At 72.8% G+C, this 57,010-nt stretch carries 45 protein-coding genes; 16 read left to right on the top strand and 29 right to left on the bottom strand.

All coding sequences use genetic code 11. The annotated features are described in order from the left end of the window. Window positions 1-296: 296 nt before the first annotated feature. The 3 genes from AC067A_RS35340 to thyX all read right to left on the bottom strand — a co-directional run bounded on the left by AC067A_RS35340 (window position 297) and on the right by thyX (window position 3,899). Window positions 297-1,982: a ribonuclease J gene (locus AC067A_RS35340; protein ID WP_479247415.1), complete on the bottom strand. Its 1,686-nt coding sequence runs from the start codon at window positions 1,980-1,982 to the stop codon at window positions 297-299. Between the two features lie 98 nt (window positions 1,983-2,080). Next, window positions 2,081-2,980 (bottom strand): 4-hydroxy-tetrahydrodipicolinate synthase, encoded by a 900-nt coding sequence (dapA, locus tag AC067A_RS35335; RefSeq protein ID WP_479247414.1) that lies wholly within the window; start codon window positions 2,978-2,980, stop codon window positions 2,081-2,083. Between the two features lie 178 nt (window positions 2,981-3,158). Then, a complete protein-coding gene (gene thyX, locus AC067A_RS35330) occupies window positions 3,159-3,899 on the bottom strand; it encodes an FAD-dependent thymidylate synthase (RefSeq protein ID WP_479247413.1) in 741 nt (246 codons plus the stop codon). A 152-nt stretch (window positions 3,900-4,051) separates the two neighbouring features. On the opposite strand from thyX, the gene AC067A_RS35325 reads away from it, so the two are divergent. Further along, entirely contained in the window at window positions 4,052-4,291 is a 240-nt protein-coding gene (locus AC067A_RS35325; protein ID WP_479247412.1) for a hypothetical protein, read from the top strand. Between the two features lie 54 nt (window positions 4,292-4,345). Next, window positions 4,346-4,906, top strand: a complete 561-nt coding sequence (locus tag AC067A_RS35320) for a hypothetical protein (RefSeq protein WP_479247410.1) — start codon at window positions 4,346-4,348, stop codon at window positions 4,904-4,906. Here AC067A_RS35320 and AC067A_RS35315 read toward each other — a convergent pair. The 6 genes from AC067A_RS35315 to eccD all read right to left on the bottom strand — a co-directional run bounded on the left by AC067A_RS35315 (window position 4,896) and on the right by eccD (window position 11,995). Continuing rightward, window positions 4,896-5,348: a hypothetical protein gene (locus AC067A_RS35315; RefSeq protein WP_479247409.1), complete on the bottom strand. Its 453-nt coding sequence runs from the start codon at window positions 5,346-5,348 to the stop codon at window positions 4,896-4,898. The two genes, AC067A_RS35320 and AC067A_RS35315, sit on opposite strands and share 11 nt — an antisense overlap. A gap of 5 nt (window positions 5,349-5,353) precedes the next feature. Continuing rightward, on the bottom strand, window positions 5,354-6,106 hold the full coding sequence (dapB, locus tag AC067A_RS35310; protein WP_479247407.1) for a 4-hydroxy-tetrahydrodipicolinate reductase: 753 nt from the start codon (window positions 6,104-6,106) through the stop codon (window positions 5,354-5,356). A 25-nt stretch (window positions 6,107-6,131) separates the two neighbouring features. Then, window positions 6,132-7,511: a M16 family metallopeptidase gene (locus AC067A_RS35305; protein ID WP_479247406.1), complete on the bottom strand. Its 1,380-nt coding sequence runs from the start codon at window positions 7,509-7,511 to the stop codon at window positions 6,132-6,134. Then, on the bottom strand, window positions 7,508-9,724 hold the full coding sequence (locus AC067A_RS35300; protein ID WP_469759245.1) for a polyribonucleotide nucleotidyltransferase: 2,217 nt from the start codon (window positions 9,722-9,724) through the stop codon (window positions 7,508-7,510). Before AC067A_RS35300 ends, AC067A_RS35305 begins: the two co-directional genes overlap by 4 nt. 283 nt (window positions 9,725-10,007) lie before the next feature. Continuing rightward, on the bottom strand, window positions 10,008-10,298 hold the full coding sequence (rpsO, locus tag AC067A_RS35295; protein ID WP_030693282.1) for a 30S ribosomal protein S15: 291 nt from the start codon (window positions 10,296-10,298) through the stop codon (window positions 10,008-10,010). Between the two features lie 221 nt (window positions 10,299-10,519). Continuing rightward, window positions 10,520-11,995, bottom strand: coding sequence for a type VII secretion integral membrane protein EccD (eccD, locus tag AC067A_RS35290; protein ID WP_479247405.1), 1,476 nt, complete (start codon window positions 11,993-11,995; stop codon window positions 10,520-10,522). A 227-nt stretch (window positions 11,996-12,222) separates the two neighbouring features. Here eccD and eccCa point away from each other — a divergent pair, with 227 nt between their 5' ends. Together eccCa and AC067A_RS35280 are read left to right on the top strand one after the other, a co-directional pair. After that, a complete protein-coding gene (gene eccCa / locus AC067A_RS35285) occupies window positions 12,223-16,176 on the top strand; it encodes a type VII secretion protein EccCa (RefSeq protein WP_479247403.1) in 3,954 nt (1,317 codons plus the stop codon). A gap of 63 nt (window positions 16,177-16,239) precedes the next feature. Next, window positions 16,240-16,527 carry a DUF397 domain-containing protein gene (locus AC067A_RS35280; protein ID WP_479247401.1) on the top strand — a complete coding sequence of 96 codons (288 nt, stop codon included), beginning with the start codon at window positions 16,240-16,242 and terminating at the stop codon, window positions 16,525-16,527. Between the two features lie 63 nt (window positions 16,528-16,590). On the opposite strand, the gene AC067A_RS35275 is transcribed toward AC067A_RS35280, so the two are convergent. The 4 genes from AC067A_RS35275 to eccB form a co-directional block, all read right to left on the bottom strand. Beyond that, the gene (locus AC067A_RS35275) at window positions 16,591-16,881 is read right to left on the bottom strand and encodes a WXG100 family type VII secretion target (protein ID WP_086824141.1); all 291 of its coding nucleotides are present in this window, start codon (window positions 16,879-16,881) and stop codon (window positions 16,591-16,593) included. 50 nt (window positions 16,882-16,931) lie between these two features. After that, the gene (locus tag AC067A_RS35270) at window positions 16,932-17,285 is read right to left on the bottom strand and encodes a WXG100 family type VII secretion target (protein ID WP_479247399.1); all 354 of its coding nucleotides are present in this window, start codon (window positions 17,283-17,285) and stop codon (window positions 16,932-16,934) included. Between the two features lie 190 nt (window positions 17,286-17,475). Then, window positions 17,476-18,729: a type VII secretion-associated serine protease mycosin gene (mycP, locus tag AC067A_RS35265; RefSeq protein WP_479247398.1), complete on the bottom strand. Its 1,254-nt coding sequence runs from the start codon at window positions 18,727-18,729 to the stop codon at window positions 17,476-17,478. Between the two features lie 13 nt (window positions 18,730-18,742). Next, on the bottom strand, window positions 18,743-20,293 hold the full coding sequence (gene eccB, locus AC067A_RS35260; protein WP_479247396.1) for a type VII secretion protein EccB: 1,551 nt from the start codon (window positions 20,291-20,293) through the stop codon (window positions 18,743-18,745). A gap of 189 nt (window positions 20,294-20,482) precedes the next feature. On the opposite strand from eccB, the gene eccE reads away from it, so the two are divergent. The 8 genes from eccE (at window position 20,483) to AC067A_RS35220 (ending at window position 32,419) form a co-directional block, all read left to right on the top strand. Beyond that, complete coding sequence (gene eccE / locus AC067A_RS35255) at window positions 20,483-21,787, top strand: type VII secretion protein EccE (protein ID WP_479247394.1); 1,305 nt, start codon at window positions 20,483-20,485, stop codon at window positions 21,785-21,787. Further along, window positions 21,787-22,647, top strand: coding sequence for a hypothetical protein (locus tag AC067A_RS35250; RefSeq protein ID WP_479247392.1), 861 nt, complete (start codon window positions 21,787-21,789; stop codon window positions 22,645-22,647). The genes eccE and AC067A_RS35250 overlap by 1 nt, the downstream gene beginning before the upstream one ends. 238 nt (window positions 22,648-22,885) lie before the next feature. Next, window positions 22,886-26,359 (top strand): SCO5717 family growth-regulating ATPase, encoded by a 3,474-nt coding sequence (locus AC067A_RS35245; RefSeq protein ID WP_479247391.1) that lies wholly within the window; start codon window positions 22,886-22,888, stop codon window positions 26,357-26,359. A gap of 192 nt (window positions 26,360-26,551) precedes the next feature. Beyond that, entirely contained in the window at window positions 26,552-28,384 is a 1,833-nt protein-coding gene (locus AC067A_RS35240; protein WP_479247419.1) for an ABC transporter substrate-binding protein, read from the top strand. Window positions 28,385-28,387: 3 nt separating this feature from the next. Beyond that, complete coding sequence (locus AC067A_RS35235; RefSeq protein WP_479247390.1) at window positions 28,388-29,449, top strand: ABC transporter permease; 1,062 nt, start codon at window positions 28,388-28,390, stop codon at window positions 29,447-29,449. Next, a complete protein-coding gene (locus tag AC067A_RS35230; protein WP_479247388.1) occupies window positions 29,446-30,405 on the top strand; it encodes an ABC transporter permease in 960 nt (319 codons plus the stop codon). The genes AC067A_RS35235 and AC067A_RS35230 overlap by 4 nt, the downstream gene beginning before the upstream one ends. Then, entirely contained in the window at window positions 30,402-31,367 is a 966-nt protein-coding gene (locus AC067A_RS35225; RefSeq protein WP_479247386.1) for an ABC transporter ATP-binding protein, read from the top strand. The genes AC067A_RS35230 and AC067A_RS35225 overlap by 4 nt, the downstream gene beginning before the upstream one ends. Continuing rightward, the gene (locus tag AC067A_RS35220; protein ID WP_479247417.1) at window positions 31,265-32,419 is read left to right on the top strand and encodes an oligopeptide/dipeptide ABC transporter ATP-binding protein; all 1,155 of its coding nucleotides are present in this window, start codon (window positions 31,265-31,267) and stop codon (window positions 32,417-32,419) included. Before AC067A_RS35225 ends, AC067A_RS35220 begins: the two co-directional genes overlap by 103 nt. 220 nt (window positions 32,420-32,639) lie before the next feature. Here the strand turns inward: AC067A_RS35220 and AC067A_RS35215 are convergent, their stop codons facing one another. The 9 genes from AC067A_RS35215 to rimP all read right to left on the bottom strand — a co-directional run bounded on the left by AC067A_RS35215 (window position 32,640) and on the right by rimP (window position 44,513). Further along, a complete protein-coding gene (locus AC067A_RS35215; RefSeq protein ID WP_479247384.1) occupies window positions 32,640-33,605 on the bottom strand; it encodes a bifunctional riboflavin kinase/FAD synthetase in 966 nt (321 codons plus the stop codon). A 31-nt stretch (window positions 33,606-33,636) separates the two neighbouring features. Then, window positions 33,637-37,401 (bottom strand): trypsin-like peptidase domain-containing protein, encoded by a 3,765-nt coding sequence (locus AC067A_RS35210; RefSeq protein ID WP_479247382.1) that lies wholly within the window; start codon window positions 37,399-37,401, stop codon window positions 33,637-33,639. A gap of 208 nt (window positions 37,402-37,609) precedes the next feature. Beyond that, window positions 37,610-38,509: a tRNA pseudouridine(55) synthase TruB gene (gene truB / locus AC067A_RS35205; protein WP_479247381.1), complete on the bottom strand. Its 900-nt coding sequence runs from the start codon at window positions 38,507-38,509 to the stop codon at window positions 37,610-37,612. Then, complete coding sequence (gene rbfA, locus AC067A_RS35200; RefSeq protein WP_365225781.1) at window positions 38,506-38,946, bottom strand: 30S ribosome-binding factor RbfA; 441 nt, start codon at window positions 38,944-38,946, stop codon at window positions 38,506-38,508. The genes truB and rbfA overlap by 4 nt, the downstream gene beginning before the upstream one ends. A gap of 29 nt (window positions 38,947-38,975) precedes the next feature. Continuing rightward, on the bottom strand, window positions 38,976-39,269 hold the full coding sequence (locus AC067A_RS35195; RefSeq protein ID WP_017235865.1) for a DUF503 domain-containing protein: 294 nt from the start codon (window positions 39,267-39,269) through the stop codon (window positions 38,976-38,978). A 150-nt stretch (window positions 39,270-39,419) separates the two neighbouring features. Then, window positions 39,420-42,515 (bottom strand): translation initiation factor IF-2, encoded by a 3,096-nt coding sequence (infB, locus tag AC067A_RS35190; RefSeq protein WP_479247379.1) that lies wholly within the window; start codon window positions 42,513-42,515, stop codon window positions 39,420-39,422. Window positions 42,516-42,661: 146 nt separating this feature from the next. After that, window positions 42,662-42,943, bottom strand: a complete 282-nt coding sequence (locus AC067A_RS35185) for a YlxR family protein (protein ID WP_479247377.1) — start codon at window positions 42,941-42,943, stop codon at window positions 42,662-42,664. Window positions 42,944-43,017: 74 nt separating this feature from the next. Further along, complete coding sequence (gene nusA / locus AC067A_RS35180) at window positions 43,018-44,013, bottom strand: transcription termination factor NusA (RefSeq protein ID WP_479247376.1); 996 nt, start codon at window positions 44,011-44,013, stop codon at window positions 43,018-43,020. A 2-nt stretch (window positions 44,014-44,015) separates the two neighbouring features. After that, window positions 44,016-44,513, bottom strand: coding sequence for a ribosome maturation factor RimP (gene rimP, locus AC067A_RS35175; protein ID WP_479247374.1), 498 nt, complete (start codon window positions 44,511-44,513; stop codon window positions 44,016-44,018). Window positions 44,514-44,681: 168 nt separating this feature from the next. On the opposite strand from rimP, the gene AC067A_RS35170 reads away from it, so the two are divergent. Genes AC067A_RS35170 through AC067A_RS35155 form a run of 4 tightly spaced genes read left to right on the top strand, consistent with a single transcriptional unit; the run spans window position 44,682 to window position 47,612 of the window. Then, window positions 44,682-45,272 (top strand): hypothetical protein, encoded by a 591-nt coding sequence (locus AC067A_RS35170; RefSeq protein ID WP_479247373.1) that lies wholly within the window; start codon window positions 44,682-44,684, stop codon window positions 45,270-45,272. Next, window positions 45,269-45,685 (top strand): ferritin-like domain-containing protein, encoded by a 417-nt coding sequence (locus AC067A_RS35165; RefSeq protein ID WP_479247372.1) that lies wholly within the window; start codon window positions 45,269-45,271, stop codon window positions 45,683-45,685. The genes AC067A_RS35170 and AC067A_RS35165 overlap by 4 nt, the downstream gene beginning before the upstream one ends. A gap of 31 nt (window positions 45,686-45,716) precedes the next feature. After that, window positions 45,717-46,616, top strand: a complete 900-nt coding sequence (locus AC067A_RS35160) for an aminoglycoside phosphotransferase family protein (protein ID WP_479247370.1) — start codon at window positions 45,717-45,719, stop codon at window positions 46,614-46,616. Window positions 46,617-46,661: 45 nt separating this feature from the next. Next, window positions 46,662-47,612: a slipin family protein gene (locus AC067A_RS35155; protein ID WP_479247369.1), complete on the top strand. Its 951-nt coding sequence runs from the start codon at window positions 46,662-46,664 to the stop codon at window positions 47,610-47,612. Between the two features lie 575 nt (window positions 47,613-48,187). On the opposite strand, the gene AC067A_RS35150 is transcribed toward AC067A_RS35155, so the two are convergent. The 7 genes from AC067A_RS35150 to aroA form a co-directional block, all read right to left on the bottom strand. Next, window positions 48,188-49,888, bottom strand: a complete 1,701-nt coding sequence (locus AC067A_RS35150; protein WP_479247367.1) for a proline--tRNA ligase — start codon at window positions 49,886-49,888, stop codon at window positions 48,188-48,190. A gap of 71 nt (window positions 49,889-49,959) precedes the next feature. Further along, window positions 49,960-50,505: a GNAT family N-acetyltransferase gene (locus tag AC067A_RS35145; protein ID WP_479247366.1), complete on the bottom strand. Its 546-nt coding sequence runs from the start codon at window positions 50,503-50,505 to the stop codon at window positions 49,960-49,962. 28 nt (window positions 50,506-50,533) lie between these two features. Beyond that, complete coding sequence (locus AC067A_RS35140; RefSeq protein ID WP_479247364.1) at window positions 50,534-51,379, bottom strand: GNAT family N-acetyltransferase; 846 nt, start codon at window positions 51,377-51,379, stop codon at window positions 50,534-50,536. 204 nt (window positions 51,380-51,583) lie between these two features. Further along, window positions 51,584-52,741, bottom strand: a complete 1,158-nt coding sequence (gene ispG, locus AC067A_RS35135) for a flavodoxin-dependent (E)-4-hydroxy-3-methylbut-2-enyl-diphosphate synthase (RefSeq protein ID WP_479247363.1) — start codon at window positions 52,739-52,741, stop codon at window positions 51,584-51,586. Between the two features lie 103 nt (window positions 52,742-52,844). Further along, window positions 52,845-54,155: a M50 family metallopeptidase gene (locus AC067A_RS35130; protein WP_479247361.1), complete on the bottom strand. Its 1,311-nt coding sequence runs from the start codon at window positions 54,153-54,155 to the stop codon at window positions 52,845-52,847. Continuing rightward, window positions 54,152-55,402: a 1-deoxy-D-xylulose-5-phosphate reductoisomerase gene (dxr, locus tag AC067A_RS35125; protein ID WP_479247359.1), complete on the bottom strand. Its 1,251-nt coding sequence runs from the start codon at window positions 55,400-55,402 to the stop codon at window positions 54,152-54,154. Before dxr ends, AC067A_RS35130 begins: the two co-directional genes overlap by 4 nt. A gap of 34 nt (window positions 55,403-55,436) precedes the next feature. Continuing rightward, the gene (gene aroA / locus AC067A_RS35120) at window positions 55,437-56,684 is read right to left on the bottom strand and encodes a 3-phosphoshikimate 1-carboxyvinyltransferase (protein ID WP_479247358.1); all 1,248 of its coding nucleotides are present in this window, start codon (window positions 56,682-56,684) and stop codon (window positions 55,437-55,439) included. Window positions 56,685-57,010 lie beyond the last annotated feature (326 nt).

The raw sequence follows: 57,010 nt of genomic DNA, 5'->3' as shown, positions 1-57,010 counted from the left end.
TCACCCTCGCGGGTTTTCCTCCGGGCGCTTCCTTCGTTTCCGACTCTATCAGATCTTTCCGATCCGATTTCCTCGGTGCTTTCCGGTCCCCGTTTTCGCTTTCGCGCCGGGGGCCTTTCGGCGGTTCCGACTTTATCAGAAGATCTGAGTCGGATTTCCCGCCTCCCGAAGAACCGTTCAGGCGCACGGCGGCGCCGGGGGTTCCCGATCTGGCGGAGCCGTAAACGTACTGGAGCGGGGCGCCCCGATGCAAATCGAGGGGCCCCGCTCCGGTGCGGCGCTGGTCAGGGCGCCCGTCAGACCTCGACGACGACCGGGAGGATCATCGGGCGGCGACGGTAGGTGTCGGAAACCCACTTGCCGACGGTGCGGCGGATCAGCTGCTGGAGCTGGTGGGGTTCGACGACGCCGTCCTGGGCGGACTTGTTCAGGACCTGGTCGACCTTCGGGATGACGGCGTCGAAGGCCGAGTCCTCGATGCCGGAGCCCCGGGCGTGGATGTTCGGACCGCTCACGATCTTGCCGGTCGAGGAGTCCACGACCACGAAGACCGAGATGATGCCCTCGTCGCCGAGGATGCGACGGTCCTTGAGGTGGGCCTCGGTGACGTCGCCGACCGAGAGGCCGTCGACGTACACGTAACCCGCCTGGACCTTGCCGGTGATGCGGGCGCGGCCGTCGATCAGGTCGACGACGACGCCGTCCTCGGCGATGACGATGTGGTCCTTGGGGATACCCGTCATCGCGCCGAGCTCGGCGTTGGCGCGCAGGTGGCGCCATTCGCCGTGGACCGGCATGAGGTTCTTCGGGCGGCAGATGTTGTAGAAGTACAGCAGCTCGCCGGCCGAGGCGTGGCCCGAGACGTGGACCTTGGCGTTGCCCTTGTGGACGACGTTGGCGCCCCAGCGGGTCAGGCCGTTGATCACGCGGTAGACCGCGTTCTCGTTGCCCGGGATCAGGGAGGACGCGAGGATCACGGTGTCGCCGGGGACGATCCGGATCTGGTGGTCCCGGTTGGCCATGCGGGACAGGGCGGCCATGGGCTCGCCCTGGGAGCCCGTGCAGACCAGCACGACCTCGTCGTCCGGCAGGTCGTCGAGGGTCTTCACGTCCACGACGAGGCCGGCCGGAACACGGAGGTAGCCGAGGTCGCGGGCGATGCCCATGTTGCGGACCATCGAGCGGCCGACGAAGGCGACCCGGCGGCCGTACTCGTGGGCGGCGTCGAGGATCTGCTGGATGCGGTGCACGTGGCTGGCGAAGCTGGCCACGATGATGCGCTTCTGGGCGTTGGCGAAGACGTTCCGCAGGACGTTGGAGATGTCCTTCTCCGGCGGGACGAAGCCGGGGACCTCGGCGTTGGTCGAGTCGGACAGCAGGAGGTCGATGCCCTCCTCGCTGAGCCGCGCGAACGCGTGGAGGTCGGTGAGGCGGCCGTCCATCGGGAGCTGGTCCATCTTGAAGTCGCCGGTGGCGACGGCCATGCCCGCGGGGGTGCGGATGGCGACGGCCAGGGCGTCCGGGATGGAGTGGTTGACGGCGATGAACTCGCAGTCGAAGGGGCCCAGGTTCTCGCGGTCGCCTTCCTTCACCTCGAGGGTGTAGGGGCGGATGCGGTGCTCCTGGAGCTTCGCCTCGATGAGGGCGAGGGTCAGCTTGGAGCCGATGAGCGGGATGTCCGGCTTGAGCCGGAGGAGGTAGGGGACGGCACCGATGTGGTCCTCGTGGCCGTGCGTGAGCACGATGCCTTCGATGTCGTCGAGGCGGTCCCGGATGATGGTGAAGTCGGGAAGGATCAGGTCGACGCCCGGCTGCTCCTCTTCGGGGAAGAGGACGCCGCAGTCGACGATGAGCAGACGGCCGTCGAACTCGAAGACCGTCATGTTGCGGCCGATCTCGCCGAGTCCGCCGAGCGGGGTGACGCGCAGGGCGCCCTTCGGGAGCTTCGGCGGGGCGCCGAGTTCAGGATGCGGATGACTCAAAAGACTCTCCTCACCACGCACGCCACGCACCGGTGGCACGTGGCGCGCATGACAATCATGCACTTGCTGTTGTCAGTGTTCAGTTGTGAAGTCCGATGTCAGAGTTCTACCCCGCCGGCGGCCAGGTCGACCTTGAGCTGCTCCGTCTCCTGCGGGGAGAGCTCCACGAGCGGCATCCGAAGGGGGCCGGCCGGGAGGCCCTGGAGGGCGAGGGCGGCCTTGGTGGTCATGACGCCCTGGGTGCGGAACATGCCGGTGTAGACGGGGAGCAGCTTCTGGTGGATCTCGGTGGCCTTCTGGACCTCGCCGCCCAGGTGGGCGTCGAGGAGGGCGCGGAGCTCGGGGGTCACGACGTGGCCCACGACCGAGACGAAACCGCAGGCTCCGACGGAGAGCAGCGGCAGGTTGAGCATGTCGTCGCCGGAGTACCAGGCGAGGCCGGAGCGGGCGATGGCCCAGCTGGCGCGGCCGAGGTCGCCCTTGGCGTCCTTGTTGGCGACGATGCGCGGGTGCTCGGCGAGACGGACGATCGTCTCGGTGTCGATCGGGACGCCGCTGCGGCCCGGGATGTCGTAGAGCATGACCGGCAGGCCGGTGGCGTCGGCGATGGCCGAGAAGTGCCGGTACAGGCCCTCCTGCGGAGGCTTGCTGTAGTACGGCGTCACGGCGAGCAGGCCGTGGGCGCCGTCACGCTCGGCGGCGCGGGCGAGCTCGATGGAGTGGTGGGTGTCGTTCGTGCCGATGCCGGCGACGACGTGGGCGCGGTCGCCGACCGCCTCCAGCACCGCTCGTACGAGGCCCGATTTCTCCGCGTCGCTGGTGGTGGGGGACTCGCCGGTGGTGCCGTTGACGACGAGGCCGTCGTTGCCTGCGTCCACCAGGTGGGTGGCCAGTCGCTGGGCACCGTCGAGGTCGAGTGCGCCGTCCGCCGTGAAGGGCGTGACCATGGCGGTGAGGACCCGCCCGAAGGGGGTCTGCGGAGTGGAGATCGGAGCCATGGGTAACACGCTACTCGCTGCTCAGCGCCGGGTGTCCCGGAGGGGGACACGAGAAAGGGAGCCCGGCGCTGCCTGCTCGGGGGTTCAGGCAGCGCCGGGTCCGTTTGATCAGCCTAGATGAACTTCGCGAAACGTCGCAATACGGACACCTCGCGCGAGGCGATCGGACATGTGTGCGTTACGGGGCCACACGGCCGTTCTTGTTGAAGGCGGCGTGGGTCAGCGGCATCAGCCGGGCCCAGTGCTCCTCCATCTTCTCGCCGACCATCTCGATCTCCCGCTGCGGGAAGGAAGGGGTCGTGGCGAGCTCGTGCTGGGTGCGCAGGCCCAGGAAGTGCATGAGCGAGCGCGCGTTGCAGGTGGCGTACATCGAGGAGAAGAGACCGACCGGGAGGACGGCGCGGGCGACCTCGCGGGCGACGCCGGCGGCCAGCATCTCCTGGTAGGTGGCGTACGCCTGGCGGTACGAGTCCTCCATGGTGCGGCTGACCAGCTCGTGCTGCTCGGGGGTGCCCTCGACGAAGACGTACTTGCCGGGACGGCCCTCCTGGACCAGCTTGCGGTCGGTGTCGGGGACGTAGAAGACCGGATCGAGCTGCCTGTAGCGGCCCGACTCCTCGTTGTACGACCAGCCGACGCGGTGCCGCATGAACTCGCGGAACACGAAGATCGGGGCGCTGATGAAGAAGGTCATCGAGTTGTGCTCGAAGGGGCTGCCGTGACGGTCCCGCATCAGGTAGTTGATGAGGCCCTTGGAGCGCTCGGGGTCCTTCTGGAGCTCTTCGAGGGACTGCTCGCCCGCCGTGGAGACCCGGGCCGCCCAGAGGACGTCGGAGTCGGCCGCCGCGCTCTTGACCAGTTCGACGGTGACGTCGCTCCGGAAGTCGATCTTCACGTTCTCGGTGGGGCTGTCGCTCACCAGCGGTCCTTCCAGTCGGGGTGCAGTCGCCCACTCTAACGACGTCCTACCGGAGGATGAGATTCGGCTGCTTTGGTGAAATAGGGCACCAAACCGCCTCTTCTGTCGTCTGTATCCGTGAGGCACGACGACACCCGAGGAGAGTGGTCCTGATGTTCCGCCGGAGAGAGGCCGTACCGTTCGCGTTCGTCGCGGAGGCCGACCACTTCCGCAGTAACGTCACTCCACCGCCTCGGGAGCGTCTGGGGGCCACCGAGATCGTGACGCGTACGCTGCTCGGGCTGACCGTCGTCGCCGGGCTCGTCGGGGCCCTCGTCCTCGGCATGCCGTCGCTCCAGTCGGGGGACTCCGCCACTCGTCAGCAGCAGTCCGAGGCCTCCGACAACCGCTGAGGTAGCCTCACCGGGCACTGCCCCTTCGAGCGTGCCTGTGAGTGAGGACCTGTCGTGCCCCTGCCCTTCCTGACGGCCGACCGTGCTTTTGACACGACCGACCACGTCGCCCTGCCGTTCGACGACCACGACCAGTGGCGTCGTCCCTACCGGCCGGGGTCATGGCGGGTCGGGGCGGCGGCGCTCGCGCTGCTGCTCGCCTCGTTCGTCCTGCTCGCCGCGGTGGTCATCGCCGCGGCCGGAGCGGGCAGCGGCGCGCTCGTCACCTTCGGCCTCGCCCTGCTCGTCATCGTCGCCGCCCTGCGCATGCTGCGCATGGGCACGTGGGTGAGCCGCGCCGGAGTGCGGCGCGTGGGCTTCTTCTCGACCGTCACCGTGCCGTGGGCCAAGGTGACCTCCGTGCGGACCGCCCAGCAGCCGGTGCGCTGGCTGGGCCTCCCCCGCACGGTCCAGGGCCAGGCCCTGGTGCTCGGCCGGCAGGGTGGTGAGCAGCTGCTGCTGCTCACCGACCACAACGCCGACTTCCTCTCCCGGGTCGAGGCCTTCGACCGGGCGGCCGACACGGTGGAGGCGTGGAACGCCGAGTACGGCCCCGCCCCGTCCGCTACGCGCTGACCGGACGCCCCTCGTGGAGCGCGATGGCCCGCTGCATCGCCCTGCGGGCCCGCGGGGTGTCGCGGGCGTCGTGGTACGCGACCGCGAGCCGGAACCAGCAGCGCCAGTCCTCGGGTGAGTCCTCCGTCTCGGCCTTGCGCCGCGCGAAGACCTCGTCGGCCGAGTCCCGGTCGATCCGGCCGCCCCCGGTGCGCTTCAGGTCGTCGACGGGCAGGCCGCCCTCCGCCTCCAGTTCGGTGGCGAGGCGGCCCGCCTGACGCGCGAACCGGGTGTTCTTCCAGAGGAACCAGCCACCGACGCCGGGCAGCAGGAACGCCACCGCGCCCATGCCCATGGCGGCCGGCTCGCCCGTGAGGAGCAGCAGGACGCCCTCCATCGCCACCACGCCGAAGACGAGCACGAGGACGGTGGCCAGGAAGACGTACGTGATCTTTCCGCCCATGGCCGTCAGCCCAGGTCCAGGAAGTGCTCCAGGCCGAAGGTGAGGCCCGGAGCGGTGGTCACGCGGCGGGCGCCCAGGAGGATGCCCGGCATGAAGCTGGAGTGGTGCAGCGAGTCGTGGCGGACGGTGAGGGTCTCGCCCTCGCCGCCGAGCAGCACCTCCTGGTGGGCCAGCAGGCCGCGGAGGCGTACCGCGTGCACGGGCACGCCGTCGACGTCCGCCCCGCGCGCACCGGCGAGGGCGGTGGTCGTGGCGTCGGGCTGCGGGGCGCAGCCTGCCTTCGACCGGGCCTCGGCGATGAGCTGAGCGGTGCGGGTCGCCGTGCCGGAGGGCGCGTCGACCTTGTTCGGGTGGTGCAGTTCGACGACCTCGACCGACTCGAAGTACGGGGCCGCGATCTGCGCGAACTTCATGGTGAGGACCGCGCCGATGGAGAAGTTCGGGGCGATCAGGACGCCGGTCTCCGGGGAGGCGGCGAGCCAGCCGTTCAGCTGCGCGAGGCGCTCCTCGGTCCAGCCGGTGGTGCCGACGACCGCGTGGATGCCGTGACGCACGCAGAAGTCGAGGTTCTCCATCACCGAGGCGGGGGTGGTCAGCTCGACGACGACCTGGGCGCCCGCCTCGGTGAGCGCGTCCAGCTCGTCGCCGCGGCCGAGGGCCGCGACCAGTTCCATGTCCTCGGCGGCCTCGACGGCCTTGACCGCCTCCGAGCCGATACGGCCCTTGGCTCCGAGGACCGCCACGCGCAGCTTGCTCATTGCTCTTCCTTAGGGGACTCGTGGGTCAGGAGACCGCGTGGTGGAGGCGGTCCGCCTGCTTGTCCTTCAGCGGGCCGATCACCGAGAGCGAGGGCCTCTGCTCCAGTACATCGCGGGCGACCTCGCGGACGTCGTCCGGGGTGACGGCCGCGATCCGGGCGAGCATGTCGTCGACCGACATCTGGGTGCCCCAGCAGAGCTCGCTCTTGCCGATGCGGTTCATCAGCGCGCCGGTGTCCTCCAGGCCGAGGACGGTCGATCCGGAGAGCTGACCGACCGCACGGGTGATCTCCTCGTCGGTGAGCCCGTCGGAGGCGACCTTGTCGAGCTCGTCCCGGCAGATCTTCAGGACGTCGTGGACCTGGCTGGGCCGGCATCCCGCGTACACGCCGAAGAGGCCGCAGTCGGCGAAGCCCGAGGTGTACGAGTACACGCTGTAGGCCAGGCCGCGCTTCTCGCGGACCTCCTGGAAGAGGCGGGAGGACATGCCGCCGCCGAGGGCGGTGTTCAGCACGCCGAGGGCCCAGCGGCGCTCGTCGGTGCGGGCCAGGCCCGGCATGCCGAGGACCACGTGGGCCTGCTCGGTCCTGCGGTTGAGGAGCTCGACGCGGCCCGCGGTGCGCAGGGTGCGCCGGCCGTCGCGGGGGGCGACGGGGACGGCGTCGGTACGGCCGAGGGCGCCGGCCTTCTCGAAGGCGCGGCGGACCTGGCGTACCACCGTGGCGTGGTCGACGTTGCCGGCGGCGGCGACGACCAGGTGGGTCGGGTCGTAGTGCTTCTTGTAGAAGCGGGCGATCTGGCCGCGGCCGAGCGCGTTGATGGTGTCGACGGTGCCGAGGACCGGGCGGCCCAGCGGGGTGTCGCCGAACATCGTCTGCGCGAACAGCTCGTGCACGACGTCGCCGGGGTCGTCCTCGGTCATCGCGATCTCCTCGAGGATGACGCCGCGCTCGGCGTCCACGTCCTCTTCGAGGATGAGCGAGTCGGTGAGCATGTCGCAGACGACGTCGATCGCCAGCGGCAGGTCGGTGTCGAGGACCCGCGCGTAGTAGCAGGTGTACTCCTTCGCCGTGAAGGCGTTCATCTCGCCGCCGACCGCGTCGATCGCGGCGGAGATGTCGAGGGCGGACCGCTTGCGGGTGCCCTTGAAGAGGAGGTGCTCCAGGTAGTGGGTCGCGCCGTTGAGTGTCGGGGTCTCGTCGCGGGAGCCGACGTGCGCCCAGATGCCGAAGGTGGCGGAGCGCACGGAGGGGAGGGTCTCGGTGACGATCCTCAGGCCCCCGGGGAGGGTCGTGCGACGGACGGTGCCGATGCCGTCCTTGCCCGGGAGAAGCGTTTGGGTACGGGCGACGGCCCGCCCCTCCGAAGAGGGGCGGGCCGTCGCGCGGGAACTACGGGACGTCACTTGGCAGCGTCGTCCTTGTCACCCTCGGCGTCCTCGTCCGCGATCACGGGGATCAGGGAGAGCTTGCCGCGCTGGTCGATCTCGGCGATCTCGACCTGCACCTTGGAGCCGATCGCGAGCACGTCCTCGACGTTCTCCACGCGCTTGCCACCGGCGAGCTTGCGGATCTGCGAGATGTGCAGCAGGCCGTCCTTGCCCGGGAGCAGGGAGACGAAGGCACCGAAGGTGGTGGTCTTGACGACCGTACCCAGGTAGCGCTCGCCGACCTCCGGCATGGTCGGGTTGGCGATGCCGTTGATCGTGGCGCGGGCGGCCTCGGCCTGCGAGCCCTGCTGGGCACCGATGTAGATGGTGCCGTCGTCCTCGATCGTGATCTCGGCGCCGGTGTCCTCCTGGATCTGGTTGATCATCTTGCCCTTGGGGCCGATGACCTCACCGATCTTGTCCACCGGGATCTTGACGGTGATGATGCGCGGCGCGTTCGGGGACATCTCGTCCGGAACGTCGATCGCCTCGTTCATCACGTCGAGGATGTGCAGACGCGCGTCGCGGGCCTGCTTCAGCGCGGCGGCCAGGACCGAGGCGGGGATGCCGTCGAGCTTGGTGTCGAGCTGGAGCGCGGTCACGAACTGCTTCGTGCCGGCGACCTTGAAGTCCATGTCGCCGAAGGCGTCCTCCGCACCGAGGATGTCGGTGAGGGCGACGTAGTGCGTCTGGCCGTCGATCTCCTCGGAGATCAGACCCATGGCGATACCGGCGACGGCGGCCTTGAGCGGCACACCGGCGTTCAGCAGCGACATGGTGGAGGCGCAGACCGAGCCCATCGACGTCGAACCGTTGGAGCCGAGGGCCTCGGACACCTGGCGGATCGCGTAGGGGAACTCCTCGCGGGTCGGGAGGACCGGCACGATGGCGCGCTCGGCGAGCGCGCCGTGGCCGATCTCGCGGCGCTTGGGCGAGCCCACGCGGCCGGTCTCGCCGACGGAGTACGGCGGGAAGTTGTAGTTGTGCATGTAGCGCTTGCGGGTCACCGGGGAGAGGGTGTCCAGCTGCTGCTCCATGCGGAGCATGTTGAGGGTGGTGACGCCCAGGATCTGGGTCTCGCCACGCTCGAACAGCGCCGAGCCGTGCACGCGCGGGATGGCCTCGACCTCGGCCGCGAGCGTACGGATGTCGGTGAGGCCACGGCCGTCGATGCGGACCTTGTCCTTGATGACGCGCTCGCGGACCAGCTTCTTGGTCAGCGCGCGGTACGCGCCGCCGATCTCCTTCTCGCGGCCCTCGAAGGCCGGGAGGAGCTTCTCGGCGGCGATCTCCTTGATGCGGTCGAGCTCGGCCTCGCGCTCCTGCTTGCCGGCGATGGTGAGCGCCTTGGTGAGCTCACCCTTGACGGCGGCGGTGAGCGCCTCCAGGACGTCGTCCTGGTAGTCCAGGAAGACCGGGAACTCGCCGGTGGGCTTGGCGGCCTTGGCGGCGAGGTCCGACTGGGCCTTGCAGAGGACCTTGATGAAGGGCTTCGCGGCCTCGAGACCGGCGGCGACGACCTCCTCGGTCGGCGCCTCGGCGCCGCCCTTGACGAGCTCGATCGTCCGCTCGGTGGCCTCGGCCTCGACCATCATGATCGCGACGTCGCCGTCCTCCAGGACGCGACCGGCGACGACCATGTCGAAGACGGCGTCCTCGAGCTCGGTGTGCGTCGGGAAGGCGACCCACTGGCCCTTGATCAGGGCGACGCGGGTGGCGCCGATGGGGCCGGAGAAGGGCAGGCCCGCCAGGATCGTCGACGCGGAGGCGGCGTTGATCGCGACCACGTCGTACAGGTGGTCGGGGTTGAGCGCCATGATCGTCTCGACGATCTGGATCTCGTTGCGCAGGCCCTTCTTGAAGGAGGGGCGCAGCGGGCGGTCGATCAGGCGGCAGGTGAGGATCGCGTCCTCGGAGGGGCGGCCCTCGCGGCGGAAGAAGGAGCCGGGGATCTTGCCGGCCGCGTACTGCCGCTCCTCGACGTCCACCGTGAGGGGGAAGAAGTCGAGCTGGTCCTTGGGGCGCTTCGAGGCGGTGGTCGCGGAAAGGACCATCGTGTCGTCGTCCAGGTAGGCGACGGCGGAGCCGGCGGCCTGCTTGGCCAGACGGCCGGTCTCGAAGCGGATGGTGCGGGTGCCGAAGGTGCCGTTGTCGATGACGGCCTCGGCGTAGTGGGTCTCGTTCTCCACTAGCGGTTTCTCCTACGTGTTCGTCTTTGCGTCCTTCGGCCCGTGTGGCCGGGGACGGTGTGCGACGGGGGCGGAGAAGCTCGCCTCGGGTGCGGGCCGGTCTTCGATCGAAGCTCCCGGCGATTCGTTTCCGGGGGCCACTACCGAGGACCGGCGGCTGCCGGCGGCTTCTCGCTCGTCATATGGGGTTGTGCGACCAGACTAAGTGCCGATGCGCACTTTGTGCACGTACAGCAAAGGGAGCGGCCCCCTGAAAGTGGGAACCGCTCCCTTCACGGCGTCCTTACTTGGCGCCGCCGGCCGCACCGCGGCGGATGCCGAGGCGGTCGACCAGGGCACGGAAGCGCTGGATGTCCTTCTTGGCCAGGTACTGCAGCAGGCGGCGGCGCTGGCCGACCAGGATCAGCAGACCACGGCGGGAGTGGTGGTCGTGCTTGTGCTGCTTGAGGTGCTCGGTCAGGTCCGAGATGCGACGGGACAGCATGGCGACCTGGACCTCGGGGGAGCCGGTGTCGCCCTCCTTGGTGCCGAACTCGGCCATGATCTGCTTCTTGACAGCGGCGTCGAGAGCCACGCGGATCTCCTCTTGGTGTTCGTGCGCCCACGAGTGCCCCTGGTCTAGGTCTCAGGGGAAGCTTCCGTGACTCGACGGGCGAAGGTCCGATGGGCGCAGCTTCCAGAGGCATCCGAGTGGTCTCGGGGGCATTCCGGGAGCGCGTACACAAACGGCCGTCACACAGCGTACCAGCTCGCCGGAGCGCCCCCGGTCGCTTTTCCCCGCGGCCCCGCTCGCCGCTACTTGCTGGTCAGTGCGCGGACCGAGGTGAAGACGTCGAGGACGGCGAGGCAGAGCGGGACGAGGGAGAGCAGGACGAAGCCCTCGGTCAGGTCGAGCAGGCGGCCCCAGAAGGGCGAGAGGCCCTTCCTCGGGATGATCAGGCCGATGGCGGTGATCAGCGCGGCGCCGGCGGCGACGGCGGCGGTGAGCCAGATCGTACGGATGTCCAGGCCGCCGCGGTCCCCGTACATGAGGAGCTCCTTGACGAGGTCGGCCGGCGGGTTGAGGGAGAGGCCGAGGACGAGGAGCGCGATGGCGGCGATGCCGGCGACCAGGACGCAGGCGACCTGCGAGGTGTAGCGGAAGAGACGGGCGCGGAGCAGCATCGCCAGGCCGGCGCCGAGGGCGAGGAGCTGGCCCCAGACGTTTCCGGCGAAGCCGAGGACGGCGGCGGAGCCGACGACGACGGCCGCGCAGCCGCCGACCAGGCCGAGGAGCATCTCGTGGCCGCGGCGGGCCTGGAGGGCGATGCGCTCGCCGTCGACGGGCTGCGCCTCCTCACCCGGCTGCTGCGGGTCGCCGAGGAACTCGTCGTCGGCGGCGCTGCGCGGGGCCGCGTAGCCGATGGGCAGGCGGGCGAAGCGGGCGGAGAGGCCGGGCAGGAAGGCGACGAGGCCGATGGCGACGGGCGCGCAGACGGCGGCCGTCTCGGTGGCGGTGGTCTCGGTGAGGATCTCCAGGAAGGTGGCGAGGGTGCCGACGCCGGCGAGGAAGGTGGCGGCGACGAAGGGCGCGTCCCCGCTGGGGGTGAGCGCGACGAGGGCCACCGAGGCGACGAGCACGGTGACGCAGCCGAGGAGGAACTGGAGGCGGCCGGGGCCCTGGCCGGCGTCGGCGCCGATGATGCCGGAGCCGGCGATGAGCAGCAGGGGCAGCGCGCCGAGGCCGAGGGCGACGGCGGTCGCCCGGTCGCCGTAGACGCGGGCGCGGACGCCGGCGAAGGCGGTGAGGAGGAGGCCGGCGGCGCCCGCGATGATGCCGGGCAGGCTGTGCATGTCGTGGCGGATCGGGTCGGCGAACCAGAGGACGAAGCCCATGAGGACGAGGAGGAGGACGCCGCCGAGGAGGCCGGCGCCGCGCAGCAGCTCGTCGCTCCACAGGTGCCGGTCGCGGGTGACGGCGGAGGCGACGGCGTCGGACACGTCGTCGTAGACGGCCGGCGGCAGCGACTGGGCGAAGGGGCGCAGGGAGAGCACCTCGCCGTCGAGGACCTGCTGGGCGGCGAGCGTGCGGGCGCCGTCGAGGACGGATCCGTCGCGGCGGACCAGGTGGTAGCCGGTGGGGGTGCCGGCGGCCTGGGTCTGGCCGGTGAGCCGCAGGATCTCCGGGTAGACGTCGGCGACGGCGATGTCCTCGGGGAGCGCGACGTCGATGCGGCTGTCCGGCGCCACGACGGTGACGCGGCAGAAGCCGGTCGCTGCGGTCGTACTCACGTGTGTGGACCCCCTGATTCGCGGTTGCGCCCGTCGGATTCGCGGTGACGCGCGTTCTGATTCGCGGTTGCGCACGATGCGCGCGCCACCCTACCGGGGACGGCCGGTGGGGGCTGCAAGTAGGATCGCCGTCCCATGGGGGAAGTCCGCGCGCTCGGCTGCCGACCGGGGTGCCGGCGCGGATGCTCCCGCCACGAGCCCACCTCCAACGAGGGATTGATGCGCCGGTGAGCCAGATCGTCGTCAAACGCCCACCGAGGGCGCTTCCGCCGGAAGTGCCCGGTGAGGAACTGATCCTGGAGTCCCCGCCGGAACTTCCCCGGGGGCAGCAGGAGTCGGCGCTGATGCAGCTGCTGCCGATGCTCGGCATGGGCTCCTCGGTGGTCTTCTTCTTCATGACGCCGTCGCCGATCATGCGGATCATGGGCACGCTGATGCTGGCGTCGACGGTCGCGATGGCGGTCGCCCAGTTCGTGAGATTCCGTCGCGGTACGCAGGGGCAAATGGCCGATGTGCGCCGCGACTACCTCAAATACCTCGCCCAGACCCGGCGTACGGTCCGGCGGACGGCGCGCTCGCAGCGGGACGCGCAGTTGTATCTGCACCCCTCCCCCGAGCAGTTGTGGTCGGTGGTGGCCGAGGGCTCGCGGGTGTGGGAGCGCAGGGTCGGCGACCACGACTTCGGGCAGGCGCGCATCGGGCTCGGGGCGCAGCAGTTGGCGACGCCGCTGGTGGCGCCGGACACGGCGCCGGTGGACGAGCTGGAGCCGCTGTGCGCGGGTGCGATGCAGCAGTTCCTCGCGGTGCACGGCACGCTGGACGGGCTGCCGATGGCGGTCTCGATGCGGGCGTTCTACCACGTGACGGTGTCGGGTGAGCCGGAGTCGGCGCAGGCCGCGGCGCGTGCGCTGGTGGCGCAGCTGGTGACGCTGCACTCCCCCGACGACCTGATGCTCGCGGTGGTGGCGGCACGGTCCTCGCAGGAGCGGTGGGACTGGACGAAGTGGCTGCCGCACACGCAGGTGCCCGGGCAGGTGGACGGCGCCGGTACGAAGCGGCTGTTCGGCGACGACCTGGGCGAGCTGGAGAACCTGGTCCGCTCGAGGCTGGACGGGCGGCCGCGGTTCTCGCGGGAGAACCAGCCGGTGCTCGACCAGCCGCACGTGGTGGTGGTCCTGGACGGCGGCATGGTGCCGCCGGACTCGCTGCTCGCGGCGGCCGAGGGCCTGCAGGGCGTGACGATCGTGGAGGTGGTCTCCGGCGACCTCGACGAGCCGCGCGGCGGCCTGTCGGTGGTGGTACGGCCGGGCCGGCTGCGGCTGGAGTCGGGCGGCGGGTTCGCGTACGAGGGCGTGCCGGACGGGATCTCGCTGCCGGCGGCCGAGGCGCTGGCCCGCCAGCTGGCGCCGCTGCGGATGGGCGGCGGGGACGACGACGAGCCGCTGCTCGCCAATCTGGACTTCACGGATCTGCTGAACCTCGGGGACGCCGAGTCGGTGGACGTGGCGCGGACCTGGCGGCCGCGGTCGGTGGCCGAGCGCCTGCGGGTGCCGATCGGTGTCGGCGAGGACGGCCAGCCGGTCATGCTGGACCTGAAGGAGGCCGCGCAGGAGGGCATGGGCCCGCACGGTCTGTGCGTGGGCGCGACGGGCTCCGGCAAGTCGGAGCTGCTGCGGACCCTGGTGCTCGGCCTGGCGGTGACGCACTCCTCGGAGACGCTGAACTTCGTCCTCGCGGACTTCAAGGGCGGCGCGACCTTCGCCGGCATGTCGCAGATGCCGCACGTGGCCGCGGTCATCACGAACCTGTCGGACGACCTGACGCTGGTCGACCGCATGGGCGACGCGATCCGCGGTGAGCTCCAGCGGCGCCAGGAGCTGCTGCGGTCGGCGGGCAACTACGCCAACATCCACGACTACGAGAAGGCGCGGGCGGCGGGCGCGCCCCTCGAACCGCTGGCCTCGCTGGTCCTCGTGATCGACGAGTTCTCCGAACTCCTCACCGCCAAGCCCGACTTCATCGACATGTTCATCCAGATCGGCCGCATCGGCCGGTCCCTCGGCGTGCATCTGCTGCTCGCCTCGCAGCGTCTGGAGGAGGGCCGGCTGCGCGGCCTGGACACGTACCTCTCGTACCGGATCGGTCTGCGGACCTTCTCGGCGGCGGAGTCGCGGACGGCGATCGGCGTGCCGGACGCCTACCACCTGCCCTCGGTGCCGGGTTCCGGCTATCTGAAGTTCGGTACGGACGAGATGACCCGCTTCAAGGCGGCGTACGTGTCGGGGACGTACCGCACGGGAGGGCCGCGCCTGGAGATCGGGCAGCTGCCGGTGGAGCGGCGGCCCGCGCTGTTCACGGCGGCGCCGGTGCCGGTGGTGTACGCGGCGCCCGACCCGGCGTACCTGACGGCGCAGCGGGCCGAGGAGGACGACGCGCTCGCGGACACGGTCCTGGACGTGATCGTGCGCCGTCTGGAGGGGCAGGGCGTGCCGGCGCACCAGGTGTGGCTGCCGCCGCTCGACCAGGCTCCCTCGCTCGACCAGTTGCTTCCGGGGCTCGCGCAGACGGCGGACCGGGGGCTGACGGCGACGGAGTACACGCGGCAGGGCGCGCTCACGGTGCCGCTCGGTCTGATCGACAAGCCGTTCGAGCAGCGGCGCGAGGTGCTGTACCGGGACTTCTCGGGCGCGGCCGGTCACATGATGGTGGTCGGCGGTCCGCAGTCCGGCAAGTCGACGATCCTGCGGGCGCTGATCTCGTCGTTCGCGCTCACCCACACGCCGGCCGAGGTGCAGTTCTACTGCCTGGACTTCGGTGGCGGCGGCATGGTGTCGCTGGCCGACCTGCCGCACGTCGGCGGGGTCGCGTCGCGGCTCGACCCGGAGCGGGTGCGGCGGACGGTCGCCGAGGTGATGGGCGTGCTCAACCGGCGGGAGGAGTTCTTCCGGGCGCACTCCATCGACTCGATGGCGACCTACCGGCGCAAGCGGGCCGCCGGCGAGCTGCCGGGCGAGGCCTGGGGCGACGTGTTCCTGGTGGTGGACGGCTGGGGCGGCTTCCGCAACGACTACGACATGCTGGAGCCGATCGTCGCCGACCTCGCGGCGCGCGGCCTGGGCTACGGCATCCACGTGGTGATCACCGCCTCCCGGTACATGGAGGTGCGGGCCGCGCTCAAGGACCAGATGCTGGGCCGGCTGGAACTGCGGCTCGGTGACGTCATGGACTCCGAGTTCGACCGCAAGGTCGCGGCGAACGTGCCGACCGGGGTGCCGGGCCGCGGCCAGGTGCCGGAGAAGCTGCACTTCATGGGTGCGCTGCCGCGGATCGACGGGTCGAGTTCGTCGGGTGACCTGGCGGAGGGCACGGCGGCGTTCGTGCGGGCGGTGAAGGCGAGCTGGACCGGTGCGCCGGCCCCGGCGGTGCGGCTGCTGCCGCGCAGGCTGCCGGCGGAGCAGCTGCCGAAGGGCTTCGAGTATCCGCAGCACGGCATCGCGATCGGCATCGACGAGACGAACCTGGAGCCGGTGTTCGTCGACTTCGAGTCGGACCCGTTCCTGCTGGTGTTCGGTGAGAGCGAGTCCGGCAAGACGGCGCTGCTGCGGCTGATCGCCAAGCAGCTGTGCGAGCGGTACACGCCGGAGCAGGCGCGGATCGTGGTGGGTGACTACCGGCGGACGATGCTGGAGGCCGTGGCGCCGTCACACCTCCTGGAGTACGCGCCGATGGCGTCGGCCATGCAGATGCACATGGACGCGATCAGCACGGTGATGACGAAGCGGGCGCCGAAGCCGGACATCACTCCGCAGCAGCTGCGCGACCGCAGCTGGTGGACGGGGCCGCAACTCTTCGTGCTCGTCGACGACTTCGAACTGGTGGCGACCAACTCGGGCAATCCGCTGGCGGTGCTCGTGGAGAACCTTCCGTTCGCGCGGGACGTCGGCATCCGCTTCATCGTGGCGCGCAGCCAGGCGGGTGCCTCGCGGGCGATGTACGAGCCGTTCATGCAGCGGGTGCGGGAGTTGGGCGCGCAGGGCGTGATCCTCTCCGGCGACCCGCAGGAGGGCGACATCCTCGGCGGTGTCCGGGCGCGGCCGATGCCTCCGGGCCGGGGCACGTTCGTGTCGCGGAAGCGCGGGACGCCGCTGGTGCAGCTGGGCTGGCTGCCGGAACAGCACTGAGCGGAGCGGTCCCTCCCACTACTGTGGGAGGGACCGCCGTACCACCGCGAAGGGAAAGCGCCGATGACCGACGTCCACGAGACCACCACCGAGAGCGCCGCGGACGCCGCCCGGGCCGCGGAGAAGCAGCGGCAGAAGGACGAGCTGTACGCCCTCGACATCTCCGGCGTCGAGTGGCAGGGCGCGCCGGGGACGGACCCGGACGAGGAGCGGGTGGAGATCGCGCACCTTCCCGAGGGCGGGGTGGCGATGCGCTCGTCGCTCGACAAGGAGACGGTGCTGCGGTACACGAAGGCCGAGTGGGACGCGTTCGTGCTGGGCGCCAGGGACGGCGAGTTCGACCTGCGCTGACCTCGGACACGCGTGAGGGGGCGGCCCGTCGGAACGGGCCGCCCCCTCAGGTGTCCGCGGGTGTCACATCATGCGGAACCGGGCGGCGTTGCCCTTGTCGGTGTCCTGGTAGCCGACGACCGACTCGTCGAGGAGCTGGGCGATGCGCGCCAGGTCCTGGTTCATGCCGGCCATGTCGCGGGTCAGGCGGTCCTGGCTCTCGCGGTACGCGATCTTCGCCTCACCCTCCCAGTTGGAGGCGACGCGGTTGACCTCGGCCATGAGGTCGTCGAGCTTCTGGGTGAGGGTGCTGGAGGTCAGGCGGGTGTCGGCCGCCGCCTGCGTCACGGTGTCGTAATTGACCGCAGTGGTCATGGTGTTGACTCCTGAAGTGAGAGTGGCGCGGAGGACTGGTGGGGTCGTACTCAGATGCCGAGGATGGCGCTCTGGTTGCCGCCGCCGGAACCGCCGGAGCCGCCGCCGTCCATCGTGCGGAAGGACCGCAGACGGTCCTCTTCCTCACGCGTGAAGCCGTCGGCGCTCATGCGCATGATCTCCTCGAGCTTGGTCAGCTCGGCGCGCATGCTGCGCAGGCGCTGGTTCAGGTCGTTCTGGACCCGGTCGTACTCCTTGCTCGCAGCGCCCTGCCAGCCCGCCTGGACGCGGTCCACCACGCCGTTGAGGGACGTGATGCGGGCCTGCAGCTCGTCGGAGAAGTCCTGGATCCGGCCGGCGAGCTTGACTTGTTCGGCACTGGTTACGTTCAGGTCTTTCGACATCTTGCCCCTTCTTCCTTCGGCGGCGTCGACGGCCGGGCCGTCGGGCCATCCGGTCGTGATGCGGACGGGAATCTTCTGATGCCGCCCCCGTGCTGGGTTCGCACTGCCGTGCCCCCAGCGGTCACTTTAGCCATTGACGGCGGCAGTTCCAACTGCAAAGGAAGGTCCGGATACTTGGCCGTGACCCTGCTCATCGGGCCCTCCTGCGGCGGCTGTCGCGGATCACGACGGCCGTTCCGGCGACCACGGCCACCAGGACGGCGCCGATCCCCAACGCGTAGGTGGCGAGCCGTTCGGAGCGCTCCTGGGGCGTCTCCGACAGCGCCAGACGGGCCGCTTCGGGCGCCGGCGGCCTGGGGGGGCCCGGGTCGGGCGTGGGCGACGCGGGCGGCGCGCCGGGGCCGACGTCGGCGAGCGCCCTCACGGGGTCGACGACGCCCCAACCGACGTGGTCGTCGCGGCCGTTGACCGAGCGGACGGCGGTCTGCTCGATCCGGGCGACGATCTGGGCCGCGCTCCACTTCGGGTACTTGGCGCGGAGCAGCACGGCGACGCCGGCGACGTACGGGGCGGAGAAGCTGGTGCCGTTGTCGACGCACTGGCCTCCGCCGGGGACGGTGGAGACGATGTCGACGCCGGGGGCGGCGACGCCCACGAAGTCGCCGGACTGGGAGAACGCGGCGCGTTCGTTGTTCCGGTCGGAGGAGGCGACGGCGAGGACCCCGGGGAAGGCGGCCGGGTAGGTGTTCTTCTTGCCGCCGTCCATGCCGTCGTTGCCGGCGGAGGCGACGACGACGACGTCCTTCGCGATCGCCCGGGCGACGGCCTTGGCCATCGGCGAGTCGGGTCCGAGCGGCTGGGTGGTGTCCTGCGAGATGTTGATGACCTGTGCGCCCTTGAGGACTGCGTGGTCGATCGCGAGGGCCATGGTGTCGGACTTGCCGCTGTTCTTCTCGTCGTTCTGCCGGATCGGGATGACGGTCGACTCGGGGGCGAGGCCGACGAAGCCGGTGCCCTTGCGGGGGCGGGCGGCGATGATGCCGGCGACCTTGGTGCCGTGGCCGACCTCGTCGACGGTGCCGTCGGTCTTGCCGCGCTTCTCGTCGCCGAAGCCGGGGTTCTCCTTGTCGGGCTTGAGGTAGTCCTTGCCCGCCTTGGCGTCGACGGCGTCGCGCAGCTGCGGGTTGACGTCGTCGACGCCGGTGTCGATGACCGCGACGCGGACGCCCTTGCCCTTGGTGTCCTGCCAGAGCTCGTCGAGGAGGACCCGCTGCAGCGGCCAGGGGATGCCCTCGATCTGCTTCTTCATGGGGAAGGTGCACTCGCCGCCGCCGTCGAGGCCGGGGCCGTCGGACCGTGGCGCGGCGGCCGCGGCGGGGACCGCGAGCAGGGCGGTGAGGGTGCCCGCGGCGAGCAGGGCGGCCGTGCGGTACGTCGTCGTCACCGGTGCCACCCCCTCAGGAACCCTGCGGCTGACGCGCGCTGTTGGTGTCGAGCCGCGGACCCTTCGACAGGAACTCCGACCATTCGATCGGTACGAGGGCCGGCTTGACCTTCCCGTAGCCGAGACGCTTCTGGGCGTCGCTGGGTTCCGGGCGTCCGTCGGTCTGCTGCTGCTGCTCGCCGGCGCCGATCCGGGAACGGTCGGAGTCGCTGTCGCCGTTGGCCTGGACGGCGTACCGCAGCCCGGTGTCGGTGACGAGGAACAGCGAGCCGTCGGGCGCCTTCTGCTTCCCCTGGAACTGGGTGTAGAGCAGGCCGCTGCCCGGGGTGACGTACGTGCTGGTGCCGCCGGCGGTGATGTCGGCGGGGTACTGGGGGCCGGCCCAGGTGGTGAGGGTGGTGTTGCCGGCGTCGTCGACGCCGGTGAGGACGCTGCAGACGGTGTCGCGGGCGCCCGCGCCGCCGCTGACGTCGTTGGCCTGCTCGGACTTCTTCCGCGGCCAGTGCGCGCGCGGCTGGAAGACGGTGGAGTCCGGCTCGAAGTCGGAGGCGTTGACGCTGGTCGGCTTGCCGTCCATGTCGAGCGGACGGGTCTGCGGGGAGTTGATGAGCAGCCAGGCGGTGAAGTCGCTGACGGGCTGGACCTTGCCGGGCAGCACGACGTACTGCTGGGGGCCCGAGCCGGTCGGGGCGGTGAGGACCATGCCGACGCGGTTCTCGGTTCCGGTCAGACCGCCGCCGGGGACTCCGGCGGGGGCACCGGCCTCGCCCTCGATGCGCGGGAAGTCGATCTCGTCGCCGGTCCTCAGGGTGGCGAGCCAGTCGTCGGTGACGGGCTGCGGCTCCTTGTTGAGGCCGACGAGCGCGGTGAGCAGTCCGGTGGAGTCGGCCTTCACCGGGTACTTGGTGCCGGTGTGGTCGACGAGGAACCGGGCCTTGCCGGCCTGGCCCTGGACGTAGAGGACGTCGCCGTCCCTCAGCTGCCCCTTCCCCTCGGTGCGCTTCAGGTCGCGCTGGGCGAAGAGGAAGGTCGCCTTCTGGACGCTGGCGCCCTTGCCGCCGCCGGGCTGCTCGCAGACGGCCCAGCGCTTGGGCGTGCCCGCGTCGTCCGCGGCGGGCAGCCGGTCGGGGGCGTACGGGATGCCGAGGATGGGGCCGCGCGGCGGCTTGCCGAGGTCGAGCGTCTTGTCGTCGACCTGGACGACCTGGAACTGGTCGGGGTTGAGGAGGAGTCGGGCCGAGGCGAGGTTGAGGACGGGGTGGAGCAGGGTCTTGGCGTCCTTGCCCTTGCCGGTCTGCAGGACGACGTACCGGGTCGTCGACTGCTTGCCGACGATCACCCGGGTGCCGGGGGTGTCCCAGCCCTTGGGGGCGGCCGGGCTGAACATGCCCCATGCGCCGAACCCGGCGAGCACGAGGGCGGCGACGATCACACCGGGGACGATCGCGCGCAGCGGCTTCGGCGCCCCCTCCTCCGTGCCGGAGGGCGAGGGTTGGAGGAATGCCGCCACCGTGCGCTTCTTCGCAAAGGTGTACGCGTTCAGCTCGTCCCGGCGCGATGCCATGAGTCCCCATTCTCGTCAGGCGCAGTCTTCGCGCGGGGATCGGGGAGGTGGCACCCGGGCCCCGGCTGTCGGACCGGACCCCTACTATGCCTGCTGTCCCGTGGGGTTCGTGGGGCGGGTAGGGTGATCCGGCCGCCAAAGCCCTGGCGGGCCAGGGTGATCGGGACGAATTGAGGGGGATTCTCCATCATGGCTTCCGCGACGCGGACGCGGCCCGCCGCGGCCACCGCCTCCGCGCCCCCGTCCGCCGGACCCGGCGCCTCGGTCTCCCCGAGGCTCCAGGCGCGTCCCGGACACTTCGGGTCGTTCCGATTGCAACAGCTCGTCCTGATCGAGGTCGCGGCCGCGCTGCTCGCCGTCGCCTGGGTCGTGGAGCCGATGCTGCTGGTGCCCGCGGGCGTGGCGGCGGTCGTACTCGTCCTGCTCGCCGTGGTGCGCCGGCACCGGCGTTCCCTGCCGGAGTGGCTGGGCACGTTCCTGGCGCTGCGCGCCCGGTCGCGCCGGGCGGCCTCCTTCACCGTGCCGGCCGGCACCGAGCCGGGGCTCGCGCCGGTCGTGGAGTGCGATCCGGCCCTGCGGACCTACGCGTACAGCGACCGCGACCGGCGTCCGGTCGGGATGATCGGCGACGGCACCTTCCTCACCGCCGTCCTGCGGGTGGAGTCGGAGGGCACCGCGCTGCGGCCGGACCGGGCGGCGCGGCCGCTGCCCGTCGGGCTCGTCCGGGACGTCCTCACGGTCGACGGCATCCGCCTGGAGTCGGCGCAGATCGTGCAGCACACGCAGCCGGCGCCCGCGCCGCACCTGCCCCCGCAGTCGATGGCCGCACGCAACTACGGGCCGCTCCAGGCGCAGACGGGTTCGCCCGCGGTGCGGATCACCTGGATCGCGCTCAAGCTCGACCCCGAACTCTGCCCGGAGGCGGTCGCCGCGCGCGGCGGCGGCATGACGGGCGCGCAGAAGTGCGTGGTGCGGGCGGCCGACCAGCTGGCGAGCCGTCTGGCGGGCGCCGGTTTCCGGGCGGACGTGCTGACCGAGCAGGAGCTCACGTCGGCCCTGGCCACCTCGACCTGTGCGAGCCCGATGGCGATCGCGCAGGCGGGCCGGGGTCAGGCGCAGACGCGGCGGACGCAGGAGACGGCGCGGACCTGGCGGGTGGACGACCGGCGGCACACGACCTACTGGGTGGGGCGCTGGCCCCAGCTGGGCGGCCGGAGCGGGGGCGCGGGGGCGTCGATGCCGCAGCTGGTGGCGCTGCTGACCTCGCTGCCCGCGCTCGCGACGACGTTCAGCCTGACGCTGAGCGGCGGGGACAGGCAGGAGGTGACGGTGACCGGCCACGTGCGGATCACCGGCCGCAGCGACGAGGAGCTCGTGGCCGCGCGGCACGAACTGGAGCGCGCGGCGCGCGGGGTGAGGACGGGTCTGGTGCGTCTCGACCGGGAACAGGTGCCGGGCATGCTCGCGACGCTGCCGCTGGGAGGTGCGCGCTGATGTCCACCGCCTCTTTCGGTGCGCAGCCCCACGGCTCCTCCGGTTCCTCCGGTTCCTTCGGTTCCTTCGGTACGCAGCCGGGGCCCGGTTCCACCGGTTCCTTCACCGCGCAGCCCGGATCCGCCGGCTCCCCCTCTCCCCGTACGGGCCGGGGGACGCGGCCCCGGTTCGGTTTCGGGCTGGTCGGGCCGCGCCGCGACCGGCACTCCGTACCCCTGGAGCAGCTGGACGCGCTGGCCCTGCCGGTCGGCGACGACGGCATGGTGATCGGCGTGGACGCCGAGAACCGGCCCGCCGTGCTCGGCATCAACCGGCCCGTGCCGTACGACGTCACCCTCATCGGCGGTCTGTGGACGGCGCAGGTGCTCGCGCTGCGGGCGGCCGCGACGGGGGCCCGGGTGGCCGTCGAGACCGGCCGCGCGCAGGCCTGGACGGCCCTCGCGCAGGCGGCCGGCGGCGGGCAGCCGTGCATCGCGCTGCACGACGTGGGCCGGGTGCCGCCCCAGGGCGCGTCGGCGGGCAGTCCGGTGGTCGTGGTCCGGGACTGCGGCATGCGGCCGCCGCGCGGTCGTGTCGTGTCGGCGCCCTGGCAGTCGGTGGTGACGCTGCTCCCCTACCTGAGCCCCGTCGCGCCCCGGCTCCTGGAGAAGTCCTCCCTGGTCGGCGTCCAGCGGGTGTCCCCCGACGAGGCGGCGCAGATCGGCCGGATCATGAGCCTCCCGCGGCACGAGTACGAGGCGCTGTCCACGCTCGCGGACGGGGTGACCCTCTGGTGCACGCCGAACGACCGCCAGTTCGTGATGACGCAGGCGACGGACGCCGAGACCGGATTGTTGGGCGGCGCGCGCCGCATGGACTGAAAGCGACGGAACGGCACGAAGTCGCTCAAGTACGTCCGTTTTTGCATTGTTTTGACATTGTTTTGAACGGGCGGGGTTCTCACTCTGCGGCGCTGCCGGGTCACTTGGGGGCGTGGCCGGACCGCCGGGACCTGCGGGGAGCGCCCGCCGGGCCTGCCCGGCGGATGCCCGCGCCGATTAGGCTGGAAGAGCCCCGCCCACCACGGCACAAGGGTGCTCGACCACACCAGGAGGCAAAGTGAACGGCGATCGCGACGAGGTCCACGGGGGTTGGAATCCGCCCGCCGACGATCAGTCCGACGCGGATCCCGCCGAGATGACGGGTGAGTTCACCATCGACTACACCCCGCCGGCCTGGTACACGCAGAACGCGTCGGGGGGTGCGGGGGCGAGCGGTGCCACTCCCCCGCCGCCGAGCGGCGCCCCGGTCCCGGTGCCCGGACTCCCCGTCCCCGGCCTTCCGGCCGGCAGCGGCTTCGAGCCCGGATGGAACCAGACCCCGCCGGCCCCGCCCGTCGCCGCGCCGCCCGCCGCACCCGCGGCCCCGGTGATGCCCGCGACCCCCGTGCCGCCCGTCGCTCCTGCCGCTCCCTTCGCCTCGACGCCTCCCGTCGCTCCTGCCGCTGCGCCCGGTCCCGTCGCCCCTTCCGGCCCCGTCGCCCCGGCCGCTCCCGTCGCCCCGGCCGCGCCTCTCGCCGCGCAGCCCGGGGACGCGCCCGCCGCACCGTTCGGCGGCGGCGACGTCGAGAGCGGCGCGACCATGCGCTTCTCCCCCGCCGCGCTCAAGCGCGAGATGGCCGAGCGCGCGACGGAGGCCTCCGCCGGCGACACCGACGGCACGGGCGTGCCCGCGGGCACGGGCCTCCCCGTGCCGCCGGCCGGAACGCCGGGAACGGGCGAGCCCGTCGTGCTCAGCGCCGGGGTCACTCCGCCGTCCGGGGCGGAGGACACCGGCGTCCCGTCGGCGGAGACCGGTGCGGACCAGGCGACCCCCGGCCCGGCCGCCGAGGACGACCTCACGGAGGCCGTGCCGGGGAACGGGACGGACTCCGGCACGGACTCCGGCACGGACAGCGTCGCGGATGCGGACCGTGACGCCGCCGGCCCCGTGGCGACGACGGACGTGACGAGCGCCGACACGGCCGAGGAGCCCGGGGCGACCGAGGCCCCCGGCGCCGACGCCGCCACGGACCCCGCGACCGGCTCCGACGCGGAGGGTCCGGCGGACCCCGCCTCCCCCGCGGACCCGCCCGGCACGGAGGACGCGCCCGCGGCGCAGGTGGGGGCCCACCCGCCGGCCCCCCAGCCGCTCCCCGCGGCCGAACCGGCCGACGGCGCCCCGGCCGCGCCCGGCGCCTACCCGATCGCCGCCCCGCACACCGGTGGTACGGCCCCGGCCACCACGCCCCACGACGCCCCGGCACCGCAGGGCTTCGGCCCGGGTGCGGGTCCCGCCGCCGCGCCGCACGACGCGCCCGCGCCGCAGGGCTTCGGCCCGGGCGCGGGCCCCGCGCCCTACCCGGCGGCCGCGTCCGCCGACACCTCCTACCCGGGCGGCGCCGCACCGCAGGGGTTCGGTGCCGAGGCGGGGGCCCCGCCGTACCCGGCGGCCGGTGCGCAGCCGGGGCAGCAGCCCGGTGGTCCCGGAGCGATGCCTGGACCGTTCCCGGCCCCCGGGTACCCGGGGACTCCGCCGGCCGACGGCAACGTGCCCGGGGCGTTCCCGGGTTCCGGCCCGCAGGGCGGTCCCCAGGGCGGTCCCCAGGGCGGGGCGGGGCTTCCGCCGCTGCCTCCGTCGTTCCAGCCCGCGGCTCCCGGGCCTGCGCAGCAGTGGCCGGCGCAGCCGGCCCCGGGTGGACAGCCCGCTCCGGGCGGGCAGCCGGTGCCGGGTGGTCAGCCGGTGCCGCCGGCCGCGCCGTTGCCGCCGACCGCAGGGTGGCCGGCTCCCGCGGGGGCCGGTGCTCCGGGTGCGGCCGCGGGCGTACCGGCACAGGCGCAGCCCGCGCCGGAGGCGCCGGGCGGTTACGGCTATCCGCAGGCGCCGCAGGGCGGTTACGGGTTCCCGCACCCGGGGACGCCTCCGCAGCAGGGCGGTTACGGCTATCCGCAGCAGGCCGGGGCCCCGGGCGTACCTCCGCAGGCGCAGGCGCCGGGCGGGTACGGGTACCCGAACCCCGGTGCCGTACCGCCGGGGGCACCGCAGGCGCCGCTGCCGCCGCAGGGCGGTCATCCGGCCGTCGACCCGCGGACGGGCGCCGCCTGGCCCTCGCCCGTGACGCACGACCAGCGGGAGCGGTCCGTGCCGGGTGCGCCGCTCGGGTACAACGCGGCCGTCGAGCTGTCGTCCGACCGTCTGCTGCGGAACAACAAGCAGAAGCCGAAGTCCAGCCGGAACCCGGGCAACGCGGCCCGTTTCAAGCTCGGCGGCAAGAAGGAGGAGGCGGAGCGGCAGCGGAAGCTGGACCTCATCCGGACGCCGGTCCTCTCCTGCTACCGGATCGCGGTCATCTCGCTGAAGGGCGGTGTCGGCAAGACCACGACGACGACCGCGCTCGGCGCGACCCTGGCGACCGAGCGGCAGGACAAGATCCTGGCGATCGACGCCAACCCGGACGCGGGCACGCTCGGCCGCCGGGTGCGGCGCGAGACCGGGGCGACCATCCGCGACCTGGTGCAGGCGATCCCGTACCTCCACTCGTACATGGACATCCGCCGGTTCACCTCGCAGGCGCCGTCCGGTCTGGAGATCCTCGCCAACGACGTGGACCCGGCCGTCTCGACGACCTTCAACGACGAGGACTACCGGCGGGCGATCGACGTCCTGGGCAAGCAGTACCCGATCATCCTCACCGACTCGGGTACGGGTCTGCTGTACAGCGCCATGCGCGGGGTGCTCGACCTGGCCGACCAGCTGATCATCATCTCGACGCCGTCCGTGGACGGCGCGTCGAGCGCCTCGACCACACTGGACTGGCTCTCCGCGCACGGCTACGCGGACCTGGTGCAGCGGTCGATCACGGTCATCTCGGGGGTCCGCGAGACCGGCAAGATGATCAAGGTCGAGGACATCGTGCAGCACTTCCAGACCCGCTGCCGCGGTGTCGTGGTCGTGCCGTTCGACGAGCACCTGTCGGCGGGTGCCGAGGTGGACCTCGACATGATGCGGCCGAAGACCCGGGAGGCGTACTTCCACCTCTCGGCGATGGTGGCCGAGGACTTCGTACGGGCGCAGCAGGCGCAGGGCCTGTGGACCGGCGACGGCCAGGGGGCGGTGCCCCCGCACATGGCCCCGCCGATGCCGGGCCGGTCGATGCCCGGACAGCCGATGCCCGGACAGCCCGTGCCGGGGCAGTACGCGCCGCCCGGGCAGCCCGTTCCCGGTCAGCCGTACGCGCCGCAGGCCCCGCAGCCCGGACAGCCGTACCCGCCGCAGCCGGGTCAGCCCTATCCGCCGCAGGCGTACCCCCAGCCGGGTCAGCCGATGCCGGGTCAGGCGGCGCCCGGTCAGCCGATGCCGGGGCAGTACGCACCCGGGCAGCCCGGTCCGGGGCAGCCGTATCCGGCGCAGGCGCCACAGCCGTACCCGCAGCAGCCGGGTGTGCCGCAGGCCTGGCAGCAGCAGCCGCCGGCACCGCCGCAGCCGGGTCTTCCGCTGCCTCCGCAGACGGACGGTGAGGGGCCCCCGCAGGCGCCGCCAGCCCCTCAACAGTAAGGCGTCACAGGCGTAGACCAATGAGGCTCCGTATCGGCTCTCCGATACGGAGCCTCATGGCGTTCCCGCAGCCCACACGGGGTTTGAGGGATCGTTGACGACGGCAGACCACCGCTGATACACCTTCGCTTCACCCATCGTCAGCCCAAGATCCACGGCAGAAACCCCGACGCGAGGTCACGTCCCATGGTCATGGTCACGAAGGCTCCACCCCGTCCCGCCCCCGTCCGCAGAGCCCTACGACTGCTGCTCGCCGCCGGTCTCGCCGCCGGTTCCCTCGCCGCGGTTCCCGGCACCGCGCGGGCGGAGGACGAGAAGTCCGGCGGCACCACGCTCACGGTGGCCGTCTCGCAGAGCATCGACTCGCTGAGCCCGTTCCTCGCCCAGAAGCTCACCTCGACCAGCATCCACCGGCTGGCCTACGAGTACCTCACCAACTACGACCCCAAGGACGCGCGGACGGTCCCGGGCCTCGCGACCGCCTGGACGCCGTCGGCGGACAAGCTGACGTGGACGTACACCATCCGCAAGGACTCGACCTGGTCCGACGGGAAGCCGGTCACCGCGGAGGACGCGGCCTGGACCTTCCGGAAGATGATGACCGACCCGAACGCCGCCACGGCGAACGGCAGCTTCACGGCCAACTTCGCCGAGGTCACCGCGAGCGACCCGCAGACACTGGTGATCCGGCTGAAGAAGCCGCAGGCGACGATGACGGCGCTCGACGTGCCGATCGTGCCCAAGCACGTCTGGGAGAAGGTCGGCGACTTCTCGAAGTTCAACAACGACAAGCAGTTCCCCATCGTGGGCAACGGCCCGTTCGTCATCACCGACTTCAAGGTCGACCAGTACATCAAGCTCAAGCCGAACAAGAAGTTCTGGCGGGGCGCGCCCAAGTTCGACGAGCTGGTCTTCAAGTACTACAAGGACGGGGACGCCGCCGTCGCCGCCCTGCAGAAGGGCGAGGTCTCCTTCGTACCGAACCTGACGCCCGCCCAGGCCGACGCCCTGAAGACCCAGAAGGACATCAAGGTCAACGACGCCCCCGGCCGCCGCTTCTACGCCCTGGCCACCAACCCGGGCGCGAAGGCCAGGGACGGCAAGACCTTCGGCAACGGCCACCCGGCGCTCCTCGATCCCGCCGTGCGCAAGGCGCTCTTCCTCGCGGTCGACCGCACCACCATCGTCGACAAGGTCTTCCAGGGCCACGCCGTCGAGGGGGAGGGCTACATCCCGCCGCGCTTCGGCTCGTACTTCTGGGAGCCGCCCGCCGCGCAGAAGCGGGCGTACGACCCGGCCGCGGCCGAGAAGGTCCTCGACGCCGCCGGGTACCGGAAGAACGCCGAGGGCAAACGCCTCGGCAAGGACGGCAGGCCGCTCGACTTCCGGATCCTCTGTCACGCCACCGACCCCAACGACAAGGCGGTCGGCAAGTACCTCCAGGAGTGGTGGGGCAAGCTCGGCATCGGCCTGAAGGTCGAGTGCCTGGACAGCGTCTCCGACCCGTGGGCCAAGGGCGACTACGACCTCGCCTTCGACGGCTGGTCGGTCAACCCCGACCCGGACTACGTGCTGTCGATCCACACCTGCGGCACGCTCCCGGCGACGCCGAAGGACACCGGCGCCACCGACAACTTCATCTGCGACCCGCAGTTCGACGGGCTGTACGCGCAGCAGGCGGTGGAGTACGACGCCGCCAAGCGGGCGGATCTGGTGAAGCGGATGCAGTCCCGGCTGTACGACACGGGGTACATGAACGTCATGGCCTACCCGAACGCCCTGGAGGCGTACCGCACCGATCAGATCCGGTCCATCACGACCATGCCGGAGGCCGCCGGCAACCTGTGGGGGCAGGACGGCTACTGGAGCTGGTGGTCGGCCGTGCCGACCGCCCAGGCCGAGGACGACCAGGGCGGCTCGTCCACCGGGGTGATCGTGGGCATCGTCGTGGCCGTGGTGGTCGTCGTCGGCGTCGGCCTCCTCCTCGGGCTGCGCCGCCGCTCCACCGCCGACGACCGCGAGTAGTACGTGACGACGGCAAGCACTCCCGCCGACGTGGCGCGGGCCCCGGAGGCCCGCGCCACGGACGGCGCATCCCGCACCGGTTCCTCCGCCGGCTACCTCCGCCACGCGGCGGGGAAGCTGGGCGGCGCGCTCGTCTCGCTCTTCGCCGTGCTGGTCACCAGCTTCTTCCTCTTCCGGATCATCCCCGGTGACCCGGTGAAGGCGATGACCCACGGCGTGCCCACCTCGGCCGAACAACTCGCCACCCTGCGGCACCAGTTCGGCCTCGACCTGCCGCTGTGGCAGCAGTTCACCGACTACTGCTCCAAGGCCCTGAGCGGCGATCTCGGCACCTCGTTCCAGTTCCGCGCCCCGGTCGGCGACCTGATCGCGGAGAAGCTGCCCGCGACGCTGCTGCTGACCGGCGTCGCCGTGGTGATCTACTCGGCGCTCGGCCTCTGGCTCGGCACCCGCTCGGCCTGGCGTCACGGCGGTCTCGGCGACAGGCTGAACACCGGGATCGCACTGACCCTGTGGTCGGTGCCCTCCTTCTGGCTCGGCCTGCTGCTCATCATCGTCTTCTCGGTCGGCATGGGGCCGATCCCCGGCCTGTTCCCGACCGGCGGCATGGAGTCCGGGACCGGCGAGACCGGCTTCGGCTACGTCCTCGACGTCGCCCACCACCTGGTCCTGCCGGTGGTGACGCTCGTCGCCGTCGGCTACGCGCAGACGCTGCTGGTGATGCGTTCCTCGCTCCTCGACGAGATGGGCGGCGACTACCTGACGACGGCACGGGCCAAGGGGCTGCGCGACGACATGGTGCGCCGGCGGCACGCCGTGCCGAACGCGCTGCTCCCGACCGTCACCATGATCTTCATCAACCTGGGCCATGTGGCGGCCGGTTCGATCCTGGTGGAGACCGTGTTCTCCTGGCCGGGCCTCGGCGGGCTGTTCTACCAGGCGCTGAGCGTGCCCGATCTGCCGCTCGTGCAGGGCCTGTTCGTGGTCTTCGCCGGAGCGATGATCCTGATGAACCTGATCGCCGACCTGCTCTATCCGCTGCTCGATCCCCGGGTGGGCCGATGACCGCGACGGAGAAGACGACCCCCGAGGGCGCGCCCCCCACGGACGCGCCCCCGAAGGACACGCCCCCGACGAGGACGTCGCTGGTGTGGGCGCGCCGCCGGAGCACGGTGGCCCGCTTCTGGCGGCGGTACCGCGGCCACCGCGCCGGGCTGTTCGGCCTCGCCGGGCTCACGCTGATCGCCCTGATCGCCCTCGCCGCCCCGCTGCTCGTCGGCGCCGACGTGCAGTCGGTGACCGAGGCCCCGGGCACCGCCCTGGAGCCGCCGAGCGCCGAGTTCCCCCTGGGCACCGACCAGTTCGGCCGTTCGCTGCTCGGGCTGCTGATCTGGGGGGCGCGGATCTCGCTGCTCGTCGGACTGCTCGCGGCGACCCTGTCGGTCGCCATCGGCACGCTGGTCGGCATCATCGCCGGGCACTACGGCGGCTGGTTCTCGACCGTCGTCATGCGGATCACCGACTGGTTCCTGGTGATGCCGACGCTGGTCCTGGCGATCGTGCTCGCGACCGTCATGTCCCGGTCGATGTGGACGGTGGTGATCGCCATCGGGGTGACCTCCTGGCCGACCACCGCCCGCCTGGTGCGGGCGCAGACGATCGCCGTGGAGTCCCGCCCGTACATCGAGCGGGCGACCGCGCTCGGCGGGGGCCACGGCCACATCATGAGCCGGCACGTGCTGCCGAACGTGATGCCGCTGGTGCTCGCGCAGACCACGCTCGGCATCTCGACCGCCATCCTCACGGAGGCGACCCTCGCCTTCCTCGGACTCGGCGATCCGACGGTGGTCTCCTGGGGCGGGATGCTCCAGGACGCCCGCGAGGCGGGCGCGGTCTCCTCGGGGCACTGGTGGTACCTGGCCCCGCCGGGGATCGCGATCGCCCTGGTCGCCCTCGCGTTCACCCTGTGCGGCCGGGCCGTCGAGTCCGTCCTCAACCCGAAGCTGGGGGTGGGGCGTTGAGCCTCCTCGAAGTGCGGAACCTGAAGGTGACGTACGGGTCGGGCGCGGACGCCGTGCCCGCCGTGCGCGGGGTCGACCTGTCCCTGGCGGCGGGTCGCAAGCTGGGCGTGGCGGGTGAGTCCGGCTGCGGCAAGTCCACTCTCGCGCTGGCGCTGCTGCGCCTGCTGCCGCCCTCGGCACGGATCGAGGGCGAGGTCCTGCTCGACGGCGAGGACGTCCTCGCCATGAAGTGGGGCCGGCTGCGGGCCGTGCGCTGGGCGGGCGCGTCGATCGTCTTCCAGGGCGCGATGCACTCGCTGAACGCCGTGCGGCGGATCGGGGACCAGATCGCCGAACCGCTGCTCGTGCACGGCAGGGCGACGCCGGCGGCGGCCCGCGGGCGGGTCGGGGAGCTGCTCGAACAGGTCGGCCTGCCGGCAGCCCGGGCCGCCGCGTATCCGCACGAGCTGTCCGGCGGCCAGCGGCAGCGCGTGATGATCGCGATGGCGCTGGCCTGCGACCCGCTGCTGATCGTGGCGGACGAGCCGACGACGGCGCTCGACGTGATGATCCAGGCGCAGATCCTGCGGCTCATCGAGGGGCTCGTCGCCGAACAGTCCATCAGCCTCCTGATGATCAGCCACGACCTGGCCGTCCTCGCCGACACCTGCGACCGGCTCGCCGTGATGTACGCGGGACGGGTCGTCGAGGAGGGGCCGGCGCGGGCCGTGTACGAGGCGGCCGAGCACCCGTACGGGCGGGCGCTGTCCTCGGCGTTCCCCCGCGTCGGGGACCTCGCGTCCCGGCGGGCGCCGCGCGGCCTGCCGGGCGACCCGCCCGACCCGGCCGACCTGCCCGGCGGCTGCTCCTTCCGGCCCCGCTGTCCGGTGGCGGTGGAGGCCTGCGCCGAGGAGGACCAGGAACTGCGGGAGGCGGGCGCGGGGCGCCGGGCCGCCTGCGTACACGTGGGGAGCACGACATGAGCGACACCGCGAGCGATGCCGTGGACACCGCCCCGGGACCCGGCGACGCCGGCGCCGGGCGAACGGGCTCCGGCGCGGGACCGCTGCTGTCGGCGCGCGGACTGCACGTCACCTTCCCCGGCCGGCGCGGCGCGCCGCCCGCCCGCGCGGTGGACGGGGTGGACCTGGACGTCGCCCCCGGCGAGATCGTGGCCCTCGTCGGGGAGTCCGGCTGCGGCAAGACGACGCTGGCCCGCACCCTCCTCGGCCTGGTCCGGCCCACGTCGGGAGCGGTCGCCTTCGACGGCGAGCCGCTCTCGTACACCTCCGGGGCCCTCAGGTCCTACCGGAAGCGGGCCCAGCTGGTCCTCCAGGACCCGAGCGGTTCGCTGAACCCCCGGCACACCGTGTACGACGCGGTCGCCGAGGGGCTGCGGATCCACGGGTACGCCGGGGACGAGCGGGCCGCGGTCGCCGGTGCCCTCGCGCGGGCGGGGCTACGGCCTCCGGAACGCTTCTTCCTCCGCTACCCGCACGAGCTGTCCGGCGGACAGCGCCAGCGGGTCGTCATCGCGGGCGCGCTGGTCCTGGAGCCCGAACTGATCGTCGCCGACGAGCCGGTGGCGTCCCTCGACGCGTCCGTACGCGGCGAGATCCTGGCGCTGCTGCTGCGCCTGCGCGACGAACTCGGGCTCTCCGCCCTGGTCGTGACGCACGACCTCGGGCTGGCGTGGAACATCGCCGACCGGGTGGCGGTGATGTACCTCGGGCGGGTCGTGGAGACCGGCACGGTGGAGTCCGTCCTCACCCGCCCGCAGCACCCCTACACACAGGCCCTGTTGTCCGTCCTGCCGGAGTCCGCGGACCCCTCGGTCGTCCTGACCGGCGAGCCCCCGGACCCCTCCCGCATCCCCACGGGCTGCCGCTTCCACGTCCGCTGCCAGGTCCTGGCCTCGGGCGAGGCCGCCGCCGTCGCCCACCGCTGCCGCGACGAGCTCCTGCCCGTCCTGGGCGGCGGCGGCGAGCAGGCGGTGGCCTGCCACTGGGCGGGGCGGGAGGGAGTACGGGGCTGAGCCGCCCCGGCCGAGGGGTCCGGCCGGGCGACGTCCGCCGAGGCCCCTCAGCCCCGTGCGCTCACGGTCCGGCGGACTCTCCACGCTGCTGTGCCGCCCTCCGGACCCGCGGCTCGCGGGCGGCCCCGAGGGCGTCACGGGGCAGTCGAGGGGGCGGGTCCGCGGCCCGCCGGAGCTCCCGGTCGACTGGTGGGCGCCGGGCGGGGCGCCGCGACGGGGACTACGGCGCGGGGTGCTCCCGGTCGTAGGTCCCCGTCAGCTCGCGGCAGCGCCGCACGTCGCCGGCCATCGCCTGGAGCAGGTCGTCCAGGGTGTCGAACTTGAGCATGCCGCGCACGTACGCCAGGAAGTCCACGGCCACGTGCAGGCCGTACAGGTCGAGCCCCTCGCGGTCGATCGCGTACGCCTCGACCGTCCGCTCCGTGCCGTCGAACTGCGGGTTCGTGCCGACCGAGATGGCCGCCGGCATCCGCTCCCCCGCCGCCGTCAGCCAGCCGGCGTAGACGCCGTCCGCGGGGATCGCGGTGTGCGGCAGCGTCTCGACGTTGGCCGTCGGGAAGCCGAGTTCGCGGCCGCGCTGCGCGCCGCGGACCACGATGCCCTCGACCCGGTGCGGGCGTCCGAGGATCTCGGCCGCTCCGGCCATGTCGCCCTCGGCGACGAGGCTGCGGGTGAGGGTGGACGAGAAGGGCCGGCCGCCGCCCGCCGCGCCGCTGACGTACAGGTCGATGACGTCGACCTCGTAGTCGTAGGTCTCGCCGAGCTCGGCGAGGAACGCGACGTCGCCGGCGGCCCGGTGCCCGAAGCGGAAGTTGGGGCCCTCGATGACGGCCTTGGCGTGCAGCTTGTCGACCAGCACCTTGACGATGAAGTCCGCCGGGGACAGCTGGGAGAACTCGGCGGTGAACGGCAGCACCAGGACCGCGTCCACGCCGAGTTCCCCGATCAGCTCGGCACGCCGGTGGTGCGGGGCGAGCAGCGGCGGGTGGCTGCCGGGCCGCACGACCTCGGAGGGGTGCGGGTCGAACGTCACGACGACGGTGGGGACGCCGAGCTCCCGGGCGCGCTCGACGGCCCGCCCGATGATCAGCTGGTGTCCGCGGTGCACCCCGTCGTAGGAGCCGATGGTGACGACGCTGCGCCCCCAGTCCTGGGGAATGTCCTCCAAGCCACGCCAGCGCTGCACTGTGACCGCTCCTCGTCCGCCTGTTCGCCGATTACGCCGGTCTAAGACTGCCATGCCGACGGCCATCGGTTGGCATCGGCATGGAGGTGCCGCGGCTCCGCGACGTCCGGAGGGTGTCCGGGCCGAGCAGCGGCGCCCAGTCGCCGGGGGCGGCGTCCGTCCAGCGGGCGAGCAGCGCGGCGACGGCGGGGAACGCGCGGCAGTGCGCGGCGAGGGCCCGGTCGAAGCGCCGGACGCCGTCGGGCGTACGCGCGCACAGGACGCCGACCCGGTGCACGAGGTCCCGGGTGCGCGCCTCGCTGCGCCGCCCCGCGCCCTCGGCGGCGGCCGCCAGGAGCGCCTCCAGGACGGTGAACTCCCCCGTTTCGGCCTCGTACCGCTCGTGCTCCAGGAGTACGTCGAGCAGCTCGGCGCGCAGGTGCCGGGAGGCACCGGTGCCGGGCGCCGCGAGCACCGGCGCCAGGGCGCGGCGCACGGGCGCGGGGCGGCCCCTGATCAGGCCGGCGACCAGCGGGTGCAGGACCGCCCTGGCCGCCGGTCCGTCCTCGAACCGGCGGTCGACGAAGGCGGCCACGTGCCCGGCGCCGTCGGGGTGGCGGCCCGCGTAGTCGCGCACGAGGGCCGCGATCCTGCGGGCGAGTGCGGGGGTGTCGACCTCGGCGAGCGCCCGCAGCGCGGCGGCCGGTTCCTCACCGGCGCCCCGCAGCCGGGTGCGGAAGGCGCCGAGGACCTGCTCGGGGTGGCTGCCGAGCGCCTCGGCGAGGGCGGCCGCCGGCACCCGGGGCTCGGCCAGGGCCCGGGGCAGATGGCGGGCCCTGGTGTGCGGGTCGCGGACCAGCAGGCCCAGGGCGGCACCGTGGAGCGACCGGTCGCCGGGGCGGGCGAGCAGCGCGAGGGCCGCGTAGCGCAGCAGCTCCCGGTCGGCGGAGGTGCCCGCGTGGTCGGCGACCAGCTGCCCGTAGGCGGCGGCCGCCACCCTCCGCTCCGGACGTCCGTCGTCGTGGGCCCAGCGGTCCACCGCCCGGCAGACGGCCGCCGGCTCGTCCTCGGCGAGAACCGCCAGGAGCCCGTCGGCCAGCGGGTGCGCGGTGGCGACCAGCGCCTCGCACAGGTCGTCGACGGCCGGCCCCCTCCGCGTGTGCAGCAGCGCCTGCGCCGTCGTCGCCACGGTGGCCCCCGGCGGGCCCGGCACCGGCCGCTCGTCCCCGAACCACCGGCACAGCAGCGGCTGCACCCCGCGGGGGTCGGCCACGAGCATCCCCGCCACCACCTCGAGGGCCCGCTCCTCACCACGGGCCCCGCCGTCCGGGGCGTCCGCGGCGGCGCGCTCACGCGTCGGGGCCGCGTCGACGCGGTCCCGCGGGGCGTCGGCCGCGGGATGGGGCGGCGGGTCGGCCGGGACGAGGCGGCGCAGCAGGTCGATGCGCTCGTCCTCGCCGAGCGGCAGGTTCTGCCAGAACCCCGGCCCGAAGGGGGCGAGGGCCGCGGGCCGTCCGGGCCGGGCTCCGACGCGGTCGGCGAGCAGCCGCAGGACGGGCAGGTACGGCCGGGGGTCGGGCAACCGCCGCACGCTCTCGCCGAGCAGCCGGGCGGCCCACCAGGGACCGTCCCCGCCGGGGTCCTCGTCCGGGCCCGCGTCGGCGAAGCGCGCCAGCGACTCGACGAGCGCGGCGAGCCGGGGCGCGAGCCCGGCCGGTCCGCGCTCCCGGTGGAGCAGCAGCAGGGCCTGGAGGACCGGCCCGATGCGGTGCGGCGGCACGGGCGGGTGCCCGGCCGCTCCCGCCGGGGGCACACCGTCCCGCTGCCGGGGAACGGTGGACGGGCCCGGGGCGGCCACCGTGCCCGGCGTGACGGGCGCGTGCGGCGAGGTCACCGGGCCCGGGGTGACGGGCGCGTGCGGCGAGGTCACCGGGCCCGGGGTGACGGGCGAGTGCGGTGTGGTCACCGGGCCCGGGGCGGCCGAGGCGGTGGCCGCGGTGAGGGCCGGCGCGGCCCGGCGGGCGGGATGGGCGGTCGCGGGGGCGGACGGGTCGTCGTGGTGGCGGTGGACGAGGGAGTGGAGGGCGGCGTCGAGGTCGAGGTGGGCGGCCTGGACCCAGTCGGCGAGTTCCTCGTGGGCGAAGCGGTAGCCGGAGCCGGCGGGGACGAGGAGGCCTTCGGTGAGGACTGCGGAGGCCCAGCCCTCCCGCCAGGGGAAGAGCTCCTCGAAGGAGTCGCGGTCGAGGAGCCCGTGTCCGGGGCCGAGACAGCGACGGGCCGCCTCGTGGACCTGGCCGGTGACGCGCGCGGCGAGACGGCGTACGGCCGTGCCGCGCAGGAGGGGCCGGGAGCCCGCGGCGATCCGGACGGCCACGCGGAGGCACAGGAGGTCCAGGTAGGCGGTGAAGATCTCCTCGCGGCCCGGCCGTCCGGGGGCCCCGCCGGGCAGGGCCGCGCGGACCTCGGCGAGCAGCCGGAGGGCGAGCGGGTGCCGGGCGTCCGCCTCGGCGAGGTCCGTCTCGTCGAGCCCGTACCCCCCGCGTACGTCCCTGGCCTCGCTCTCGGAGTACGCGCCGAGGGTGACGGCGGCGGGCGGTCCGTCGCCCGGGGCTCCCGGCGGACGGTGGAGGGCGTCGGGGCCGTAGAGGGCGCCCGCCTGTTCCCAGTGCTCCGGGCGGCAGGCGGTGACGAGCCGGGTGTGGTGGGCGCGGAGCCACCGCTCGGTGGCGGCGGTCCAGTCGGCGAGGCGGTGGGCGAGGCGCGGGGGCATCTCCTCGGGGCCGTCGAGGAGGACGAGGAGGGGGCGGCCGGCGTCCCGGGCGAGGGCGGCGGCGCGCTCGGGGGTGGCGGTCGTGGTGTCGCCGAGTGCCCCGGAGGCGGCGACGATGCGCCCCGCCTGGTGGAGGGCGCGGCCGACGGCGTCGGCGAGGGAGTGGTCGTCGGCGCGCAGGTCGGCGCCGCGCAGCCGGACGGTGGGGGCGGGCTCCTCGCCGCGGGCCCGGTGGGCACAGAGCGAGGCGAGGGCGGTGGTACGGCCGGTTCCGGGGCCGCCGACCAGAGCGAGCACAGGCGCGTCGCCGACCGTGAAGCGGGCGAACTCGCGGGCGCAGTCGGGGCGTTCGACGGGTTCGGGCCAGGGTCCGGTCTCGCCGACGGGGCCGGTGGAGGTGGCGGTGAGTTCGAGGACGCCGGCGAGGTTGAGGTCGGGACCGTAGGCGGGGACGGTGGCGGCGTTGCGGCGCAGCAGGGCGGTGAGGGGGCCGTCGGGCCGGAGCGGCACCGCGTATCCGGCGGCCTGGCGGTCGCCGTGCAGGGCGGTGCCGAGGACGGCGAGGACGGTGCCGGTGGTGGTGTCGAGGACGGGGCCGCCGGCGGCCTGGCCGCCGAGTCTGAGCGCCTCGGCGCCCTCGGTGCCGATGGCGAGTTCGAGGGCGTCGTCGAGGGCGTGGAAGCGGTCGGTGGCGGTGTACGTGACGGTGGCGGGGCCGAGGACGCGTGCCTCGCGCCAGCCGTGGGCGGCGATCCGCACGTACGTCCCCGGTTCGATCTCCGCGCGGGTCGCGAGCGGCAGCGGGCGCCCGCCGAGCCCTTCGGTGCGGACGAGGGCGAGGCCGCTCTCGGGCAGCGGGGTGACGGCCTCGGCCTCGGCGAGCCAGGTGCGGTCGCCGGGGGCGTGCAGGACGACACGGCTGAGCCCGTCGACGGCTTCGTGACTGGTGACGACCGTTCCGTGGTGGTCGGCGAGGAATCCGGTGCCGCGCGGCCGGCCCGCCGGATCGCAGATCCGCACCAGCGTCGCCAGGTCCCCGCGTCCCATGGTGACGACGGTAGGCCGCCGGTGATCACCGCACGACGCTCGGCGGGAAACGCGCCCCCTGACACTCCCCCGTTCACTCCGAGCGCCTCCCCGTTGGGGTGAATTTCCTGGGCTCGGGCGGACAGTGACTTCCTGGGGGGAAGCCGGGGGAACGACGTGGGGCGGGCCCGCGCGACGCGTGCCCGCCCCACCGGGGGTCCGGACGTGCTCAGCCGAAGACGGCCAGGCTCTTCGCCTTGCCCCGCTGGTCCTCGACCAGCGCGAGCAGCGTGCCGTCGGGTCCGAAGACCGCGACGGGCCCCTTCGGGTACTCCGGCATCTCCAGGCGGACGCCGTTGAGCAGCAGCTTGGCCCGCTTCTCGTCGACGTCCCAGCGGGGGAACGCCGCCGTGGCCGCGTCGGCGACCGGCATGACCGTGAGCTCCTCCTGGAGCTGGTCCAGGGTCCTGGCCGCGTCCAGCTTGTACGGCCCGACCCGGGTGCGGCGCAGCGCGGTCAGGTGGCCGCCCACGCCGAGTCCGGCACCGAGGTCCCGGGCGAGCGCCCGGATGTACGTACCGGAGGAGCAGACGACCGAGACGACGAGGTCGACGACGGGCGTGCCGTCCTCGGCCACGGCCTCCCGGACGTCGTACACCCGGAAGGAGGAGACGGTGACCGGGCGGGCCGGGATCTCGAACTCCTCGCCGCCGCGCACGCGCGCGTACGACCGCTTGCCGTCGATCTTGATCGCGGAGACCTTCGACGGCACCTGCATGATGGCGCCGGTCAGCTCGGCGACGCCCGCGTCGATGCCCTCTCGGGTCACCCCGGAGGCGTCCACGGAGGCGGTGATCTCGCCCTCGGCGTCGTCGGTGATCGTCGTCTGGCCCAGGCGGATGGTGCCCAGGTACTCCTTCTCGGTCAGCGCGAGGTGACCGAGGAGCTTGGTCGCCCGCTCCACGCCGAGGACGAGGACGCCGGTGGCCATGGGGTCGAGCGTGCCGGCGTGGCCGACGCGGCGGGTCCTGGCGATCCCCCGCATCTTGGCCACGACGTCGTGCGAAGTGAAGCCCGACGGCTTGTCGACGATGACAAGGCCGTCGGGCGTCTTGGCTGCGGTGCTCATTCGGCGGCTTCGTCCTCGCCCGGCTTCTTGTAGGGGTCGGCTTCGCCGGCGAAGGAGGCGCCCGAGGAGGCCTCCCGCACCTGGGCGTCCGAGGCCCGTGCCTTGTCGAGGAGGTCCTCGATCGTCTTGGCGTTCTCCGGGAGGGCGTCGGCCACGAAGGTCAGGGTGGGGGTGAACTTGGTCCCCGCCGCCCGGCCCACGGCCGAACGGAGGATGCCCTTGGCGCTCTCCAGACCGGCCGCGGCGCTCGCCCGCTCCTCGTCGTCGCCGTAGACCGTGTAGAAGACCGTGGCCTCCCGCAGGTCACCGGTGACGCGGGTGTCCGTGATGGTCACGTGCGTACCCAGGCGGGGGTCCTTGATGCCGCGCTGCAGCTTCTCGGCGACCACCTCCCGGATGAGGTCCGCCAGCTTCTTCGCCCGCGCGTTGTCGGCCACTGGTCCTTCTCCTTCTTTGCCTTGCTCAATCAGTCTTCATCAGTGTGGAGCCTGCGGCGCACCGACAGCAGCTCCACCTCGGGACGCGCGGCGACGAGCCGCTCACAGCGGTCGAGCACGTCCGACACGAATCCGTGGTCCCCGGACACCAGCGCGACGCCCAGCCGGGCCCTGCGGTGGAGGTCCTGGTCGCCCACCTCGGCCGCGCTCACGGAGAACTTGCGCTGGAGCTCGGCGACGATGGGCCGGACGACGGAGCGTTTCTCCTTCAGCGAATGAACGTCGCCGAGGAGCAGATCGAAGGACAGAGTCCCCACGTACATGCGGTGCCGGATGTCCCGCCGGTTCGGGTTCGGTGGCCTGCCGGGCCGTCGCTCGGCAGGGACACCAGAACCGTACACGCAACGGCCGGGGCCGATCGACGGAATAACTTCCGCCGACCGGCCCCGACTCAGTGCTGCGATCGGACGCGATCAGGCGCGCGGCTTCTCGCGCATCTCGTACGTCGCGATGACGTCGTCGATCTTGATGTCGTTGAAGTTTCCGAGGTTGATACCGCCCTCGAAGCCTTCGCGGATCTCGGTGACGTCGTCCTTGAAGCGGCGCAGACCGTGGATCGTGAGGTCCTCGGCGATGACCTTGCCGTCGCGGACGAGGCGCGCCTTGGTGTTGCGCTTGACCTCGCCGGAGCGGATGAGGACACCGGCGATGTTGCCCAGCTTGGACGAGCGGAAGACCTCGCGGATCTCCGCCGTACCGAGCTCGACCTCTTCGTACTCCGGCTTGAGGAGACCCTTCAGGGCCGCCTCGATCTCCTCGATGGCCTGGTAGATCACCGAGTAGTACCGGACGTCGACGCCCTCGCGCTCCGCCATCTGCGCGGCACGGCCGGCCGCACGGACGTTGTAGCCGATGACGATGGCGTCGGAGCCCATCGCCAGGTCGATGTCGGACTCGGTGACCGCACCCACACCGCGGTGCAGGACCCGGATGTCGACCTCTTCACCGACGTCGAGCTGGAGCAGCGAGGCTTCGAGGGCCTCGACCGCACCGGACGCGTCGCCCTTGATGATGAGGTTGAGTTCCTGGACCAGACCGGCCTTGAGCACCTTGTCGAGGTCCTCGAGGGACACCCGGCGGACGCGCTTGGCGAAGGCGGCGTTGCGCTCACGCGCAGCGCGCTTCTCGGCGATCTGGCGGGCCGTACGGTCCTCGTCGACCACCAGGAGGTTGTCGCCGGCACCCGGCACGTTGGTGAGACCGAGCACCAGGACGGGAGTCGACGGGGTCGCCTCCTCGACGTTGTTGCCCTTGTCGTCGAGCATCGCCCGGACGCGGCCGTACGCGTCGCCGACCACCACGGTGTCGCCGATGCGCAGCGTTCCGCGCTGGACCAGGACGGTCGAGACGGCACCGCGACCGCGGTCGAGGTGGGACTCGATCGCAATACCCTGCGCGTCCTGGTTCGGGTTGGCCCGCAGGTCGAGCGAGGCGTCGGCGGTGAGGACGACGGCCTCCAGCAGGGAGTCGATGTGCAGACCCTGCTTGGCGGAGATGTCGACGAACATCGTGTCGCCGCCGTACTCCTCGGCCACCAGACCGAACTCGGTCAGCTGACCGCGGACCTTGGTCGGGTCGGCACCCTCGACGTCGATCTTGTTGACCGCGACGACGATCGGGACGCCGGCGGCCTTGGCGTGGTTGAGCGCCTCGATCGTCTGCGGCATGACGCCGTCGTTGGCCGCGACCACGAGGATCGCGATGTCGGTCGACTTCGCACCACGGGCACGCATGGCGGTGAACGCCTCGTGACCCGGGGTGTCGATGAAGGTGATGCGACGCTCTTCGCCGTTGACCTCGGTACCCACCTGGTAGGCACCGATGTGCTGGGTGATGCCACCGGCCTCGCCCGCGACGACGTTCGTCTTGCGGATCGCGTCGAGCAGTCGGGTCTTACCGTGGTCGACGTGACCCATGACGGTGACGACCGGCGGACGGGAGACCAGAGCCTCTTCGCCGCCCTCGTCCTCGCCGAACTCGATGTCGAAGGACTCGAGGAGCTCGCGGTCCTCCTCCTCCGGGCTGACGATCTGGACGACGTAGTTCATCTCGTCGCCGAGCATCTGCAGCGTGTCGTCGGAGACCGACTGCGTGGCCGTGACCATCTCGCCGAGGTTCATCATCACCGCGACGAGCGACGCCGGGTTGGCGCCGATCTTCTCGGCGAAGTCGGTGAGGGACGCACCGCGCGACAGGCGAATGGTGTCGCCGTTGCCGCGAGGCAGCATCACGCCGCCCACGGACGGGGCCTGCATGGCCTCGTACTCCTGGCGCCTCTGACGCTTCGACTTGCGACCACGACGCGCGGGACCGCCGGGGCGACCGAAGGCGCCCTGCGTGCCACCACGGGCACCCGGACCGCCGGGACGGCCACCGAAGCCACCGGGACGACCGCCGAAGCCGCCGCCACCGCCGCCGGGACCACCCGGACGACCGCCGCCGCCACCGGGACCACCGGGACGGCCGGCGAAGCCGCCACCGCCGCCGCCGGGACCGGCCGGACGACCGGCGAAGCCGGGACGACCGCCACCGCCGCCGCCGGGACCACCCGGACGACCGCCGGGGCCACCGGGACCACGACCGCCAGGACCGGGACGCGGGCCGGCAGCGGGACGCTGCGGCATCATGCCCGGGTTCGGACGGTTACCGCCGGGCGCGCCGCCCGGACGGGGAGCCTGCGGACGCGGCATGCCACCGGGGGTGGGACGCGCGCCGCCCTGGCCCTGCGGACGCGGGGCGCCACCGGGGCCACCCTGCGGACGCGGAGCGCCCGGAACGGCGCCGGGGCCGCCCTGCGGACGCGGGGCGCCGCCACCGGGACGGGGCGACTGCGGTCGCGCCATGCCGGTGGAGCCACCCGAGGTGAACGGGTTGTTGCCCGGACGCGGGCCGGCCGGACGGGCACCGCCCGGACGGGGGGCCTGCTGGCCGCCGGGGCGCGGAGCACCCTGGCCCTGCGGGCGGGGGGACTGCTGACCCGGACGGGCGGGACGCTCGCCGGTGGGGCGGGGTCCCTGCGCGGCGCCACCGGGACGCTGACCGGCGGCGGGAGCCGACGGAGGCGCGGTGAACTCGGGGGCGGCCGGAGCCGGCGTGACCGGCTTGGGGGCGGGCTTCGGGCCCGGGCGGGGGCCCGAGGCGGCCGGAGCCGGAGAGGGGGTGCTGCTCGCGGGCGCGGCCGGAGTGACCGGAGCCGGCGCCGCGGGCGCGGCGGGGGCCGGCTTGGGGGCCGGGGCGCCGGGCTTGGGGGCAGCGGGACGTGCCGCGGCGGCCGGAGACGGCGCCGCGGGGGAGGGCGCCGCCTTGCGGGGCGCGCCGGGCTTGGCAGCGGTCTTGCCGGCGTTGCCGCCGGGACCCTGCAAAGCGTCAGTCAACTTGCGCACGACCGGCGCCTCGATCGTCGAGGACGCCGAACGGACGAACTCACCGAGTTCTTGGAGCTTGGCCATGACGACCTTGCTCTCCACACCGAACTCCTTGGCGAGTTCGTATACCCGGACCTTAGCCACTTCGCTCCTTTTAGGTCCGGATTACCGCCGGACCGTCGCTACTTCATGGGCGTACTCATCGCGTACTCATCGAGTGCTCATCGCAATCTCGACCTACTTCCAACTCGCGAGGTACCTGACCGCACGGTGATCCGTGCCGTACTTCTTCACTGCGGTGCCGACCGCTCGACGTGGTGACGCAGTTCCGTCGTGTCGAGCGGGCCCTGGACCTTGAAGGCCCTCGGGAACGCCCGGCGGCGGACCGCAAGGTCGAGACAGACCACGGCGGGGTGCACGTACGCACCCCGGCCGGGCAGCGTACCGCGATCATCCGGAACACACTCGTCCTTGATCACCACGATCCGCAGCAGATCGCTCTTGGCCGCTCGCTCCCGACATCCCACACAGGTTCGTTCAGGGCATACGCGGGCTTGCGTCCGGCCAGACACGATTAAGTCTACCTCCCCGTACCGACCCCACCCGTTCGGGGCAAGAATCGAACAGTTGTTGGCCAAAAACGATCTCAGTCCTGCGGGCCGGCCGGCTCCGTGTCGGGACGGATGTCGATCCGCCAGCCGGTGAGGCGGGCGGCGAGGCGGGCGTTCTGGCCCTCCTTGCCGATCGCCAGCGACAGCTGGTAGTCCGGCACCGTCACCCGGGCGGACCGGGCGGCCATGTCCACGACCTCGACCTTGGAGACCCGCGCCGGGGAGAGCGCGTTCGCCACCATCTCGGCCGGGTCGTCCGACCAGTCGACGATGTCGATCTTCTCGCCGAGCAGCTCCGCCATCACGTTGCGGACGCGGCTGCCCATCGGGCCGATGCAGGCGCCCTTGGGGTTCAGGCCCGAACGGGTGGACCGCACGGCGATCTTGGTGCGGTGACCGGCCTCACGGGCGATCGCCGCGATCTCGACCGAGCCGTCGGCGATCTCCGGCACCTCGAGGGCGAAGAGCTTCTTCACCAGATTGGGGTGGGTGCGCGAAAGGGTGACGGACGGACCGCGGACACCCTTGGCCACCCGGACGACGTACGTCCGCAGGCGCAGACCGTGCGTGTAGTCCTCGCCCGGCACCTGCTCCTGGACCGGGAGAATGGCCTCCAGCTTGTCGTCCAGACGGACCAGGACGTTCTTCGGGTCCTTGCCCTGCTGCACCACGCCGGCGACGACATCGCCCTCGCGGCGGGCGTACTCGCCGAAGGTCACGTCGTTCTCGGCGTCGCGCAGCCGCTGCTGGATGACCTGGCGCGCGGTGCTCGCCGCGATCCGGCCGAAGTCCGACGGCGTGTCGTCGAAGTCCTTGGGCTCCTGGCCCTCCTCCAGCTCGGAGGGGTCCTCCTTCGCCCACACGGTCACGTGGCCGGTGGCCCGGTTCAGCTCCACGCGCGCGTGGCGGCGGGCGTCGGGAGTGCGGTGGTACGCGATGAGGAGGGCCGACTCGATCGCCTCGACCAGCAGGTCGAAGGAGATCTCCTTCTCATGCGCCAAGCCCTTGAGAAGCTTCACGTCGATGTCCACGGCTACGCCTCCTCTTCCTTCTTGTCCTTGCGGTTGAACTCGATCTCGACACGCGCCTTGGCGATGTCGGCGAACGCGACCCGGCGGGCGGTGGGCTTGCGCCCCTTCACGCCCGGCACCTCGAGGTCGAGGCCGTCCTCGTCCACGGCCAGGATCCGGGCGACGACGTCGCCCTCCTCGGCCAGCTGGAACCTGGCGAGGCGGCCGGTGGCACGCACGTAGTGGCGGTGCTCGGTCAGGGGGCGCTCGGCGCCGGGGGAACTGACCTCGAGGACGTACTCGCCGTCGCCCATCGCGTCGGTCTCGTCGAGCTTCTCGGAGATCTCGCGGCTCAGCTCGGCGCAGACGTCCAGCTCCACGCCCTCGTCCGAGTCGACGACGATCCGCAGCAGTCCGCGGCGGCCGGCCCGGGACACCTCGATCTCTTCCAGATCCAGGTCCTTCGCGGCGACGAGCGGCTCCACGAGTCCGCGCAGCCTGTCGCTCTGGGTGGTGCTCATCCGGGTGACTCCTCGGCCGCGTGTGCTGTTGTGGGTTCGTCGCGTGTCAGACCAAAGGGTATCCGGTCCCGGAGGGTGTTGCCGTCCACCGCCCCGGGGCCCGCGGGTACGCTCGCCTGCGGTGATCTCGACGATCTTCGACGACGGACGACAGCCGAGGGAGAAGGCGTGACGACGACGGGCAGGCGCGCGCTCCTGGTGGCGGGCGCGGCGGCGGGCGCGGCGGCCCTCGCGGGCTGCGACTCCCCCTCGGACGGCGGTACGCGGCAGCCGACCGCCGCCGAACGGGAGGCCGAACGGGTGGCACGCGCCGAGGCGGCGCTGCGGCTGCGCTCGGTGACCTCCGCCCGGGCCCTGCTGGAACGTTACGACGCCGTCCTCGCCGCGCACCCCGCCCTCACGCCCCGCCTGACACCGCTGCGGCGCTCGGCGGCGGCCCACGCGGAGGCGCTCGGCGAGGGCGGGACGACCGTGACCCCCGCGACGGCCGCCGTCTCCCCGCCCGCCGGCACGTCCGCGAGCCCGTCCCCCGCGCCCGCCGGCACGTCCGCGAGCCCGTCCCCCGCGCCCGCCGGCCCGCCGGTGCCGGCCGACCCCCGGGCGGCCCTGAAGGAGCTCGCCGCCGCCGCCCGGACGGCCTCCGACCGGCACACGGCCGCGCTGCTCGCGGCCCCGCCCGAGTACGCCCGGCTGCTCGCCTCGGTGGCCGCCGCGGGCGCCGCGCACGCCTACCTGCTGACCGAAGGAGCCCGGGCATGACCGCCCTCGACGCGGCCCAGGCCGCCCTGGCCGCCGAACACGCGGCGGTCTACGGGTACGGGGTCGTCGGCGGCCGGATCGGCACCGAGCGGCGCCCCGAGGCCACGGCGGCGTACGAGGCCCACCGGGCGCGACGCGACGCGCTGCGCCGCACCGTCCGCGACCTGGGCGGCACGCCGGTGGCCTCGGAGGCCGCGTACGCGCTGCCGTTCCCCGTCGGGGACCCGGCCGGCGCCGTACGCCTGGCCGCGGTCCTGGAGGACCGGGTGGCCGGGGTGTACTCCGACCTCGTGCGGGCAGCCGAGGGCCGACTGCGCCACGAGGCGGCCGCCGCGCTCCGGGAGGCGGCGGTACGGGCCGTCCGCTGGCGCGGCAGCGACGTAACCTTTCCTGGGCTCGCCGAGCGGGTGTGAGTCCGGCCCCGACCGAAGGAACGACGTACGCATGGGTTTCGAACCGCCGCAGCGACTCGTCAGGACGCTCGGCGAGACGTACGGGGACGCCGCGGCGGCCGAGTGGCTCGGAAAGCTGCCCGGACTCGCCGACGAGGCGCTCGACCACGCCTCCCTCGACGCCGAACGGGTGATGGCCCCCGGCGGACGGAGCAGCCTCGTGGTCCTCGTCCGACGGTCCGACGGCACCCCCGCCGCACTCAAGATCGCGCCCCCGTTCACCCGGCCCGACCTGGAGCGGGACGCGCTGGCCCACTGGAACGGCTGGGGCGCGGTCCAGCTCCTCGACGGGGCCGGGGCGGGCGCGCTCGTCCTCGAACGGCTGCATCCCGAGGTCTCGCTGCGCTCCCTGCCCGAGGCCAAGGCGCTCCTGGAGGCGGCCGGGACCGTCCGCAGGCTGTGGGTCGAGCCCCCGGCCGGGCACGTCTTCGAGTCGGTCACCGAGCGCACCGCCCGCCAGGCCGAGGCGATGCGCCCCTACCTGTCCGACGCCCCGACCGCCGACCTGACGGCGGCGGCGCTCTCGGCCCGCGAGGAGCTGGCGTCCGCCTCCCCCGAGTCGCTGCTGCTGCACGGGAACTTCCGCCAGGGCAAGGTGCTCGCCGGCGACCGGGCGCCCTGGCTGGCCGTCGGACCCGAACCGCTGGTCGGCGAGCGGGCCTACGACCTCGCCCGGCTCGTACGGGACCGGGTCGAGGACCTGGTGGCCGCGTCCTCCGGCGCCTCGGCGGCCCGGCGGCGGGTCAACAAGCTGGCCGACTCCCTGGACCTCGACCGGGAGCGGCTGCGGGGCTGGACCCTGTTCCGCGCCGTCGAGTCGGGTACGCGGGCACTGACCGCGGGGCGGCGGCAGGACGCCGAACTGCTCCTCGAGTTCGCGAGCTGGCTGTAGGGGAATACCCTTTTTGTACCGTTCGGCTCAAACCAGGGGGCCGTGATGATCGAAGAGCTGCTGATGGCGGCGGCGGGCGCGTGTGCGGCGGCCGCCGTGTACACCGGTGCGGCGGCGCGGGTGATCAAGCAGTACGAGCGCGGGGTCGTCTTCCGCTTCGGCCGGCTGCGCGAGGGCGTCCGCTCCCCCGGCTTCACGATGATCGTTCCGGTCGTCGACCGCCTGCACAAGGTGAACATGCAGATCGTCACCATGCCCGTGCCGGCGCAGGAGGGCATCACCCGCGACAACGTGACCGTACGCGTCGACGCCGTCGTCTACTTCAAGGTCGTCGACCCCGCCGACGCGCTCGTCCGCGTCGAGGACTACAAGTTCGCCGTCTCCCAGATGGCGCAGACCTCGCTCCGTTCCATCATCGGCAAGAGCGACCTCGACGACCTCCTCTCCAACCGCGAGAAGCTCAACCAGGGTCTCGAGCTCATGCTCGACAGCCCCGCCATGGGCTGGGGCGTCGCCATCGACCGCGTCGAGATCAAGGACGTCTCCCTGCCCGAGACCATGAAGCGCTCCATGGCCCGCCAGGCCGAGGCCGACCGCGAGCGGCGGGCCCGCGTCATCAACGCGGACGCGGAACTCCAGGCCTCCAAGAAGCTCGCCGAGGCGGCGGGCGTCATGTCCGACCAGCCCGCGGCGCTCCAGCTCCGCCTCCTCCAGACCGTCATGGCGGTCTCCGCCGAGAAGAACTCCACCCTCGTCCTCCCCATCCCCGTCGAACTGCTCCGCTTCCTGGAGCGCGCGACGCCGGCGGCCCCCGACGCGGAGGCGGACGCGGCAGCGGCCGCGGAGGCCGCCCGTGCCGCCGCTGCCGGGCCGCCGCCCGTGCCGCCGCTGCCGCCGGGCGAGGCCTATCTGCGCGGGCGCGCCGCCGCCGAGGAAGCCATCGAGGACCTCACCGGATCCTCCGTCGAGCCCACCCCCAAACCCGCCGACGCGTAGCCGCCCCGCGGGGCGGAACCGGCGCGCCGCGCTGCCCGCGCCTGTGTTGCGGGCCCGGCCCGGGCCCGGCCCGGTTGTGGGCGACTCCCACCCCCGTGCCCCGGGTTGTGGGCAGGAGTTCCGCGAGGGAACGGGGGCGGCACCCATCCCCGTGTCCCGGGTTGTGGGCAGGCGTTCCGCGGGGCGGAACGGGTGGGCACAACCCACCACGGCGCCGCACCTCCGGCGCACCGCTCAGGCACGGAAAACCTGGGCCCGGCAAAGGGCGCCGTCCCGTGTGCCCACCCGTCCCGCCCAGCGGGACGATTGCCCACACGGCAGGTGGGTGGGTGGCGGGCGCAGGCCCACGCGGGGCGGGACGAGTGCCCACACGAGGGGTGGGGTGGGGCGGTCGCAGGCCCACACGAGGGGTGTGGGGCGGGCGCAGGCCCGCATGGGGCGGGGCGGGAGCCCGGAGGCGCAGGCCGGGAGGCCGCGGCCCCGGAGCCGGCCACGGAGGGCGGGCTCCGGGGCCGGAGGGTCAGGCGCGGAAGGGCCGGGGCCGGAGGGTCAGGCGTGGAGGGCGGGCGGCGGGGTCAGGCGGTGAGGCGGGTGAGGGCTTCGGCGAGGGTGAGCTCCTCGCGGGCACCGGTGCGGCGGTCCTTGAGTTCGAGGACGCCCTCGGCGGAGCGACGGCCGGCGACGAGGATGTGGGGCACGCCCATGAGCTCCGCGTCGGTGAACTTGACGCCCGGGGAGACGCCGGGACGGTCGTCGACGAGGACGCGGAGACCGGCGGCGGACAGCTTGTCGGAGGCCTCGAGCGCGAGCTCGGTCTGGAGCGCCTTGCCGGCGGCGACGACGTGGACGTCGGCGGGGGCGACCTCGGCGGGCCAGCACAGGCCCTTCTCGTCGGCGGTCTGCTCGGCGAGCGCGGCGACGGCGCGGGAGACGCCGATGCCGTAGGAGCCCATGGTGACGCGGACCGGCTTGCCGTTCTGGCCGAGGACGTCGAGCTTGAGGGCGTCGGCGTACTTGCGGCCGAGCTGGAAGATGTGGCCGATCTCGATGGCGCGGTCCAGCTTGAGGCCGGTGCCGCACTTGGGGCACGGGTCGCCGTCCTGGACGACGACGACGTCGACGTACTCGGTGACCTCGAAGTCGCGGCCCGCGACGACGTTCTTCGCGTGCATCCCGTCCTTGTTGGCGCCCGTGATCCACGCGGTGCCCGGCGCGACGCGGGGGTCGGCGATGTAGGTGACCTTGTCGAGGCCCTGGGGGCCGACGTAGCCGCGGACGAGGTCGGGGCGGGCGGCGAAGTCGGTCTCGGTGACCAGCTCGACGGTGGCCGGGGCGAAGTGCGCCTCGACCTTGTCCATGTCGACCTCGCGGTCGCCGGGGACGCCGACGGCGACGATCTCGCCGTCGACCTTCACGAGGAGGTTCTTCAGGGTGGCCGAGGCCTCGACGCCGAGCGAGGCGGCGAGCGTCTCGATCGTGGGGGTGTCGGGGGTGGGGATCTCCTCGGCGGCGGCGACCGAGGCGGCGTCGACCGGCTTGACCTCCTGGTAGACGGCCTCGGTGTTCGCCGCGAAGTCGCAGTTCGGGCAGTCGGCGAAGGTGTCCTCGCCGGCCTCGGCCGGGGCGAGGAACTCCTCGGACTTGGAGCCGCCCATGGCGCCGGCGGTGGCGGCGCAGATGCGGTAGTCGAGGCCGAGGCGCTCGAAGACGCGCTGGTAGGCCTGGCGGTGCAGGGCGTAGGACCGGGCGAGGCCCTCGTCCTCCGTGTCGAAGGAGTACGAGTCCTTCATCAGGAACTCGCGGCCGCGCAGGATGCCGGCGCGGGGGCGGGCCTCGTCCCGGAACTTCGTCTGGATCTGGTACAGGATGACCGGCAGGTCCTTGTAGGACGAGCACTGGTCCTTGACCAGGAGGGTGAAGATCTCCTCGTGGGTCGGGCCGAGGAGGTAGTCGCCGCCCTTGCGGTCCTGCAGGCGGAACAGCTCGGCGCCGTACTCGTCCCAGCGGCCGGTCGCCTCGTAGGGCTCGCGGGGCAGCAGGGCGGGGAGGGAGACCTCCTGGGCGCCGATGGCGTCCATCTCCTCGCGGACGATGCGCTCGACGTTGGCGAGGACCTTCTTGCCGAGGGGCAGCCAGCTCCAGATGCCGGCGGCGGTGCGGCGGACGTAGCCCGCGCGGACGAGGAGCTTGTGGCTGAGGACCTCGGCGTCGGCCGGGTCGTCGCGCAGCGTCTTCGCCATCAACTGGGACATGCGCTGGACCGGTGCGTTGGCCATGGTTCTCGTACTCCTGCCGGGACTGACGTTGATGGCTAGGAGGTTAGCCGGGCAGCACCGGCGACGAGAAATCAGTTCCGGCGCAGCAGGGGCAGCGGCGCGCCCATGACGGCGTACGGCCGGGCGGCGCTCGGGAAGTGCACCTGACGGGCGAGGTCCCGGTAGCCGAGGGTCCGGTAGAGGCCGCGGGCCGGGGATTCGATGTCGATCGCGGAGAGGATCGAGCGCGGTTGCGCGACCTCGTCGGTGATGGTCGTGATCAGCTCGCGGCCCACGCCCCGGCCCTGGAAGTCCGGGTGGACGTGCAGTTCGGTGATGGCGAAGGAGTCGTCGAGCCAGTCGGCGGTGCCGGTGGCGCGCAGGTACGACTCGACGACGGTGGACCACCAGTGGGTGCGGTCGTTGGGCATGCCGTACACGAAGCCGACGAGCCGCCCCTCGGGCGTGGTGGCCCCGTAGGCGCGGGCGCCGGGGCTGAGCAGGTGGCGCAGCACGATGTGGCGGCGTACGGCGACCTCGCCCGCGTCCAGGCCGAAGGCGATCGCCTGCACGGCGAGGGCCTCGTCCACCCGGGCGGCGAGGTTGACGGGCCCGATCACGACGTCTGCGTCATCCATGCGGCGCACCCTACAAGCGGCCGGGGTCTCAGAACAGCACGCTCATGAAGGCACCGGTCTCGCGGAAGCCGACTCGGCGGTACGCGGCCCTGGCAGGGGTGTTGTAGTCGTTGACGTACAGGCTCACCACGGGGGCGACGTCCGCCAGGGCGTACTGGAGGACGGCGGCCATGCCGGTCTCGGACAGGCCCTTGCCGCGGTGCTCGGGAGCGACCCAGACGCCCTGGATCTGGCAGGCCTGGCGGGTGGCGGCGCCGATCTCGGCCTTGAAGACGACCTTGCCGTCCTCGAAGCGCGCGAAGGAGCGGCCCGCTCCGACGAGCTCGGCGACCCGGGCCTGGTAGAGCAGTCCCCCGTCGTTGGCGAGCGGGGAGACGCCGACCTCCTCGGTGAACATGGCGATGCAGGCGGGCATGATCGCCTCCATCTCGTCCTTGCGGACGCGGCGGACCAGCGGGTCGGGCGTGACGCCGGCGGAGGGTTCCTCGCTGACCATCAGCGGCTGGTGGGCCCTGACGTCCCGCGCGGGGCCCCAGCTGGGTTCGAGGAGCCGCCACAGCGCGGCGGTGGGCTCGGCCGGGCCGACGATCGACGAGCAGCGGCGGCCGATCCGGCGGGCCCGGTCGGCGAACGCGCGGACGGCCTCGGGGGTCGCGCAGATCGGCACCAGGTTGGCGCCGGAGTAGCAGAGCGAGCGCAGTCTTCCCTCGGTGTACCAGCCCCACATCTCGCCGCCGAGCCGCCAGGGATCGAGCCCGGCGACCTGGACGCGCGCGGCCACGAAGGCGTTCTCGACGGGGGCGCTCTCCAGGACGGCGAGCGCGGCGCCGAGGTCGGCGGGTTCGAGGACCCGGGTGGTCGTCTGTGTCAACACGAGGGGGCCTCACGGTGCGATCTGCTGGTCTCCGCACTGTACCCCCGTGCCCTGGGGGAGGGGCCGTCACGCACACGCGAAGCCCCTCCGCCCGGTGGGACGGAGGGGCTTCGCGTACGGGATCCGGTCACCGGGGCGACCGCGGCCCGGGACGAGGAGGACGCCGGTGACGGCGACGGCGACCGCGGACGGCGGCCCGTGAGGTCAGGCGCCGATGGCGACGGTCGGCTCGCCGCTGGCGATGCCGTCCTTCTCCATCTGCTCGGCGATCTTGAGCGCCTCCTCGATGAGGGTCTCGACGATCTTCGACTCGGGGACGGTCTTGATGACCTCGCCCTTCACGAAGATCTGGCCCTTGCCGTTGCCGGAGGCGACGCCGAGGTCGGCCTCGCGGGCCTCGCCGGGGCCGTTGACGACACAGCCCATGACGGCCACGCGCAGCGGGACGGTCATGCCGTCGAGGCCGGCGGTGACCTCCTCGGCGAGCTTGTAGACGTCGACCTGGGCGCGGCCGCAGGACGGGCAGGAGACGATCTCCAGGCGGCGCTGGCGCAGGTTCAGCGACTCCAGGATCTGGATGCCGACCTTGATCTCCTCGGCCGGGGGCGCGGAGAGCGAGACGCGGATGGTGTCGCCGATGCCCTGCGAGAGGAGGGCGCCGAAGGCGACGGCCGACTTGATGGTGCCCTGGAAGGCCGGGCCGGCCTCGGTGACGCCGAGGTGCAGGGGGTAGTCGCACTGGGCGGCGAGCTGGCGGTAGGCCTCGACCATGACGACCGGGTCGTTGTGCTTGACCGAGATCTTGATGTCGCGGAAGCCGTGCTCCTCGAAGAGGGAGGCCTCCCAGAGGGCGGACTCGACGAGGGCCTCGGGGGTGGCCTTGCCGTACTTCTTGAGGAGCCGCGCGTCGAGCGAGCCCGCGTTGACGCCGATGCGGATCGGGGTGCCGGCGTCGGAGGCCGCCTTGGCGATCTCCTTGACCTTGTCGTCGAACTGCTTGATGTTGCCCGGGTTGACCCGGACGGCCGCGCAGCCGGCGTCGATCGCGGCGAAGACGTACTTCGGCTGGAAGTGGATGTCCGCGATGACGGGGATCGACGACTTCCGGGCGATCGTGGCGAGGGCGTCGGCGTCGTCCTGGGTGGGGCACGCGACCCGCACGATCTGGCAGCCGGAGGCGGTGAGCTCGGCGATCTGCTGGAGCGTGGCGCCGATGTCGGACGTGCGGGTCGTGGTCATCGACTGCACGGAGACGGGGGCGTCACCGCCGACGGCCACGCTGCCGACCTGGATCTGACGGCTCTTGCGCCGCTCGGCGAGCCGGGTCGGGACGGTCGGGATACCGAGAGAAATCGCGGTCATCTTCTGTGCAACCTCAAGGTTGTGCGTCGGCGGGCTCAGGTGTCCGAGGTTACCGCCCCGGGGGCGGGGGGCCGGACACCAGCGGGTCCGGCCCCCCTGGGCGCTACGTGATCTTCACCGGGTTGACGATGTCGGCGGCGAGGACGAGCAGGGTGAAGCAGACGAAGACGCCGGCCACCACGTAGGCGGCGGGCATCAGCCTGGCCACGTCGAACGGGCCCGGGTCGGGGCGCCTGAAGATCCGTGCCGTGTGGCGGCGCACGGACTCCCACAGGGCGCCCGCGATGTGGCCGCCGTCGAGCGGCAGCAGCGGGAGCATGTTGAACAGGAACAGCGAGACGTTGAACATGACCAGCAGGTTCATGAACCTCACGAGGATCGTCGTCGGCGGTGCCTCGACGGTCATCAGCTCGCCCGTGATCCTGGCCGCCCCGAGCACGCCCACCGGGGAGTCCTCGGCGCGCTCGCCGTCGCCGAAGGTGGCGTCCCACAGGCCGGGGATCTTGCCCGGCAGCGCGATGACCGAGTGGACGCCGTTCTCCAGGAGGGCGGTCATCTGCTCGGTGCTCTCGCCGAAGCTGAGCGGCGCGACCTCGGACTTCGGCTGGAAGCCGAGGTAGCCGGCCTTGACGTACTCGACGGGCCGGACGACGTTGCCGTCGGAGTCCTTCTTCTCGACCTCGTTGGAGACGAGGGTGGGGTGGAGGTCGACCCGCTGTCCGGCCCGCTCGACGGTGAGGGTGGCGGGGCCGATGGGGGCGTTGCGGATGCTCTCGGAGAGGGCGTCCCAGTCGCCGACCGCCTGACCGTTCAGGGCGAGGATCTTGTCCCCGTCCTTCAGGCCGGACGCGAACGCCGGGGAGACCGGGTCGCCGGCCCGGCACTCCTTGCGCTCGTCGCTGACCTTGAGGACGCACTTCTGGACGCCCGCGACCTCGGTCGTCGGGCCCGCGATCCCCAGCGTCATCATCGAGCCGAAGAACAGCGCCGCCGCAAGGACCAGGTTCATGAACGGTCCCGCGAACATCACGATGACGCGCTTCCAGGGCTTGCGCGTGTAGAAGAGCCGGGTCTCGTCGCCGGGCTGGAGCTCCTCGTACGAGGCCTCCCGGGCGTCCTCGATCATGGAGCGCCAGGGCGAGGTGGAGCGGGCCTCGATCTTGCCGTCCTCGCCGGGCGGGAACATGCCGATCATGCGGATGTAGCCGCCGGCCGGGATCGCCTTGATCCCGTACTCGGTCTCGCCGCGCTTCTTCGACCAGATGGTGGGGCCGAAGCCGACCATGTACTGCGGCACGCGGATGCCGAAGAGCTTGGCCGTGGACAGGTGGCCGAGCTCGTGCCACGCGATGGAGACGAGGAGGCCGAGGGCGAACAGCACGATACCCAGGGCGTACAGGAGCATTTCGGTCATGCGCGGGCCTCCGCTGTTGCCTTCGCTGCGAGCTCTCGGGCCCGGGCCCGTGCCCAGGTCTCCGCTTCGAGGACGTCCGACACGGTCAGCGAGGTTCCCCGGGCGGGGTTCCCGTGCTCCGTGACGACCGCAGTGACGGTATCCATGATTCCGTTGAACGGCAGCCGTCCGGCGAGAAACGCCTCGACGCACTCCTCGTTCGCCGCGTTGAAGACGGCGGGGGCGGTGCCGCCCAGGGTGCCGACGTGCCTGGCCAGGCCGACGGACGGGAAGGCCTCGGTGTCGAGCGGGAAGAACTCCCAGGTGGAGGCCTTGGTCCAGTCGAAGGCCGGCGCCGCGTCGGGGACCCGCTCCGGCCAGCCGATGCCGATGGCGATCGGGCCGCGCATGTCCGGCGGGGTGGCCTGGGCCAGCGTGGAGCCGTCGGAGAACTCGACCATCGAGTGGACGTACGACTGGGGGTGGACGACGACCTCGATGCGGTCGAAGGGGATGTCGTAGAGCAGGTGGGCCTCGATGACCTCCAGGCCCTTGTTCACCAGGGTGGCGCTGTTGACGGTGATCACCGGGCCCATCGCCCAGGTCGGGTGGGCCAGCGCGTCCTCGCGGGTGACGCCGGCCAGCTGCTCCCTGGTCCGGCCGCGGAAAGGGCCGCCGGAGGCCGTGACGACCAGCTTGCGGACGTCGGCGCGGGTGCCGGCGGCGAGGGCCTGGAAGAGGGCCGCGTGCTCGGAGTCGACCGGGATGATCTGGCCGGGCTTGGCGAGCGCCTTCACCAGCGGGCCGCCGACGATCAGCGACTCCTTGTTGGCGAGCGCGAGGGTGCGGCCGGCCTCGAGGGCGGCGAGGGTCGGCGCGAGGCCGATGGAGCCGGTGATGCCGTTGAGCACCGTGTGGCACGGGGAGGCGGCCAGCCGCGTGGCGGCGTCCGGCCCCGCCAGGAGCTCGGGCAGCGGCTCGGAGCCGTACAGCGCCGTCAGCGCCTCGCGCAGCTCCGGCAGCGCCTCCTCGCGGGCGACGGCGACCGCGTCGACCCTCAGCCGGTGGGCCTGCTCGGCGAGCAGGCCCACCCGGCCTCCGGAGGCTGCCAGGGCCGTGACCCGGAAGCGGTCGGGGTTGCGCAGCACCAGGTCGATGGCCTGGGTGCCGATGGACCCGGTCGAGCCGAGGACGACGATGTCCCGGCGTCCTTCGGACACGTCGAAGGCGATGTGCGGGTCGGCGAGAGGGGAGGGGCGGTCGCTCATGCCCCCCATTCTTGCCGCAAAGACCGTGCGGTCTTCACGCGGTGCGGGCGAACCCCTCGAAGACCCGGTGGAAGTCGGGGAACGTCTTCCTCACACAGCCGGGGTCGTCGAACGTGATGCCGGGCGTGCGGAGCGCCGTGACGGCGAAGGACATGACGATCCGGTGGTCGCCGTGGGTGGCGATCTCAGCCGGTCCCGCCGGGCTCCCGGGGAGGATCTCGATCCAGTCGGGACCCGTGCGCACGGTGACGCCGAGGCGGCGGAGGTTCTCGGCGCAGGCGTCGAGCCGGTCGCACTCCTTGACCCGGGTGTTCGCCACGTCCTCGATCCGGACCGGTCCGTCCGCGAAGGGCGCGATGGCGGCGAGCGTCGGCATGGTGTCCGAGATGTCCCGCATGTTGACCGTCAGGCCGCGCAGGGTGCCGGTGGACCGCACGGTGGTGGCCGAGTCGGTGACCTCGACGTCGGCGCCCATCCGGCGCAGTACGTCGACGAACGCCAGGTCGCCCTGGAGGGCGCCGGTGCCGAGACCGGGGACGGTGACCGAGCGGCCCGGTTCGAGCGCGGCCGCCGCGAAGAAGTAGCCGGCGGTGGAGGCGTCGGGCTCGATGCCGTACGTCCTCGCCCGGTAGCCGGTGGGGGCGACCCGGTACGTACGTCCCTCCCCGCCGTCCTCCCGGGTGACCTCCGCGCCGAAGCTCCGCATCATGGCCAGGGTGATCTCGACGTACGGCTCCGAGACCAGGTCCGTGACGGTGATGTCGAGGCCCTCGGCGGTGAGCGGGCCCAGCATGAGCAGCGCCGTCAGGTACTGGGAGGACTGCCCCGCGTCCAGCGTGAGCGCGCCGCCCTTCACCCCCTGGGCGTGGACGCTCAGCGGATGGTGCCCCTCCTCCCCGCCGTGCCGCAGATCGACCCCGAGGCCGCGCAGGGCCCGCGTCAGCGGAGCGAGCGGCCGACGCCGCATCTGCGCGGAGGCGTCGAAACGGTAGGTGCCGTGGCCCGCGGCGGCCAGGGTGGGCAGGAAGCGGGCCGTGGTGGCGCCGTCCCTGCAGTACACGTCCGCCTCCGCCGCCCCCGGTCCCGCGGGGCGGCCCTCGATGTGCCAGGCGTCGGCCTCGCGGCGGACCGCGTAGCCGAGAGCGGTGAGGCCCTCGGCGAAGCCCTCGGTGTCGTCGGAGACCAGCGGCCTCAGAAGGGTGGTGGTGCCCTCCGCGGCAGCCGCGAGGAAGAGCGCGCGGGCGGTGACGGACTTGGATCCGGGGATGTCTATGACGGTCACCCACCCATCCTGCCGTGCGCCGCCGCCCGGGCGAGGCGGGGTCCGGAACGTGGACGGCGCGGGGCGCGGCGCCGCCGGATGGTGCCGCGTGGGCCCGCGCCGGCGTGAGCCTGCGCCCGGCGGTGACCCGGGCTCGCGGGGGCCTGGGCCCGCGGGGGCCTGGGCTCGCGTGGGCTTGGGCCTGCCGCCGTGTGGGCCCGCGCCCGTAGTCGTGCGGGCCGTCGCCTTCGCCCCGCCCGCCGTGTGGGCAATCGTCCCGCTGGGCGGGACGGGTGGGCACACGGGACGGCGCCCTCGGCGGCGCCTCCGCCCCTTGTGCCCTGGCC

Source organism: Streptomyces sp. NPDC043176 (genome assembly GCF_056436715.1).
The sequence above is the reverse complement of the archived record's forward strand: the minus strand, read 5'-3'. Positions and strand labels throughout refer to the sequence as shown.

Bases quoted from the DNA above. Each gene is read 5' to 3' on its own strand.
- dapA (WP_479247414.1), bottom strand. From the start codon at position 2,980: ATGGCTCCGATCTCCACTCCGCAGACCCCCTTCGGGCGGGTCCTCACC.
- AC067A_RS35325 (WP_479247412.1), top strand. From the start codon at position 4,052: ATGTTCCGCCGGAGAGAGGCCGTACCGTTCGCGTTCGTCGCGGAGGCC.
- AC067A_RS35315 (WP_479247409.1), bottom strand. From the start codon at position 5,348: ATGGGCGGAAAGATCACGTACGTCTTCCTGGCCACCGTCCTCGTGCTC.
- dapB (WP_479247407.1), bottom strand. From the start codon at position 6,106: ATGAGCAAGCTGCGCGTGGCGGTCCTCGGAGCCAAGGGCCGTATCGGC.
- AC067A_RS35280 (WP_479247401.1), top strand. From the start codon at position 16,240: ATGACCGACGTCCACGAGACCACCACCGAGAGCGCCGCGGACGCCGCC.
- AC067A_RS35275 (WP_086824141.1), bottom strand. From the start codon at position 16,881: ATGACCACTGCGGTCAATTACGACACCGTGACGCAGGCGGCGGCCGAC.
- AC067A_RS35270 (WP_479247399.1), bottom strand. From the start codon at position 17,285: ATGTCGAAAGACCTGAACGTAACCAGTGCCGAACAAGTCAAGCTCGCC.
- eccB (WP_479247396.1), bottom strand. From the start codon at position 20,293: ATGGCATCGCGCCGGGACGAGCTGAACGCGTACACCTTTGCGAAGAAG.
- eccE (WP_479247394.1), top strand. From the start codon at position 20,483: ATGGCTTCCGCGACGCGGACGCGGCCCGCCGCGGCCACCGCCTCCGCG.
- AC067A_RS35250 (WP_479247392.1), top strand. From the start codon at position 21,787: ATGTCCACCGCCTCTTTCGGTGCGCAGCCCCACGGCTCCTCCGGTTCC.
- AC067A_RS35240 (WP_479247419.1), top strand. From the start codon at position 26,552: ATGGTCACGAAGGCTCCACCCCGTCCCGCCCCCGTCCGCAGAGCCCTA.
- AC067A_RS35230 (WP_479247388.1), top strand. From the start codon at position 29,446: ATGACCGCGACGGAGAAGACGACCCCCGAGGGCGCGCCCCCCACGGAC.
- AC067A_RS35210 (WP_479247382.1), bottom strand. From the start codon at position 37,401: ATGGGACGCGGGGACCTGGCGACGCTGGTGCGGATCTGCGATCCGGCG.
- truB (WP_479247381.1), bottom strand. From the start codon at position 38,509: ATGAGCACCGCAGCCAAGACGCCCGACGGCCTTGTCATCGTCGACAAG.
- AC067A_RS35195 (WP_017235865.1), bottom strand. From the start codon at position 39,269: ATGTACGTGGGGACTCTGTCCTTCGATCTGCTCCTCGGCGACGTTCAT.
- rimP (WP_479247374.1), bottom strand. From the start codon at position 44,513: ATGAGCACCACCCAGAGCGACAGGCTGCGCGGACTCGTGGAGCCGCTC.
- AC067A_RS35165 (WP_479247372.1), top strand. From the start codon at position 45,269: ATGACCGCCCTCGACGCGGCCCAGGCCGCCCTGGCCGCCGAACACGCG.
- AC067A_RS35160 (WP_479247370.1), top strand. From the start codon at position 45,717: ATGGGTTTCGAACCGCCGCAGCGACTCGTCAGGACGCTCGGCGAGACG.
- AC067A_RS35155 (WP_479247369.1), top strand. From the start codon at position 46,662: ATGATCGAAGAGCTGCTGATGGCGGCGGCGGGCGCGTGTGCGGCGGCC.
- AC067A_RS35150 (WP_479247367.1), bottom strand. From the start codon at position 49,888: ATGGCCAACGCACCGGTCCAGCGCATGTCCCAGTTGATGGCGAAGACG.
- AC067A_RS35145 (WP_479247366.1), bottom strand. From the start codon at position 50,505: ATGGATGACGCAGACGTCGTGATCGGGCCCGTCAACCTCGCCGCCCGG.
- ispG (WP_479247363.1), bottom strand. From the start codon at position 52,741: ATGACCGCGATTTCTCTCGGTATCCCGACCGTCCCGACCCGGCTCGCC.
- AC067A_RS35130 (WP_479247361.1), bottom strand. From the start codon at position 54,155: ATGACCGAAATGCTCCTGTACGCCCTGGGTATCGTGCTGTTCGCCCTC.
- dxr (WP_479247359.1), bottom strand. From the start codon at position 55,402: ATGAGCGACCGCCCCTCCCCTCTCGCCGACCCGCACATCGCCTTCGAC.